This window comes from Paenibacillus sp. FSL W8-0187, assembly GCF_037969755.1.
GTDB lineage: Bacteria > Bacillota > Bacilli > Paenibacillales > Paenibacillaceae > Paenibacillus_AQ.
In genome coordinates, this window is the sequence record NZ_CP150206.1 from 1,010,072 (window position 1) to 1,067,742 (window position 57,671).

49 protein-coding genes (2 of these 49 running past the window's edge) are annotated in these 57,671 nt (G+C 51.0%); 37 read left to right on the top strand and 12 right to left on the bottom strand.

Annotated features, from left to right (window positions below; genetic code table 11):
* From MKY48_RS04465 to folE, 8 genes are all read left to right on the top strand, one after another.
* A protein-coding gene (locus tag MKY48_RS04465) for an ABC transporter ATP-binding protein (RefSeq protein ID WP_339292376.1) crosses the window boundary here: on the top strand, positions 1–398 show its 3' portion. Its footprint begins 370 nt before the window's first position; the window shows 398 of its 768 coding nt (coding positions 371–768); its start codon lies off the left edge, out of view; the stop codon is at positions 396–398.
* Positions 399–466: 68 nt separating this feature from the next.
* The gene (locus MKY48_RS04470) at positions 467–1,744 is read left to right on the top strand and encodes an ABC transporter permease (protein ID WP_339292377.1); all 1,278 of its coding nucleotides are present in this window, start codon (positions 467–469) and stop codon (positions 1,742–1,744) included.
* A gap of 33 nt (positions 1,745–1,777) precedes the next feature.
* Complete coding sequence (locus MKY48_RS04475) at positions 1,778–2,866, top strand: efflux RND transporter periplasmic adaptor subunit (protein ID WP_339292378.1); 1,089 nt, start codon at positions 1,778–1,780, stop codon at positions 2,864–2,866.
* Positions 2,867–3,311: 445 nt separating this feature from the next.
* Positions 3,312–3,734, top strand: a complete 423-nt coding sequence (locus MKY48_RS04480; protein WP_076325907.1) for a GNAT family N-acetyltransferase — start codon at positions 3,312–3,314, stop codon at positions 3,732–3,734.
* 205 nt (positions 3,735–3,939) lie between these two features.
* Positions 3,940–4,542, top strand: coding sequence for a signal peptidase I (lepB, locus tag MKY48_RS04485; RefSeq protein WP_339292379.1), 603 nt, complete (start codon positions 3,940–3,942; stop codon positions 4,540–4,542).
* Positions 4,543–4,585: 43 nt separating this feature from the next.
* Positions 4,586–6,433, top strand: coding sequence for a tRNA epoxyqueuosine(34) reductase QueG (gene queG, locus MKY48_RS04490; RefSeq protein ID WP_339292380.1), 1,848 nt, complete (start codon positions 4,586–4,588; stop codon positions 6,431–6,433).
* A gap of 136 nt (positions 6,434–6,569) precedes the next feature.
* Positions 6,570–6,806 carry a YneF family protein gene (locus tag MKY48_RS04495; RefSeq protein ID WP_098741934.1) on the top strand — a complete coding sequence of 79 codons (237 nt, stop codon included), beginning with the start codon at positions 6,570–6,572 and terminating at the stop codon, positions 6,804–6,806.
* A gap of 122 nt (positions 6,807–6,928) precedes the next feature.
* Entirely contained in the window at positions 6,929–7,522 is a 594-nt protein-coding gene (gene folE, locus MKY48_RS04500) for a GTP cyclohydrolase I FolE (RefSeq protein ID WP_071220880.1), read from the top strand.
* 106 nt (positions 7,523–7,628) lie between these two features.
* On the opposite strand, the gene MKY48_RS04505 is transcribed toward folE, so the two are convergent.
* The 5 genes from MKY48_RS04505 to MKY48_RS04525 form a co-directional block, all read right to left on the bottom strand.
* Entirely contained in the window at positions 7,629–7,901 is a 273-nt protein-coding gene (locus MKY48_RS04505) for a hypothetical protein (RefSeq protein ID WP_339292381.1), read from the bottom strand.
* A gap of 33 nt (positions 7,902–7,934) precedes the next feature.
* Complete coding sequence (locus MKY48_RS04510; protein ID WP_339292382.1) at positions 7,935–9,209, bottom strand: hypothetical protein; 1,275 nt, start codon at positions 9,207–9,209, stop codon at positions 7,935–7,937.
* A gap of 72 nt (positions 9,210–9,281) precedes the next feature.
* Positions 9,282–9,560 (bottom strand): hypothetical protein, encoded by a 279-nt coding sequence (locus tag MKY48_RS04515; protein WP_076325901.1) that lies wholly within the window; start codon positions 9,558–9,560, stop codon positions 9,282–9,284.
* 580 nt (positions 9,561–10,140) lie between these two features.
* Positions 10,141–11,319 (bottom strand): Fe-Mn family superoxide dismutase, encoded by a 1,179-nt coding sequence (locus MKY48_RS04520; protein ID WP_339292383.1) that lies wholly within the window; start codon positions 11,317–11,319, stop codon positions 10,141–10,143.
* 134 nt (positions 11,320–11,453) lie between these two features.
* The gene (locus MKY48_RS04525; protein ID WP_339292384.1) at positions 11,454–12,446 is read right to left on the bottom strand and encodes an alpha/beta fold hydrolase; all 993 of its coding nucleotides are present in this window, start codon (positions 12,444–12,446) and stop codon (positions 11,454–11,456) included.
* A gap of 221 nt (positions 12,447–12,667) precedes the next feature.
* On the opposite strand from MKY48_RS04525, the gene MKY48_RS04530 reads away from it, so the two are divergent.
* A complete protein-coding gene (locus tag MKY48_RS04530) occupies positions 12,668–13,408 on the top strand; it encodes an IclR family transcriptional regulator (protein ID WP_339292385.1) in 741 nt (246 codons plus the stop codon).
* A 290-nt stretch (positions 13,409–13,698) separates the two neighbouring features.
* Here the strand turns inward: MKY48_RS04530 and MKY48_RS04535 are convergent, their stop codons facing one another.
* A complete protein-coding gene (locus tag MKY48_RS04535; protein ID WP_339292386.1) occupies positions 13,699–13,854 on the bottom strand; it encodes a hypothetical protein in 156 nt (51 codons plus the stop codon).
* 182 nt (positions 13,855–14,036) lie between these two features.
* On the bottom strand, positions 14,037–16,754 hold the full coding sequence (acnA, locus tag MKY48_RS04540; RefSeq protein ID WP_076325897.1) for an aconitate hydratase AcnA: 2,718 nt from the start codon (positions 16,752–16,754) through the stop codon (positions 14,037–14,039).
* Positions 16,755–17,068: 314 nt separating this feature from the next.
* Between acnA and MKY48_RS04545 the strand changes: the two genes are divergently transcribed.
* The 13 genes from MKY48_RS04545 (at position 17,069) to MKY48_RS04605 (ending at position 32,807) form a co-directional block, all read left to right on the top strand.
* Positions 17,069–18,091: an amidase domain-containing protein gene (locus MKY48_RS04545; RefSeq protein ID WP_339292387.1), complete on the top strand. Its 1,023-nt coding sequence runs from the start codon at positions 17,069–17,071 to the stop codon at positions 18,089–18,091.
* A gap of 45 nt (positions 18,092–18,136) precedes the next feature.
* Positions 18,137–19,231: a D-alanine--D-alanine ligase gene (locus MKY48_RS04550; protein ID WP_339292388.1), complete on the top strand. Its 1,095-nt coding sequence runs from the start codon at positions 18,137–18,139 to the stop codon at positions 19,229–19,231.
* A 93-nt stretch (positions 19,232–19,324) separates the two neighbouring features.
* Positions 19,325–19,642: a hypothetical protein gene (locus MKY48_RS04555; RefSeq protein WP_322398503.1), complete on the top strand. Its 318-nt coding sequence runs from the start codon at positions 19,325–19,327 to the stop codon at positions 19,640–19,642.
* Positions 19,639–20,640, top strand: coding sequence for a UV DNA damage repair endonuclease UvsE (gene uvsE / locus MKY48_RS04560; protein WP_339292389.1), 1,002 nt, complete (start codon positions 19,639–19,641; stop codon positions 20,638–20,640). The genes MKY48_RS04555 and uvsE overlap by 4 nt, the downstream gene beginning before the upstream one ends.
* 264 nt (positions 20,641–20,904) lie before the next feature.
* A complete protein-coding gene (locus tag MKY48_RS04565) occupies positions 20,905–21,768 on the top strand; it encodes an inositol monophosphatase family protein (protein ID WP_326097374.1) in 864 nt (287 codons plus the stop codon).
* Positions 21,769–21,831: 63 nt separating this feature from the next.
* Positions 21,832–22,098 (top strand): hypothetical protein, encoded by a 267-nt coding sequence (locus tag MKY48_RS04570; RefSeq protein ID WP_339292390.1) that lies wholly within the window; start codon positions 21,832–21,834, stop codon positions 22,096–22,098.
* Between the two features lie 274 nt (positions 22,099–22,372).
* A complete protein-coding gene (locus MKY48_RS04575; protein WP_339292391.1) occupies positions 22,373–23,635 on the top strand; it encodes a GDSL-type esterase/lipase family protein in 1,263 nt (420 codons plus the stop codon).
* A 370-nt stretch (positions 23,636–24,005) separates the two neighbouring features.
* Positions 24,006–25,871 (top strand): SLC13 family permease, encoded by a 1,866-nt coding sequence (locus MKY48_RS04580; protein ID WP_339292392.1) that lies wholly within the window; start codon positions 24,006–24,008, stop codon positions 25,869–25,871.
* 302 nt (positions 25,872–26,173) lie between these two features.
* A complete protein-coding gene (locus MKY48_RS04585; RefSeq protein WP_339292393.1) occupies positions 26,174–28,006 on the top strand; it encodes a sensor histidine kinase in 1,833 nt (610 codons plus the stop codon).
* Positions 28,006–29,325 (top strand): response regulator, encoded by a 1,320-nt coding sequence (locus MKY48_RS04590; RefSeq protein WP_339292394.1) that lies wholly within the window; start codon positions 28,006–28,008, stop codon positions 29,323–29,325. The genes MKY48_RS04585 and MKY48_RS04590 overlap by 1 nt, the downstream gene beginning before the upstream one ends.
* A gap of 96 nt (positions 29,326–29,421) precedes the next feature.
* Complete coding sequence (locus tag MKY48_RS04595) at positions 29,422–30,357, top strand: sugar ABC transporter permease (RefSeq protein ID WP_339292395.1); 936 nt, start codon at positions 29,422–29,424, stop codon at positions 30,355–30,357.
* A 1-nt stretch (position 30,358) separates the two neighbouring features.
* The gene (locus MKY48_RS04600; RefSeq protein ID WP_076325885.1) at positions 30,359–31,225 is read left to right on the top strand and encodes a carbohydrate ABC transporter permease; all 867 of its coding nucleotides are present in this window, start codon (positions 30,359–30,361) and stop codon (positions 31,223–31,225) included.
* Positions 31,226–31,358: 133 nt separating this feature from the next.
* Positions 31,359–32,807, top strand: coding sequence for an extracellular solute-binding protein (locus MKY48_RS04605; RefSeq protein WP_339292396.1), 1,449 nt, complete (start codon positions 31,359–31,361; stop codon positions 32,805–32,807).
* 294 nt (positions 32,808–33,101) lie between these two features.
* Here MKY48_RS04605 and MKY48_RS04610 read toward each other — a convergent pair whose 3' ends face one another.
* The 5 genes from MKY48_RS04610 to MKY48_RS04630 form a co-directional block, all read right to left on the bottom strand.
* Positions 33,102–34,079: a DUF4367 domain-containing protein gene (locus MKY48_RS04610; protein WP_339292397.1), complete on the bottom strand. Its 978-nt coding sequence runs from the start codon at positions 34,077–34,079 to the stop codon at positions 33,102–33,104.
* Positions 34,030–34,629, bottom strand: a complete 600-nt coding sequence (locus tag MKY48_RS04615; protein ID WP_339292398.1) for an RNA polymerase sigma factor — start codon at positions 34,627–34,629, stop codon at positions 34,030–34,032. The genes MKY48_RS04610 and MKY48_RS04615 overlap by 50 nt, the downstream gene beginning before the upstream one ends.
* A 301-nt stretch (positions 34,630–34,930) precedes the next feature.
* Positions 34,931–35,803, bottom strand: a complete 873-nt coding sequence (locus MKY48_RS04620; protein WP_339292399.1) for an aminoglycoside 6-adenylyltransferase — start codon at positions 35,801–35,803, stop codon at positions 34,931–34,933.
* Between the two features lie 171 nt (positions 35,804–35,974).
* Entirely contained in the window at positions 35,975–37,291 is a 1,317-nt protein-coding gene (locus MKY48_RS04625; protein ID WP_339292400.1) for a glutamate-1-semialdehyde 2,1-aminomutase, read from the bottom strand.
* A gap of 81 nt (positions 37,292–37,372) precedes the next feature.
* A complete protein-coding gene (locus tag MKY48_RS04630; RefSeq protein WP_339292401.1) occupies positions 37,373–38,461 on the bottom strand; it encodes an LCP family protein in 1,089 nt (362 codons plus the stop codon).
* Positions 38,462–38,590: 129 nt separating this feature from the next.
* Between MKY48_RS04630 and bcp the strand changes: the two genes are divergently transcribed.
* The 15 genes from bcp to MKY48_RS04705 form a co-directional block, all read left to right on the top strand.
* The gene (gene bcp / locus MKY48_RS04635; protein ID WP_076325878.1) at positions 38,591–39,073 is read left to right on the top strand and encodes a thioredoxin-dependent thiol peroxidase; all 483 of its coding nucleotides are present in this window, start codon (positions 38,591–38,593) and stop codon (positions 39,071–39,073) included.
* 180 nt (positions 39,074–39,253) lie between these two features.
* The gene (locus tag MKY48_RS04640) at positions 39,254–40,561 is read left to right on the top strand and encodes a polysaccharide deacetylase (protein ID WP_339292402.1); all 1,308 of its coding nucleotides are present in this window, start codon (positions 39,254–39,256) and stop codon (positions 40,559–40,561) included.
* 270 nt (positions 40,562–40,831) lie between these two features.
* Positions 40,832–41,302 (top strand): DUF1641 domain-containing protein, encoded by a 471-nt coding sequence (locus tag MKY48_RS04645; protein ID WP_076325876.1) that lies wholly within the window; start codon positions 40,832–40,834, stop codon positions 41,300–41,302.
* 32 nt (positions 41,303–41,334) lie between these two features.
* The gene (locus MKY48_RS04650; RefSeq protein WP_076325875.1) at positions 41,335–42,510 is read left to right on the top strand and encodes an NAD(P)/FAD-dependent oxidoreductase; all 1,176 of its coding nucleotides are present in this window, start codon (positions 41,335–41,337) and stop codon (positions 42,508–42,510) included.
* Between the two features lie 221 nt (positions 42,511–42,731).
* Positions 42,732–44,609: a sensor histidine kinase gene (locus MKY48_RS04655; RefSeq protein ID WP_339292403.1), complete on the top strand. Its 1,878-nt coding sequence runs from the start codon at positions 42,732–42,734 to the stop codon at positions 44,607–44,609.
* Entirely contained in the window at positions 44,584–46,137 is a 1,554-nt protein-coding gene (locus MKY48_RS04660) for a response regulator (protein ID WP_339292404.1), read from the top strand. Before MKY48_RS04655 ends, MKY48_RS04660 begins: the two co-directional genes overlap by 26 nt.
* A gap of 141 nt (positions 46,138–46,278) precedes the next feature.
* Positions 46,279–47,601, top strand: a complete 1,323-nt coding sequence (locus MKY48_RS04665) for a sugar ABC transporter substrate-binding protein (protein ID WP_076325873.1) — start codon at positions 46,279–46,281, stop codon at positions 47,599–47,601.
* 30 nt (positions 47,602–47,631) lie between these two features.
* Positions 47,632–48,582 carry a sugar ABC transporter permease gene (locus MKY48_RS04670; RefSeq protein WP_083659825.1) on the top strand — a complete coding sequence of 317 codons (951 nt, stop codon included), beginning with the start codon at positions 47,632–47,634 and terminating at the stop codon, positions 48,580–48,582.
* 31 nt (positions 48,583–48,613) lie between these two features.
* Positions 48,614–49,447: a carbohydrate ABC transporter permease gene (locus tag MKY48_RS04675; protein WP_076325872.1), complete on the top strand. Its 834-nt coding sequence runs from the start codon at positions 48,614–48,616 to the stop codon at positions 49,445–49,447.
* Positions 49,448–49,744: 297 nt separating this feature from the next.
* The gene (locus MKY48_RS04680) at positions 49,745–51,292 is read left to right on the top strand and encodes a helix-turn-helix domain-containing protein (RefSeq protein WP_339292405.1); all 1,548 of its coding nucleotides are present in this window, start codon (positions 49,745–49,747) and stop codon (positions 51,290–51,292) included.
* Between the two features lie 17 nt (positions 51,293–51,309).
* Positions 51,310–53,154, top strand: coding sequence for a histidine kinase (locus MKY48_RS04685; RefSeq protein ID WP_339292406.1), 1,845 nt, complete (start codon positions 51,310–51,312; stop codon positions 53,152–53,154).
* Positions 53,126–54,658, top strand: coding sequence for a response regulator (locus tag MKY48_RS04690; RefSeq protein ID WP_339292407.1), 1,533 nt, complete (start codon positions 53,126–53,128; stop codon positions 54,656–54,658). Before MKY48_RS04685 ends, MKY48_RS04690 begins: the two co-directional genes overlap by 29 nt.
* 126 nt (positions 54,659–54,784) lie before the next feature.
* Positions 54,785–56,482: an ABC transporter substrate-binding protein gene (locus MKY48_RS04695; RefSeq protein WP_339292408.1), complete on the top strand. Its 1,698-nt coding sequence runs from the start codon at positions 54,785–54,787 to the stop codon at positions 56,480–56,482.
* An 82-nt stretch (positions 56,483–56,564) separates the two neighbouring features.
* On the top strand, positions 56,565–57,530 hold the full coding sequence (locus MKY48_RS04700) for an ABC transporter permease subunit (protein WP_339292409.1): 966 nt from the start codon (positions 56,565–56,567) through the stop codon (positions 57,528–57,530).
* Positions 57,531–57,532: 2 nt separating this feature from the next.
* Positions 57,533–57,671 carry the beginning of a carbohydrate ABC transporter permease gene (locus MKY48_RS04705; protein ID WP_339292410.1) on the top strand. The gene runs 821 nt beyond the window's last position, so only the first 139 of its 960 coding nucleotides appear in the window; it begins with the start codon at positions 57,533–57,535; the stop codon falls past the right edge of the window.

Consider the following 57,671-nt stretch of genomic DNA (forward strand, 5'->3'; position numbering starts at 1 on the left):
AGCTTCTGGAGATGACGGGAATCGGTGATAAGGCTTCACTGTACCCGTCCCAACTGTCAGGCGGACAGCAGCAGCGCGTTAGTATTGCGCGCTCGTTGATTACCGAGCCTTCCGTCATTTTTGCGGACGAGCCGACGGGTAACCTGGACACCAAAACGGAAGAGGAAATTATCCGAATCATGATGGCGCTGAACGAGTCCATGAAAACGACATTTGTCATCGTTACTCACGAGATGGAAGTCGCTGCCCAAATGAAAAAAACGATTATGCTCCGTGACGGTTATCTGGTTCAGCCGGAGGACTATATAACGCCAGCAGCAGGTCAACGGGGGCCAAACGGCCTCTCGTCCCTGCCTGGGGTCCCGGTTCATACGGAGGGGGCAGGTGAGGTCAGCTGATAATTTTAGACAGCATACGGCTGGCATGGGGACAGATTAAACGTCGTAAAGTGGTGACGGCCCTGTGCATGACCGGTATTTCGATTGGATGCGCGGCTATTATCGTAGCGATCAGCATTGGCAACGGTGCCCAAAGTTATCTGGAGACGGAAATTATAGGCGGTATGAAGCTTGACGAAATTACGGTGACTCCACAGGGCTCAGGCGGGCAAGGAGAAAGCAGCGGCCCCGCGGCCGGAGCTGACCGGGGATTGCTGACGGATGATAAAGTTCAGGTGATTCAGGGCTTTGATCATGTCAAATCCGTTATAGCCTCCAAGCAGCTCGGGTATTTTAGAGCCATTTCGTCCGATAACCTGATCAACGACGGCTTCAACGTCGTGGCCGTGGACCTGTCAAAGCTCAAAGAGCAGGGGAACAGGTTCAAGGAAGGTGGCGCGCTTGAACAGATCGGTGCCATGGTGCTCAATTACGGAGCAACAACCGGATGGAAGGATGCAGAGACGAGCGAAAGATTAATGAATATGATCAATAGCGATCCCAACAATCCGAAGATATGGGAAGAATATCAGATGTATGAGAGCACCGTATCGGAAATGAACGGTAAAAATATTCAGCTGGAGCAGATGGACGCTGATAAGAAGCAGCTTAGCCCGGCGCTTTATGTTGGAGGCGTGCTGGACGTGCCTACGGGAAGAGATGCCCAGTTTGCGATCTACGATCGTCAGGCCTATATTTCCTTTGATACGGCGGAATGGCTAACAAACAGTTTGAAACTGCAAAATGGGACAGCTTCCAAACAGCGGGTATACGATAATCTAACCGTCAAAGTTGATGATCTGCAGAATATTAAACCGCTCGAGGATTTGATCTCAAAGCTCGCGCTGAATGCGAGCGACAATCTTGCTATGCGTGATCAGGTCGCTTCCCAATTGGATACATTCAAAGCGATCGCTCTCGGCATCGGCGTATTTATCCTGTTATTGGCCTCGATATCGATCATCGTAGCGATGACGATGTCTACGCATCAGCGCCGTAGACAAATCGGCATCATGAAGGTCCTGGGGGCGAATATGCCGCAAATCCGCAACATGTTCATCGTAGAAGCCAGCCTGCTCGGTTTGCTTGGCGGATTGCTTGGCATCGTATTCGCATTTTTGATCATCAAGGGGCTAAATTCATTCATTATGGCTTCAGCGGGCATGTCAGGGCTGCAAATTGCGGTTACGCTGGAGACGCTGCCCATCGGCATTGCATTCGCTGTGATGACCGGAATCTTCTCAGGGATCTATCCGGCGATCAGTGCAGCTAGAACGAATGCACTTCTGGCCATTAAGCGGGATTAGGATAATGAGTTTCGGAAAGGAAGCTAAATCGGTATGATAAAAAAAATCATAAAATGGACGGTTATCGTTGCCGTGCTGGGCTTGGTGGGATATTGGGGATACGGACAGGTGAAACCGAAAGAACCCGAGATTCCCATGATGGAAGAGCCGCAGGTCATCTCATTTCCCGTAACCGAGGAAACCATCGTCTCGACCGTGCAGGTCAAGGGAACGTCCGAATACGGGCGGGAGACCAATGTGTACGCACCTTTTGAAGCGAAAGTGGAGTCATGGAACGTAGAGAACGGCCAGCAGATCAAGAAAGGCGATGCGCTTTTTAAATTAGAGCAAACGGCCATTCGCCAGCAGCTTCAGCAGAAGGAAGCCGAGCTGCAGAAGCGGAAGCTGGAGAAGGAGCTGAAGGAGTTTACGTTAAATCAGGACCTCGATAGCGCCCCGACTTTAGCAACGGAGGCCGAACGCCTTAAAGTGCTGGCAGATCAGGAAAATGCTCGGCTGAGCAGTCAACTGGACGAGGTTACTAACGATATTGAGCGCCAGACGATGGCCGACTTGAATGACAGGCTGAAGAAAGCTACATACTTATCACCAGCAGCAGGCCTGTTTCTGTTCGACCCGACACAGCAGCGGCCGCAATCGGTGACGGCGAACCAGTATATCGGCAAAATCGTCGACCTGGATTCTCTTCGATTAGTGGCATTTGTCGGGGAAAACGATATATTCAGCATTAAGCCGGACATGGCGGTTGAGGTTAAGATGCCGTCCATCAAGGATCTAAAGCTGAAGGGAAAGGTGCTGGAAGTAGCTAAATTCGCCGAGACGACGGCCCAGGAGAAGCAAACTTCCCAGACACCACAGTTTAAGGTGATCATCTCGCTGCCGAAGGAAGATCGTTTAATCGGCGGCCTGACGCTGAACGGAGACATTGTAACCAAACGGAAGGATAAGGCGGTTGTAGTTCCTAAACTTGCCGTTATGACGGACGGAGGCGCCTCCTATGTCATGGTGGACAAGGGAGGCGGCCAGATTGAACGGCAGGATATCGAGACCGGCTTGCAGACGCTGGATAAAGTCGAGGTTTTGTCAGGGCTGAAAGTGGGCGACACCGTCGTTCTCCAGTAAGTAAATATCATGATCAAAAAACACAGCGTTCCTCAGAGGCACATAGCCGAGAGGACGCTGTTGTTTTTTACTACATGTCTTTATCCTCGGTGGAACTGGAGAAGGTTGGTTATTTTATCGAAGTATAAATCTCAAATAAGAAAGAAAACCACTGGAAATTAATGGGCCTATTTTAACAGTGAGATAATGGTTTAGCAGCAGGAAACAAACCTGGCATTCAACAAAAAAATGGAATTTTATCCAGCTAAAATACTGAAAACGCTTCCTATAAAGCGCTTTCAGAAGAAAACTCGTGAATTTACGAGAAAGATGTGGTTTAATGGACAAGGAAAGAGGATTTTCGGGTTTTTTGTAGTAATATAAATGTCAGGTTTGCGTAAACGGAATACTAGATTTTTGTAAACCGGGTAAACCGCATCATGCTAACGAAAAGGGAGATTTTGAAATGCATGTTCGTTCCTTTCAGTTGAGTGACTGTAACCCCGTAACCGAGCTACTTCAGATTGCTTTATCGGAAGAATGCTACGAAAACACGATGGAGCCCTTCTCCAGGCAGCTAGCTTGGGATTCCGATCTGATTATGGTAGCTGAAGAAAACGGTGAAATCGTTGGTGCCTTAATCGGTACGATCGAACGCAATCATGGTTGTTATTACCGCATTGCCATTCATCCCGACTATCGTAGAAAAGGGATTGGCAAATCTTTGATTTCGGCAATGGAACAGCGTTTTCAATCACGGAAAGTCAGTCGGATTATGGTAGCCGGAGACGAGCACAACGCCGCAGCCATGCCATTTTATGAAGCCATGGGATACGGTGCCAGCCAAATCCTGCGGTCGTTCCAGAAGCTCAGTATCCTTGGTCAATAGTCGTAATGACAAAAGCGGTACATACGAGCGACGCAAACGGCGGCTTTAAGCTTCGACAGAGATAAGAAACGACATTTTTTCGATATGAAGCATATCTTTCAGCCGTTGCAAATGGGTGGGAGATATGCTTTTCTATTAATGTACCTTTTTTTGAAGGTGCCGCCTTCGTTTTCCGGAGGTGAAATCGAAGTAAAGTAGGTGTAGCATGGGACAAGTGATTTCTCCGGATTCAACTGAGCATGGCGTGAACAACGAACCTCAGAATCAACCTGGCAAGAAGAACGGCTGGGCTGCCGAGCTTTGGGATTGGGTAAAGACGATTGCGATTGCATTTGTTATTATGGTGCTTCTAAATATGTTTGTGTTCAACCTGTCTATGGTTAAAGGTGAATCTATGCAGCCGACACTGGTAGCATCGGAGCGGCTATTTATTAATAAAGTGGTATATCGCTTTTCAGCACCGAGCCATGGCGATGTTATTGTACTTAAGGACCCGAGTGATGGCCCGGATAAGAAGGAGTTTCTGGTAAAACGTGTCGTGGGCGTACCTGGAGATACCATTGAGGTAAAGGACCAGAAGCTGTACGTAAACGGGGTTGCAAAGCAGGAAGGATATACCGATGTCCCGATCGAGGATCCTGGCTTTGAGCCTATAGTACTGGAAGAGGGTAGATACTTCGTTATGGGAGATAACCGCCATCTCGGAAAGAGTAAGGACAGCCGCATGTTCGGCAGCGTGAAGGAAAGCGACATCGTAGGCAGAGCCGAATTTATTTTCTGGCCGTTGTCCGAGATCAAAAAGCTGTAGCCTGAAAGACAGAACATCATCCCAGAAAAGGAGGCGCTGGAGAATGACCTACACACTCGGCTCGTACGCTCCTCCGCCTTCGGTATGGGAGGAGCTCAAGCAGGAGCTCAAGGCCGCTGCGCCGGAGCTTGGGATTGATGATATCGGCTTCGCTTCGGCGGAGCCGTTCCAATCCCTAAAGGGAATTTTGCAAAACCATCGGGATATGGGATATGAGTCCGGCTTTGAGGAGTCGGATCTGGATAAGCGGGTTACTCCCGCACTCCCTGGCACGGAGCCGAAGTCCCTGATCGCCATCGCCATAACCTACCACTCCAAGATGGAGAACCCGCCCAAATCGGAGCCAGGTAAATACAGGGGGATTATGGCGCGATCAGCTTGGGGAAGGGATTATCATCAGGTGCTCCGGGAGGCCATGAGCCGTCTCGAGGAATACATTAAAGAACGCGTGCCGGATGCGAAGCTTGAAAGCATGGTGGACACCGGCGCGCTTGTCGACCGGGCGGTTTCGCAGCGAGCCGGGATTGGCTTTAGCGCCAAGAACTGCTCCATCATCTCCCCGAAATTCGGTTCCTGGATATTCCTTGGCGAAATGGTAACGAACATCCCGTTTCCTCCGGATACGCCGGTAACTGAGGATTGCGGGGAGTGCACCAAATGCATCGATGCTTGCCCAACCGGCGCCCTTGTCGGTCCCGGGCAGCTGAATGCTCAGCGCTGCGTTTCTTTTCTGACCCAGACCAAAGGGTTTCTGGACGAAGAGGCCATGCGCAAGATCGGCAACCGGCTGTATGGATGCGATACCTGTCAAATTGTTTGTCCGAAGAACCGGGGCAAGAACTGGACTCATCAAGAGGACTTCAAGCCCGATCCTGAAAAAGCCAAGCCTCTGCTCCTGCCCATCCTGGATATGAGTAACCGGGAATTCAAGGAGGCATTCGGAGATACGTCGGCCGCATGGCGCGGCCGAAAGCCGATTCAGCGCAATGCTGTCATCGCGCTTGGCAACTTTAAAGATATTTCAGCCGTACCGAAGCTGAGCGAAGTACTGCTGAAAGACCCGCGCCCGGAGCTGCGGGGAACCGCTGCATGGGCTCTGGGCCGTATTGGAGGCGAAGAAGCGTTGAACAACTTAGAGAAAAGCATGAAATCAGAAGGGGACTCCCAAGTACGAGATATGCTGCAGCAAGCCTTGAATAAACTGAATGAACCAAGTGAGGAAGAAGCGTCTGCCGTAGCTGGGGCTGCGGCTGATGCTTCCTCCGCTAGCACTCCTGTTGCAGGTTCCTCTAATGGGGACAAGCCGGGACAGGAAAGTCCTGTTATTCAGGGAGTCGAGCCGATGGCCGTCCCTGAGGGAGGACCGGAAATGCTGTATTACGATGAACTTCAATCTCCGATTGGACCGCTGACGGTCTGCGCAACGGAGAAGGGATTATGTCTTATTGAATTTGGCAGCTTCTATGTGAAAGAAGCGGTCATCCAGCAGTGGTCACGGACCTGGGCCGGTAACGGCGGCTATCAGCGTGACGAGGCAAGATTAGCTCCTGCGATCACACAGTTGAAGCAGTATTTTGCAGGGGAGCTAAAGGCGTTCGACGTACAGCTGGACATGCGCGGCACCTCATTCCAATTGCAGGTATGGGAAGCGCTGAAGTCCATTCCTTATGGAACGGTTTGTTCCTATAAGGATGTAGCCGAATCCATCGGGCGTCCTAAAGCAGTTCGTGCCGTAGGTGGGGCGAACAACAAGAACCCCGTTCCGATCATCGTGCCGTGCCACCGGGTGGTAGGAGCCGATGGAGCCTTGATCGGCTATGCCGGCGGTCCGGAAATCAAACGCACCTTGTTAACGATAGAAGGAGCCATGCCGGACCGGAAAGGGTCGTAGTTGATCAAGGCGTATCATCAGTCCTGTCTGCTGCCATGTATCTGTTATTTTCATTTGCTGTGATGAAAAGGACATGCTATGATAGGTTCGTGTATGCGCCATTAAATGGCAGATATTAGTAAAAGGTGGTCAAGTGATGGATATTGTCATTCCGATTATTACATTGATCGTGGGTCTGGTCGGCGGATTTTTCATCGGCGTATTCTATTTGCGAAAGCAATTGGAAAAGATGCAGAACGATCCGCAAATGCTGCAGAAGATGGCAAAACAAATGGGGTATAACATGAATAGCAAGCAGATGCAGCGTGCACAGCAAATGATGAAAAATCAGCCTGTTCCGGGTAAAGGGCAAGGCCGTAAACGCAAATCATAATGCAAGAAAGCCCACTCCCGTCTGAATGGATGACGGAGGGGCATTTCTATTTAAAAGGCCGCTAACAGCGGCTATAAGTTAACCGTTTGCTTTTTATATGGAACGAAAAAGGGGGATGTACTGTGGCAGGTGTAAAGGATTATGTAAACAATAAAGTCGGCGATAACCGAGAGCAGATCGAGTATCATGTAGAGCAAATATTGAAACTGATCGGTGAAGATCCCCAGCGTGAGGGACTCCTTGAGACACCGGCCCGTGTGACGCGGATGTATGAGGAGATCTTTGCCGGATACGAAGTGGATCCCAAGGATGTTCTCGGGGTTACCTTTGACGAGAATCATGAGGAATTGGTTATCGTGAAGGATATCGTATATTACAGCCAGTGCGAGCACCATATGGCGCCGTTCTTTGGTAAAGTCCATATCGGTTATGTCCCTAGCGGCAAAATCGCCGGTTTAAGCAAGCTGGCACGTCTGGTAGAGGCGGTTACCCGCCGTCTTCAGGTGCAGGAGCGCATTACCTCGCAAATCGCGGATATTATGGTGGAGGCGCTGCAGCCAAACGGCGTGATGGTGGTAGTGGAAGGCGAGCATCTGTGCATGTGCGCGCGCGGTGTGAAGAAGCCGGGCAGCAAGACGGTCACGTCAGCTGTACGCGGTACCTTCCAGAGTGATTCTGCACAGCGTTCGGAATTTCTGTCTTTGATTAAAGACTAATCATGATCCAGACAAATGAAAAAGGCTTCGCCCACGGAGGCGAAGCCTTTTTTTGTGCTTAATAATGAATGTGAACTCACAATAATCGATGTTGGGCAAGGGTTCCTCAAGAAGCGCCATCCACTTGTTTCATATATTGCACATACTGGATGAGTGCATGTTTTTGCTCCTCGATATCCCGGATGCGGCGGGACATCTCCATAAAGAAGGTTTCAATCTGGTCGCGCAGCACATTGGCGGATTGTCCCTTCCAATCCTGCAGACGGGCGTACATGACCCTTGCCTCCTGTTCGTCGGCTCGAACGGCTGCCAGCAGTCCTGACAGCTCGCGTTCGGCTTGAAGCAAATCATCAAGCTCCAGCAGAATCTCTCGACTCATCTCCATCCCTCCCGGTAGTTTTCGTATCGATGTTTATCCGCTGTTGTCGGTCCGTTCAAATAAATTCGCTTTGAATTTAATATATTGAACGATGTCGGTGGTATGCTGCAGATGCCATTGACTCATCGACATGATGGATGTATCCAGCTGCTGGACAATCGGCTGTAGACGCCTGCTGTGGCTGGAGAACATGTATTTGGAGAGGCGCTGCCGGATTCCCTGTAGTTCGGCATCACTTTGATGGGCGTGCGCTCTCCATTTCTCGGCTACGCTTCGCAGCTCGGCAGGGGTCACCTGAATGGTTCCAGCTGAGCCTCCTGCGGAGCCGGCTATGGCTGCCAGCGAGCCGCCCAACCCTAAGCCCAGATTGCTCAGCGGCCCGCCAAGGCCAAACAAGAGATCGCTATGGGCAGGGATTCTGGGCGAATCAACGACTTTGCCGGTAGCACCGTCATACAGGGGATTAGAAATGTAGCCATTCTCGAATCGATAGCGGTCAAGCTGATGATAATTGGGGCCGCCCAGTGTATTATCAATTTTTTCCTTTATGCTAAGCCCGTCATTGGCGTCTTTATAACTGGAGTCTATGTAATAGGTGGAACCGACGTGGCCATCGAAGCCGCCGAGCGCACCGCTGGCAATAATGTCGCCAGGATGGGCGAAATTAGTGATTTGAGAGTCGAATTCCCCGTTCTCTGCCTTTCTTCTGGCTTCAGGGGAGAGGCTTCCGATGACCGACGGAGCACTGAAGGTGACAGCCGACATGCCCGTATAGGCGGCAGCATATTGCGCATTGGCTCCCCCCAAGGAGTGACCCGTAAGGGTGAAATCAACGTCCTTGTATTTCTCCTTCATTTCCAGCGCATAATCCTCGGCTTGATACAATTGGTTGGTTCCCCATATATCCGTTTTTTTATCGATCTGTCTCGATTGTTCACCGAACCAATCCGTGACATCGTTAATCCCCGTGACTTCTTTGACTTTGTCCACATGGTCCGCCCAAGGTGGCCGAAATTCCGGGATTTTTCTTTTGATCTCTTCAATGCCAATATCCGCATCAGCCAAATAATCGGGGAGAGCATGGGATAAATCTTTGCCTGCCTCGGTGCCCCGGTATGCGATAACGGCCTGGTTCGTTTCCTTGTTGTAGAAAGTTACCGCATCAAAACCTGATATGCTGTTGCTCTTATAGTCCTCAAGGACCTCCCATCCAGGCAAGTCCTCAACGGTATCTTCTTTTTTCAGATCGAGATAAGCCGCTTCTGACATCAATCGGTATGTCTCGTCATCCACTTGCGGTGAACTCAAATATACTCCCTCCTTAACATGAATCAGCAGGATCAGAACATGTAGTTACAGCCAAAAGGCAGCCACAACCCATCACTCGCCCTTAATCGCTTTTCTGAGCTCCGGGTTCATCACGAAGTTGGATGTCTCGCCTGTGTTGAAATCAACGGATATTTTAAAGGTTTGTTCAGGATGATCTACGACAAACCCTTCGAGGTTGACCTTGTCCGCTACGATCGAAGGCATCATCTCTTCCTTGGTAATTTCTACATCCAAGTTGTATTTCTCTTTAAAATGCTGAACGGCTGTGGTTTTAGCCTTCGTTATGACTTCGTCCGAGCTGTCGTCTGTAGTGGCTTGGTTATTGTTCACGGGCTGGCATCCTCCAACAATTAAAATGATAAGCACAAAAGCAAAAATGAAAACACGTGATTTGAACCTACTGTTCACACTGACCCATCCCTTCAGTGGTGATGTTCTGCTCTTACCGGCACGCTGAATCTTGCAGTCTTAGTATGGATCGCATAATTTCTCTTCGTATCGCCTTAGGCCATACAGAGACTGCTTATCAAGCTTACTGTCATATCATAATCCAGCATATGGGAGCGTTCAACCGAATAAATAACCAGATATATGGTAAAAAAGACCTAACAATAGGGTCGGGTTACTCCCTAGCTTGAATAATCAAGTCCAATTCTGGACTCATGACCAAGTGCCCGGTTTCAAGAGTCTTGTGGTTTACGGATATATTGAAAGTCTGATCGGGATGCCCTATGACATATCCTTCAACATCAATTTCATCGGCTCCCGATCCCTTTATCCAATGTGCTCCAGTGTACAGAGAGTCACTGAATAATGATAAGCCCTCCTTAAACTCCATAATGAAGTAAGGAGGGCTATAGACATAATACCCAATATTAACCAATGTGAAGCAGCCCAGCTAGGTCTTGAATTAAAAAGGCTTCCATTTCAGCATGCTGGCATGCTTGAAGCGCTCCGCAACCTCCGGCCAGTAGACCACGTTCCACCAATCGTTGATGTAATCCTTGCGTTTATTTTGATGTTTAAGGTAATAGGAATGCTCCCATACATCCAGAGCGAGGAGAGGGACGACATCCCACTGGGAGAGATTCTGATGTTTCTCGGCCTGCAAAATTTCAAGTCGATGGCTGCGCGGACTCCATACGAGGATTGCCCAGCCGCCGCCTTCCACTTTGTCTGCAGCTTCGCTAAAGTGCTTTTTAAAGCGGTCGAAACTTCCAAAATCCTTCTTGATCTGTTGGGCTAGCTCCCCGCCAGGCTCGCCACCGCCCCGCGGGTTCATAATGTTCCAGAAGATCGTGTGCAGATAGTGGCCGGCACCATGAAAAGCCAGCTCGCGTTCCCAATGCTTCACCAGCTCGAAATCACCGCTTTTTCGGGCCTCCTCCAATTTCTTCTCCGCCTTGTTCAGACCGTCGACATAACTTTGGTGATGGATGTCGTGATGAATCCGCATGGTTTTCTCGTCAATATGAGGCTCCAGCGCATTATAAGCGTAAGGCAGTGGAGGAAGGCGGTGCCCGCCAATCGGAACAGCCTTGCCGCCGCTGTCTCCCATGCCTTGAATGGATAGCTCGGCCTCGGGAGGAGACGGCGGAGGAGACGTGGCCTCGTGTAGCGTCATCGACTGCATCGGCATATCCACATCCATGAATCTTTCCAGCGCTCCGGCGGAGTTGAGCGTCTCCAGCGTGTTCAGGAAGTATTCGGACTCCCGAATCACATGGTGCAGGACCGTGGCGGCGAGCGGAACTTTCTGAACAGCCTCACTATTCTCCTTCAATCCGTGGAGCTGGCGGATGAACTCTCTGGATTGCTCGCAGGAAGCACGCAACAGCTGCTCGACCTGGGCCAGCACTTGAGGTGAAGGAGGTGCGTCATAACGAAGAATGTGGCGCAGAAGTTCGTCTGCCGCTTTTTCCGTGTCAGCGAACACCACGGCCCATTGATCCAGCATCTTGACATAGACCGGCTCCAGATCCGGAACAATAGCTTTGATGAGCCCGGTATGCTTCCTTTCCTGATGTTTCCAATAGCGAATCTCTTCGAGTAATCGTATCGGGAGCTTCGCTCCGTAAATAAATAACATGTCCGTTCCCTCCAGTATCAGGTTCACTAAACACACTATATTCAGTTAGCGGCCTGTATTATGAGGAGGAAATTAAAAATCCCCCCGCTGCATCAAAGCAGCGGGGGGTGATGGGCCGTATGATCAATAAAGCATCAGGATTCATCCGGAGTTTCGAGTTTTCCTAGAAAGGTGGATACTCTGCGCAGATATTCTTTAGGGTGCTCACGGAAGATAAGCTCATGATGCGCATCCTCTACAATCCAGGAATCCGAATCCGTATGGGTCTGATTGGAAGCAATCTTCTCGGCGATCGGGTAAGGTGCCTTATCGTCTTTCGTTCCGTGGATGAACAAGATCGGGAACGGATAATCGTGCTTCTTCACCTCATTGTAAGGGATCTGATCCAGGCTTGTGCCGTTAAGCACCGGGAAGAGCAGCTCCAGAATCTCCAGGGACGGATGACGAGGGAGATTGATCTGGTTGTGAATATTATGGTAAAGCGTGTCCGGCTCCAATAAAAAGGCGCTGTCCAGAATCATGGCATCCACATCCTTGGTCTCAAGCCCTGCCTGTAGTGCGGTTCCGGCCCCCATGGAGAAGCCCCAGACGACAATTTGCTTCGCGCCGCGCTGCTTTACATGTTCAATGGCTCCAAGAAGCTGGCGTTTCTCTTCCTTGCCTCCGGTCGCCACTTCCTTGCTGGTCTGGGAGGCAAAACCGTAATCAAACATAAGCACATTAAAATTCATATTATGCGCATAATGGGCGAGATCGTACATCGGTACCCAGGTTTCCTCCCGATTGGCGCCATAACCATGGCTGAGCACGATGGTTTTAGAAGAATTCTCGGCCGGTATATACCAGCCATTTATATTTCGTTTACCGTCAATGGAGTGGAATGTGACATTCTCGTAATTCATATCTTTAGCAAGCTTGGGGTTAGAATAGAGTGGAGCAACCGTTGGATTCGACAAAACCCAAGCAATATAAGCATGAAGCGCAATAAAGCAGAAAACAAGGAAAAAAACGACAGATAATAACAACGCTAATATAATATGCTTTAAACGAACTAAGCCCGTCGACAGCTCGGCTGGCGTGTCATTTAATTGGGAGAGTGGGGCATTACTACCAGTCGTTGTGCTCATAAGTGGCCCCTCCTTACCATATAGTCTGGATATGTTTCGTTAACATGAAAGAGTTGAAATTATAATAATCGTATGCCCGGATGCCTATAAAGTCAATGCAAATCCATAGATTGTAAGACAACTGTAAAGTCCCTGTCTCGATGGTTTACTTTTGAGAAGAATTCTCATATAATTCTTGTAACCAGGTTTCATAGAATGAAACAGGAGAGGAGCTGGTCGGGATGGAAGATCGTAAATTAACGGTGCGTGCTGTAGAGCGGGCACTTGATATATTGATGTGTTTTACGAAAGAAAGTGAACTTGCCCTCACGGAGATTTCTTCCCTTATCGGATTACATAAAAGTACTGTACATCGGCTGTTAGCAACGCTGGAAGACAAAGGATTCGTTGTTCGTAATAAAGAAACGGAGAAATATCGGCTCGGCTTGAAAATATGGGAGCTGTCTATGCATCTGTCCCAAAGCGACGACCCGGCGATTCGCCTTTTGCCCGCGATGGAAGCCTTGCGGGATCGGCTTGGGGAAACGGTGAGTTTGTATTTAAGAGACGGTTCGGATCGTCTTCGGATTCAAGCGGTTCAGAGCAACCAGGGCATTCGGCGGGTCGCCCAGGTCGGAGTACGACTACCGTTGTCGGTTGGCGCCTCTAGCAAGGTTCTGGTGGCCTTTGCGCCACCGGCCGATCAGGAGGAGCTGCTGAATGCGCCGGATTGGCCGGAGTCAGTTGATAGGATCGTTTACCGGCAGCAGCTGGCCGAAATATTGGAGAAGGGATACGCGATCAGCATCGAAGAGCGCGAGCCTGGGGCCGCTGCGGTATCTGTACCGATTTTTGACCGGAATGGTCAAGTGGCGGCAGCACTGTCGATGTCAGGGCCAGTCACCCGTCTGTCAGCGGAAACGCTCCGCGAACATGCGCCAATCCTGATGGAGGCGGCACGGGAAATGGGAATGATGATTTAATTCATTCTATTGCCGGAGTGCGGACAGCATCACTATAAGTTATTGAATGACCGGGAGGCTCCATGTGATACAGCCGCCCGGTTATTACTATGCGAGGGTAACCGTTCGAAAACGGGAACGAAACGAAACAATACGAGACGAAATATGCGAAACGTTACGTTACATGGCAAGGCCAAAGGATATAAGGGAAGGGGTTTCAACCAACAAAAAGACCGCTCCCTACAATCTTGGCGATTGGGGAAACGGTCCTTTTGTTGTGATGGCTCAACGATATAATAGGTAAGCGTCGCTTAGGTCAGCTTCAGATTCTTTTCCTTCATTTTCTGATTGAGGATCTCTTGGAAGGTGAGGGGTTTATCTTTCGCTTCCTCTCTTTTGGGTGCAGCCACCGGCTGCGGCCGTTGGTATTGATATTGGAGCGATGTCATCGTATGTATTTTGATCATGGGTACCTTCCTCCTAGGTCTGGATTTCCGCGAATGTTTTTTACCCATTAACCTCCATGGCATCATTCGAAACGGAGTTTCCAATATTCAGGAAAGAAGTACCGGAAAATAACAAAATCCCCATCATCCATGCGCGGATGATGGGGATTTTTTACTAAGGCCAAATCACCTATAAGAATGCCTTATTGGTTCGATGCGATCATTTGACGCAGTACCGTTTGGAGGATACCTCCATTATGGTAGTAATCCACGTCCACCATGCTGTCGAGACGGGCGATAGCTTGGAACTCGAATTGGGTTCCGTCTTCGCGCGTAGCGATAACCGTCAATTCCTGGCCTGGCTTCACGTCGTTGCTGAGGCCCAGGATATCGAATGTCTCGCGGCCGTTCAGCCCAAGGCTCTTCCAGCCATGACCTTCTTGGAACTGGAGCGGAAGAACGCCCATGCCCACCAGGTTGGAGCGGTGAATACGCTCGAAGCTTTCAGCCAGGACAGCTTTGACACCGAGAAGATAGGTACCTTTTGCCGCCCAGTCACGGGAGCTTCCTGTACCGTATTCTTTACCTGCGATAACGACGAGGTTCTGTCCGCCTGCTTGATAATTCATCGAAGCATCATAGATGGACATCACTTCATCCGTTGGCAGGTAAGTCGTTACGCCGCCTTCCGTACCTGGAGCTACCTGGTTACGGATCCGGATGTTAGCGAAGGTACCGCGCATCATGACTTCGTGGTTACCGCGGCGGGAGCCGTAGGAGTTGAAGTCTTTGCGTTCAACGTTGCGGTCGCTCAGATATTTGCCGGCAGGGCTGTTGGTTGCAATGTTACCCGCTGGGGAGATATGGTCCGTTGTAACGGAATCGCCCAAGAGAGCAAGCACGCGTGCTTCTTTGATGTCCTGGATGTCGTTCAAGCCGTTGCCGAGGCTTTCGAAGAATGGCGGGTTCTGAATGTAAGTGGATTGATCGTCCCACTCGTACAGCTCGCCTTCAGGAACAGGAATCTTGTTCCAACGCTCATTGGCGGTGAACACATTCTCGTACTTTTCACGGAAAGCGTCAGGGCTAACGGCTTGACCGATCGCTTCGCGGATTTCCGCGCTCGTTGGCCAGATGTCTTTCAGATATACAGGCTCATTGTTCGGATCGTAACCGATCGGCTCGTTCTGCAGGTCGATGTTCACTGTGCCTGCCAGGGCGTAAGCCACAACCAGCGGCGGCGAAGCCAGGTAGTTGGCTTTGACTTGAGCATGCACGCGGCCTTCGAAGTTACGGTTACCCGACAATACGGCGGCTACCGTCATGTCGTTGTCGGTAATCGCTTCGCTCACTTCATCCGGCAAAGGACCGGAGTTACCGATACAAGTTGCGCAACCATAGCCTGCAACATAAAAGCCGAGAGCTTCAAGGTAGTGCAAGAGACCGGACTTCTCGAGGTAGTCGGTTACGACAAGGGAACCTGGAGTCAAGCTGCTCTTCACATAGCCGGGCTTTGTCAGGCCGCGTTCAACGGCTTTCTTCGCCAGGAGACCTGCGCCGAGCATAACGCTTGGGTTTGACGTATTTGTACAGCTGGTGATGGCTGCGATAACAACCGCACCCGTTCCCATTTCACTGGTAGAGCCGTCTTTATGATTGACTTTAACGGTTTCCGCAATTTTCTCATCGCTGAGGCCGTATCCGCCTTTGTCGATTGGCGTACGGATGATATCGTTAAAGTTTTGTTTCATGTTGGTCAGCTCGATACGGTCCTGCGGACGCTTTGGTCCAGCCAAGCTTGGTACAACCGAAGCGAGATCCAATTCGATTACATCGGAGAACTCAGGGTCCGGCGTATCTGCCGTACGGAACATGTTTTGCGCTTTATAGTAGCTCTCCACGAGTTCAACCTGCTCGTCGGTGCGGCCCGTATTGCGGAGATAAGCCAGGGTTTCACTATCAACCGGGAAGAATCCGATGGTAGCGCCGTATTCTGGAGCCATGTTGGCTACCGTTGCACGGTCAGCCAGGCTGATGTTAGCAAGACCCGGTCCGTAGAATTCTACGAATTTGCCTACAACGCCTTTCTTACGGAGAAGCTCGGTTACCGTTAGGGCAAGGTCGGTCGCTGTTGCGCCTTCCGCCAGGCTGCCTGTCAGCTTGAAGCCGATAACTTCAGGTGTTACAAAATACAGCGGTTGGCCGAGCATACCGGCTTCCGCCTCGATACCGCCTACGCCCCAGCCCACAACGCCAAGGCCGTTGATCATGGTTGTATGGGAGTCCGTACCTACGAGGGAGTCAGGGAAGACAAGCGTCTCGCCGTCAACCGTCTTCGTAGCTGCTACGGAAGCAAGGTATTCCAGGTTAACCTGGTGAACGATACCCGTTCCCGGAGGAACGGCGCGGAAGTTGTTGAATGCCGTTTGAGCCCAGCGAAGGAAGCGGTAACGCTCTTCGTTACGCTCAAATTCAAGCTTCATATTCGTTTCAAGAGCTTGGTCGGTACCAAAAGCGTCAACCATGACGGAGTGGTCGATAACAAGGTCAACCGGAACGAGGGGGTTGATCTGTTTAGGATCGCCGCCGGATTTCTTAACGGTGTCACGCATAGCTGCAAGGTCAACGACAACCGGAACGCCGGTGAAGTCCTGCAACACGATACGGGCAGGAATGAACGGGATTTCCTTGTTGTTGTCGCGTCCTTCATTCCACTTGGACAAGAGTTTTACGTGATCTTCGGTAATTGCGCGTCCGTCGAACTGACGTACGGCAGCTTCCAGCAGTACCCGAATGGAGAAAGGAAGCTTGGATACATTGCCGTATCCTTGCTCTTCGAGCGCCTGCAGGCTGAAATAACGGTAACTTTTACCACCCACCTCGAGGTTGCGTGAGATGGAGAATTGATCCTTTGCTGGCATTGATGAACCTCCTTAAGTCATTTCATAAATCGAATAAAAGTTGTGAGTTAAATCCTCTGTGGTTTCACTAGGTGAAACCTAATTTCATAAATTAACTACTTTAAGTATACCGTTTTCAACTCGCTGCGTAAAGCATTTTTATAGAAGAAAAGTATTTCAAAAAGGTGAAAACAAGCCCGTTTTTAACCCGGATACAGTCGCGTGTGATCCCGGTCTTTCTGTATTCTCTTGACCGAAGTTCATAGCCCGGAGATTTTCTTCATATAGTTGTGATAGGGAACAGCGTGAAAGGCAAGGTTAGAGGAGGAGAGTAGATGAACAGTCTGAAGCAAGCAGAGAAGCCTTGGAAGCAAGCTCTATATATTTACGTCAATCAATATAACCAAAATCGCGTGGACTATTCTTCAGGCCTGAAAGAGCAGATTGTAGCGGATCTGAATTTCCTGGTAGAGAGAGGGGAAAGGCAGTTTCGGCTGCAGTCGTGGTATGCGCAGCGGGAGGCAACGCCGCTTAAGAGCGAGACTCGTGCCCGCCTCCTGCGCATCATGAGGGAGACGGAGGATGATGTGGTCGCGGACGTGCGGCTCCACAGCGTATTTTATTATGAAAAAAGAGGCATGACGCACCGGGAAGACACGGTTTTTAGGGAGCGGCTGACGCTGATCCGGGACGGGGATGCCTGGTTGATTGTTGGCATCGAACGTCTGCAGGATGAACGCCATCCCCTGCAAAGAACCGATGTTCCGGTTGCAGGCGCGGATGGGGCCGGAAGAGAGCCCTCCACTCCCTTTATGAACGGCCGCGTATACGCCGCCGGCAGCAGCCCGCGGTCCGGCCGTTACGAGCGTGAAGCCGCAGCAGCTTATGCTGATCGTTGGTGGGATTCCGGGAATCCGGAGTTTGAGGAATTTGACGTGGATTGCACGAATTATATCTCCCAGTGCCTCTTTGCAGGCAAAGCCCCAATCCTCTATACTGGTAAAAGAGAAACGGGATGGTGGTACAAGGGGTACGTAAACAAGCGGGAATGGTGGAGTTACAGCTGGGCGGTATCGAACAGCTTTGCGCATTATTTGAACGCCAGTACCTCGGGGCTGCGGGCCGAGCGGGTGGAGCGTCCCGAACAGCTGATGCTGGGGGATGTCATCGTGTACGACTGGGACGGTGACGGTGCGTTTCAGCACAGCACCATCGTGACGGCATTTGACGCAGGCGGCATGCCGCTGGTTAATGCACATACGGTGTCCAGCCGCCATCGCTATTGGGACTACCGGGATTCCTACGCTTGGAACGATAACACGGAATACCGGTTTTACCATATCCCCGATTATTTTTAAGATGACAGCATGTCATGCTGCAATACGGACAAGAGAGAGGTTAACATGGGACAGGATAAATTGACGGTTGGTTTAATATACGGGGGGAAATCCGGCGAGCATGAGGTGTCGCTATCCACGGCATTCGCGGTCATGAACGCTTTTGATTATGATAAATATGAGATTGTTCCGTTTTATATTTCCAAGCAGGGTACCTGGAGAATCGGCAGCAAGCTGTCGGCTCCTTTTGCCCAGTTGGAGGAATTGAAGCTAGCTGAAGGGGAGGGCACGCAAACAGCGTTGAACGCCGTGTTCAGCAGATTGTATGGCCAAGAGACTCAGGTGGTGGATATTATGTTCCCGCTTCTTCACGGGACGTTCGGGGAGGACGGAACGATTCAGGGACTGTTCGAAATGGCGGACATCCCTTATGTGGGAACCGGTGTGCTTGCGTCGGCTGCGGGGATGGATAAAGTCGTGATGAAGAAACTCTTCGCCCAAGCAGGATTACCGCAATGCGAGTATTGTTATTTCAATCGTACCCAGTGGGAGCGGAGCCAGCATGAAGTGCTGAAGGATATCGAGGACAAACTCGGATTCCCAAGCTTCGTCAAGCCGGCTAACCTGGGCTCAAGCGTCGGGATATCCAAGGCAAAGAACCGGGAGCAGCTTAAGGCGGCGATTGAATCCGCGCTCCGGTTCGATGACAAGATTATCGTTGAAGAGTTCGTGGATGCGCGCGAAGTGGAGGTCAGCGTGCTTGGCAATGATGAGCCGATGGCATCCGTTCCGGGTGAAATAGTCTCTTCCAGTGAATACTACGACTATGCGGCCAAATATACGGATGGACAGTCACAGATGCAAATCCCGGCCGAGATCGAGCCGGATACGGCTGATCGTCTGCGTGATCTTGCCATTACCGCGTTCAAAGCGATTGAAGGCGGCGGCATTACTCGGGCCGACTTCTTTGTCCGCCGTTCGGACGGCGCGATTCTGATCAATGAAGTGAACACGATGCCGGGCTTTACACCGTACAGCATGTACCCGCTTCTGTGGCGGGAAACGGGCGTGTCCTACCGCGAGCTGCTTGACCGGATGATCGAGCTGGGTCTTGAGCGGTACAACCGCAAGCAATCCCTAATTTATGAGAACCAGGCGTAAGCCGTCACAATAGGATATGAAACACCAGGGGGAGTCCGCGCTTTACGGCTCCCCTTGACTCTAATATTTTGGGATGAAAGGAAGATACGTAATATGGGATTTCAAACCGAGTTCAATTCCGTTTGTAAGTTTAAGAGTGAGCAGGAGCTCTATGAGCTGTTGGAATACGGCCGCGGTAAAATGCTGAAGGATGGGCTTCGGGTATTTCCGACAGGACAGAAGGTTATTGCTTATACGCCGGATAACCAGGCGGTGGCAATCGTTCTGATCACCGCATGCGTATCAGAGATTAACTTCCAGGGCCGCGAGGTCACTTCGGTCGAACTGCAGCTTATCCGCAAATTGACCGAAGAGGAAGCACGCATACAGACAGCCCTCGCTCACGAAATGTTTTTTGGAGATCATGCATGATTGTTCGTTTCGGTTATGTAGCCATGTCCACGGTTGTGCAGAATGCTTCTCCTTCCAAGACGATGACCATGAAAAGCTTTATGAAGCTGAATGACCGTGAGGCCGGCATACACAAACTGGAGCGGATCGCGAATGAGAATCTACATAATACCCTTCGGCTTCTGAAGCATAATGCGGCCCACGATATCAAGGTGTACCGCTTCTCGTCCAAGCTGATTCCGCTGGCTACGCATCAAGATATGCAGGATTGGGATCCGTTCCCGGCTTTGCAAGAAGGCTTTCAGGCCATTGGGGATTTTGTGAAAAAACACGGGATGCGGGTATCTTTTCATCCGGATCATTTCACGGTGCTGAGCACGCCGCGTCCTGAGGTGCTGGTCAACTCGATCCGTGATCTGAAGTCGCACGTCCATATGCTGCAGGCGATGGAGCTGCCTGCTTCCATGAAAAATAACATTCACATCGGCGGCGCTTATGGAGACAAGCCTTCGGCCTCGACCCGATTCGTGGAACACTTTCATGAGCTTGAACCGAATATTAAGGAACGACTGACCCTTGAAAATGACGATAAAACCTTTACTGCGCAGGAAACGCTGGCCGTATGCCAGCAAACGGGGCTGCCGATGGTGCTGGATATCCATCATCAGTGGGTCAATAATGATGGCGAGGCGCCTTGGGAACTGTGGCCGGATATTCTTCGCACCTGGGAGACGCCGCTAGCGCAGGCGGGTTCGGACCGGGCGCACCCGCTGCCGCCCAAGATTCACGTATCCAGTCCCAAGAGCCCTACCGATATCCGCAGTCATGCGGATGGGGTGGATGTCGTGCCTTTGCTGGCGTTTTTACGGAATATTGCGGGGGCTACGCCGAAGGTGGACGTTATGATAGAAGCAAAGATGAAGGACGGCGCCTTGTTTGATCTGATGAAGGATTTGGGAGATTATACGGCAGAGGGCGTAACCATTCTCGACGGTGCCTCCATCCAAGTGAACCCTTAACCCGACAAGATGAGCTTGTTAACACTTGCAAGTTGATGGATTTTGGGTTACGTTGGAAGTATCCAAACAGAGATTCCCCTTAACACATAACATCGGATAAAAAAGTTCGTTCTCGCCAAGCATTCAGGTGCACAGCATAGGACGGACTTTTATTGAAATAGGCGGAATTTTCGCGTGGCTGCCCTTTCGATTACAGCAATGACTGAATAGGATGTAGGGATTGTCAAAAATCACTAGATTGATATAGAAAGTAGAGTGAATGCTTTGAACGAGAATGAAAAGATTCCTTATGTTGTCAGCAGTAAGAGCTACACCGCCGTTGCGATTAATTGCGCCGCCAAAGCGGGAGAGTGGATTAAGAGCAAACTCGGTACCGTCAAGCAGTTGAGCACCAAGTCTTCGGCACAGGATATCGTAACCGAGGTGGACAAAGGCGCGGAGCAGATGATCCGCAAGCTGATCTTGACGCACTTTCCGGATCATGCGATCCTCGGAGAAGAAGGGGTTGCCCCGGGTACCGATGCCTATGCAAAGGCACTCGAGGACGCCAAGGACGAAGAGTATCTCTGGATTATCGACCCTGTGGACGGAACGACGAACTATGTTCACGGATTTCCGTTTTACTCCGTGTCGATTGCACTGGCTCATCATGGTGAAGTCATTGTCGGCGTTATTTACGATCCTTCCCGGGACGAGTTGTTTGTTGCGGAAAAAGGAAAAGGAGCCTACGTTCACGGCAACCCTACCTATGTTTCCAAGGAAGATCAATTGTCGGACAGCTTGCTGGCCACGGGCTTCCCGCTGGACAGCACGGTCAACCTGCCGCTGAATATGGCTGAGCTGCAGGCGCTGCTGCCGATGGTTCGCAATGTAAGAGCCGGCGGCTCCGCTGCGCTTCATCTTGCTTATGTGGCTGCCGGCCGGCTTAGCGGATACTGGGAGCACGGTTTGAGCGCTTGGGACGTTGCCGCAGGAGCACTATTGGTTCAGGAGTCCGGCGGTAAAGTAACCGATACGGAAGGAAAGTCATACGATCTGTCGGTGCGTCATTTGGCGGCAACCAATGGGCTGATTCATCAGCGTTTTCTGGATACACTAAAAGACGCGGGCGAAGCTTTGGTTCGCTAACGACCCGGGACAACAGAGGAATGCAGGTCATTTACAACCGCTTGATAAAGGAGTGTGCTTACGATGAATGAGAAGTCGGATCAGGATTTGGAGCGCCAGCTCAGCGAGATGTTAACGGATGGTGAGATGGAGAAGAAGGATCGGGAGAAGGAGGAGCGCAGGCTTCTCTCTCCGAAATACGAGATCCGGATTCAGACGCATCTCGATCCCATCGTGGAAGAGACGCAGAAATACCGCAGCATGGCGAAGGAAGTGGATGATCGCTATGACAAGTACATGGAGAAGGCAGTTAAGAAGGATAAGCCTGAGGATGCAGGTGAAGAGGCTTGATAGCGCTTTAGGAGATGTTTACGAAGCGGGACATCTCTATTCATGAAAGGCCGAATCAGGAATGGACAGCATAGAGCGAGCTGTCCATTTTTTTATGATCACTAGTCAAGGTAACACTTCTCAAGATGGCTCAAATTGGAGTCACGAGGTTTAGCCTTGTCCATAGGGGGGTTCTCATGAAACCTTATCGTCTTGGTTGATTCGGTACCATTCACAGGCTGCTGGTGGTAAAATAAGGCTGTATTAAGTTCATTGACATTAGGGGAGTGAAGGCATGTTCAAACAATGGAAGAAGGGGCTGGCGGCAGTAACCGGCACCTTGACGCTCGCGGTGGCACTGGTTGGACCGGGCGTTACGCCGGCTTATGCCGATGAGATTACAGCCAAGGATACATATCATATTGTAGCGCTGGGGGACTCGTTAACCGTTGGGTATGAGCCGGGAATGGAGCTGAACAGCAAGCCCTACGGTTTTGTTGACCGACTGTATGAGCAAGGTTTGTTCCACGGCCGGACCGAAGTAACGAATCTGGGGATCGGCGGCCTGAAAACCGATGGTCTGAATAATTACGTCAAGGCCGTCTTGGATGAACGCGCGATTACGGCGGAGGAACTGCAGCCGGGGCTCAGCGGCATTGATCCGCGCACCAAGCAGATGGGCGCTGACGCAGCGAAAGCCAAGCCGATCATCGCCAATGCGGATCTGATTACCATTACCATCGGCGGCAATGACATGATGAGCCTGGTCAGCACCGTGGAAACATTAAGCGACGAACAGCTAAAAGCCAAGATGCAGGAACTGTTCAAGATCTATACCGATAATGTCTCATCCGTCATTACCAACTTGCATGCCATCAATCCGGATGCCGCAATCGTGGTGGCGGACCAGTACAATCCGGTGCCCAAAGTGGCTGACGAGGTCGCATATGCAAAACTGCTTGCAGCATCTGGAGAGTTCACGAAGCTGGTGGAAAGCGTAGCTGACAGTTTTGCTACTCAGGGCGTGAATATCAAGGTGGCCCATGTGGCGAAGAAATTCGTGGGCTCCGAACTGACGATGACCCATATTCTGAAAGACGATATTCATCCGAACCAATATGGATACGAGACCATGGCCGGCGTGTTCGCAGAGACAATCTGGGGCAGCTACAAGAATCCCGCTGTTCAAGAGCAGGGGCAGCCGATGCGGATCATCGTGAAGGGGCAGGAGCTGAACACGCCATATAAGCCGATCCTTCGCGATAACCTGAATTACGTCGCGATACAGGATATCGTAAATGCAGTGGGAGCGACGACCACATGGGAAAATAAAACGTCCAGTGCAACGATTACGTTCGGAGATCAGACGGTGGTGGTGAAGATCGGTGCCAAAACCGTTCAAGTTAACGGCACAGCTGTACCGATCGATACGCCGGCTTTCCTGCAAAAGGTTGGGAAAGAAGATAAAACTTACGTTCCGCTCGCGGTGATTGCATCCGGTCTTGGTTTTGATGTTCAATACAGCACCAAATTGCGTACCGCATTCATTAACTTGTAATCCCATAAACAAGCTGCACCGGCTGGAAGGAGTCGATGCAGCTTTTTTTGTTGTGATTACCGATTGTGGTGATGGCCAATGAGAGAAATCCATTTGATCTCCCCCGTTTGTTGACGGCGCGATAGAGAACATGCTTGAGATATTAGAGATGTCGTTGCAAAGCGGTGTGATGTTTCTAACATGAGTAACTCCGGGCAGGTGGTACAATACGACATCATTTCCTTTCATGCAAGGTTTGACATCAGATCAGAAGTTGCACCCATTACCTGACATGATGGAAAGTGGGGATGTGTGAGAGCGGCAGGGAAATGGTTGTCGAATGTCGAATCTTGGAAGAAACATAGATATGGCATTATAGGGGGATCAAGGAATGAATGGACCGATGATCATTACGTTGTCTGTTTTGGCCGTGGCATCCGTATTGTTCATGTCGGGAAAAGTGCGATCGGATTTGGTCGCGATCGGCGTGTTGATGGTACTTATGTTAACGGACATTTTAAGTCCGTCTGAAGCCCTTTCAGGCTTTTCCAATTCGGTTGTCATTATGATGATCGGTTTGTTTGTTGTGGGCGGCGGCATTTTTCAGACCGGATTAGCCAAGATGGCCAGCGGGAAGCTGCTGAAGCTTGGCGGCGGAAGCGAGACCCGGCTCTTGATTATGATCATGTTGGTGACGTCGCTCATTGGCGGATTCGTCAGCAATACCGGCACGGTAGCGGTGATGCTGCCCATCGTTGTTAGTCTGGCGTTCAGCGCCGAGATTAATCCGGGGCGGCTGCTGATGCCCCTTGCTTTTGCAAGCAGCCTGGGCGGCATGCTTACGTTAATCGGTACGCCGCCGAATCTCGTGATTCAGGAGACACTGATCAACGCAGGATACGAACGGCTGTCGTTCTTTGCTTTTTTGCCGATCGGACTTGTGTGTTTGGCAACGGGGATCATCGCGATACTATTTCTTCGCCGTTTTCTTCCCAGCAATGAAGAAGGGGGAGCTGGTAAACAGAGCGGGCGCTCGCTTCGAGAACTGGCCAAACAGTATCGGCTGACCCAGAACCTGTATCGGATTCAGGTTGGTGCCGATTCCTCCATTCGATCCAAAACATTGCGGGAGCTGGACATTCCGGCGAAGTTCGAAGTGAACGTCATTGAAATTCGCCGTAAAATGTCGGCCAAGAATCAATTCTTCAAGACGATCAACCAGGAAATCGCAGGTCCTGAGACTGTGATTGAGGAAGACGATATTCTGTATGTGAACGGTTCGTTCGAGCGGGCCGCGGAGTTTGCGGAGACGTATGGGCTTATCATGCTGGACCAGCGTGCACCAGAGCTTCGGAAACGTGCCGAAGAGTCGCAGTACGCCACGAGTGACGTCGGCATTGCCGAGGTGATGCTGACTCCATCTTCGCGCCTGATTGGCCATCTCGTTAAACATTCGGGCTTCCGGGAGAAGTATCGGGTGAACATTTTGGGCATCCAGCGAAAAGAACAGTATCTTCTGCACCATCTGAAAGAAGAGAAAATGCGCTTTGGCGATGCCCTGCTCGTTCAGGGCACTTGGAAGGATATAGCCCTCCTGGCCGCCGAGCAAACAGATGTCGTGGTGGTAGGGCAGCCAGTGGAAGAGTCGCGCAAATTGACGATGGACCATAAAGCGCCGATTGCGGCCGGGATCATGCTCTTGATGGTGATCCTGCTGGTGACGGAATGGATTCCGGCGGTCGCCTCTGTGATGGTTGCAGCGGTATTGATGGTTGTGTTTGGATGCGTGCGTAACATGGAGGAGGCCTATAAGACGGTCAATTGGGAGAGCATTGTGCTTATTGGCGGCATGATTCCGATGTCCATTGCCATTGAGAAAACGGGAGCTGCCACGCTGATTTCGGATATGCTGGTCCATTCACTGGGCAGCTATGGCCCGCTTGCTCTGCTGGCAGGGGTATACTTCACTACCTCGCTGTTGACAATGTTCATCAGCAATACGGCCTGCGCCGTATTATTTGCGCCGATTGCACTATCGGCTGCCATTCAGATGGGGGCGAGCCCGTATCCGTTTCTGTTCGCCGTCTCCATTGGAGCAAGCATGTGCTTTGCTTCTCCGTTCTCTACGCCGCCGAATGCACTCGTCATGTCCGCAGGCCGTTATAAATTCAGTCACTATGTGAAGGTTGGATTGCCGCTTCAACTGGTAATCGGCCTGGTCATGATGGCGGTACTGCCGATGTTCTTTCCGTTCTAGAGGGATTTTGCATATGAACACCTCTATGTTGGGTCCGTTAGGATCTAGCATGGGGGTGTTATTCTATTTGGCTATAATGCATATTGGAGTGTACTTACCTATCAGGCAAATTTGATCATGGTAAGTCCGTTAACAATTGGCAGGCCAGCCTTAGTAAGAAGGAAATCGCCTGTCCCGAGGCTAATAGTTGAATTTGTAACTTCCTGCCTCATCGTAAAATTACGCATCATTTCCGTAGAAATGACTACGCTGGTGCTGCTGGATTGTTGCTATGCTTGAGAAAGCCGGAGGTGCAAGTACCGATGAAGAACCGCTTCAAAAATCCGCTGGGCCGCATGAATATCAAACAGCAGATGATTCTGCTGTTTCTGGTGCTGGTCATCCCGTTGTTTGCGCTCAATGCCTACGGGAATTCCATGGCCGGTCAAATCCTGAAGCGTCATGTGACTAATGCTTATATCGAACTGAACAAGCAGAACTTCAAGCTGATTAACCGTGATATTGAAACCGTTAACAAAGTGACCTCTACGGTCATCCAAAACTCCCAGATCCAGCAGCTGGATCCCTTTGCGGAGGGCACTGTTTTTGCGCGCGTCAAAAACTACGAGCAGCTGGAAAAAATGCTGTTGTCGTTCTCTCAAGAGACGGATGAACGCGAACCAGTCTATTACTCGCTCTATGTGTATGACCCGGACAATAGCTACTTCTTTGCTCCCTATTACCCTGACCGCAGAAAAGCGGGGGTGTATTTTTTCTCCGATGAGAAGGAGAAGCCGGCATGGTTCGATGAGGCCGTGGCGATGAAAGGGAACGGATATCTCAAGCGGATAGCGAATCTGTCCCCGCCGGTACAAGGGCGGCAGGATCAAGAGACCTTAAGCTATGTGAGGGCCGTTAACAATATTTATAGGGGCGGGACCATCGGCGTTCTGGTGGTCACGAATTTGGACGCGCGGATCGGCGAGTCGTTATCGACGGTTTCGATACCGGACGGGGAGTTGTATTTTATGGATTGGAACGATAATATTCTGACCTCGTCGGTACAGGGCATGGCGGGCAAACTGGAATTGCCCCCTGAAGCGGATCCGGGCCATTCCACGATCGGCGTCATGGACGTGATCACGTCTGATTTTATCTATGTCATCGATTATAACTACGTGCTCCAGCAAAAGCTGGTCTACAAGGTGCCTGTCAAAACGCTGCTCGCCCAGCAAAGCGAAATGAAGCGCGTCATTCAGGTCATCTCCATCGCTTACTTTGCCGTGGGCCTCATTATCGTTTTCTACTTCTGGCAGTCACTGATGACGCCGCTTCAAAAGCTGGCGCATTTCGTGAGAAGGTACGAACCGGGGAACGTCGTGCCGGAAACCCCCTACCGACGCAGAAAAGATGAAGTCAGTGTCCTCATCTCCACGATTTATGATATGGCCCGCCGATTGAATGATCTGATCCACTACAAATACCGTATGGATCTGAAGCAGAAGGAAGCACAGCTGCAGCTGCTTTATCAGCAGATTAACCCCCATTTGCTGTACAACACCTTGGAAAGTATTTATTGGAAGAGCACAATGGAGGGCAATACCGAGTCCGCGGAGATGATCAAGGATTTGTCCAAATTAATGAAGATCAGTCTCAGCAGGGGGCGGGATCTCATTACGCTTGGGGAAGAGCTCGAGCATGCGGGGGCTTATATTAATCTCCAGCTGAACCGTTACGACTATCAGTTTACCGTCCGCTGGGAAGTTCCCGAGTCCTTGCTGGTGAACCATGTGCCGAAGATTACGCTGCAGCCGCTGCTGGAAAACGCGATTATTCATGGCATTAAAAATATGGGCGAGGACGGAATCATTCGGATTTCAGGACATCTGGAGGATAAATGCTTCCGGATCGTCATCGAAGATAACGGCTTCCGTCCCGTAAACTACGAGTCTATTCATAGACTGCTCCATAATGAAGTGCAGGACCCTTCATCGGGCTACGGCATTCGCAATATCCAGGAGCGGATCCGGCTGCATTTTGGAAACTGCTATGGGCTGGAATATGAACCAAGAGAAGAAGGGGGAACCCGTGTAACGATTACGATTCCCCGAACAGAAGTTGCAACCATTACCACAACCGGACAGGAGGTCTCCTGATGTATAACATTTTGGTGGTAGATGACGAACCTTTGATCTGCAAGGGCTTAGCCGGGCTGTTAACGTCCTCGGGCCTTGCCATCGATGGGATTACCACGGCTTACAGCGGGCAAGAAGCGCTGGATTACATACGGATGGGGGATATCGATCTGTTGGTCACCGATATCCAGATGGGCGAGATGAACGGCATCGAGCTGATGCAGCAGGCGAAGATCGTGAAGCCGTGGGTTCAGACAATCATTATTTCAGCCCATGAAACATTTCAATATGCGCAGCAGGCGCTTCAGCTCGGAGCCAAGGATTATTTGATCAAACCACTGAACAGTGAGCAGTTTCTGGATTCGGTCCGCAGCGTGCTGCTCAAGATGGACCGACCGGCGCCTCAGGTGGAGTCGTTTCTCATGGTCGATAACGAGCATTTTCGGATGGAGGAGCCTCCGTCCGAACGAATAGAGCGGCTGAACCAGCGGCTCTCCACAGAGTCGGATCAGCTGCAACTGGCCGGTCTAGACGAATCGGAACTGGGCTTGATTGGTCCTTATTTTGCGGTCATCAAGATGAAGCTGGGCCTAATGGAAGACAGCAGCGCTTCTTTTTCCAGGCAAGATATAAATCTGATTCAATATGCTGCGCTGAATATCGCCAAGGAGCTGCTGGAGCAGGAGCCGCACACCTTCGTGTTCTACTCGCCGGAGCGAGACATCAACATCATCCTTCAATGGAGCGAGCAGGAGATGGAGGAAAATGCGAGCAGCAAGATCCACCATCTGGAGATGATTGGCCGGAGCCTGCACCACCATGTGGAGCTGTACCTGAAACGTAGCTGTACCGTGGGGATCAGTCAAATACTGAGAGGGCCTGAATTTTTGAGTGTGCTCAGCCGTCAGGCGGACAAAGCGATGCTGTGGAGCGAGCAGCTGCATGATTTCCACGTGTTTTATTACGGGGATTTCAATTGGCACAACTATGCCCAGGAGACGTCGCAAGAGGTGCTCTCGAGCCAGAGCAACCGGATCGTCGAGAATACGAGGCAGTATATCGAGGAGCATTATCGACAAAAGGGATTGACGATTCATGAGGTAGCCAAGAACAATCATGTGAGTCCGAACTATTTAAGTTATCTGTTCAAAAAATATACCGGCAGCAGCCTGTGGGAGTATGTCGTGAAGCTGCGGATGGAGGAGAGCAGGTCTCTGATCCTGAGCACGGATCTTCGCCGTTACGAAATCGCCGAGCGGGTCGGCTATGAATCCCCGGAGCATTTTAGCAAAATCTTCAAAAAATATTATGGTGTCAGCCCCAGCGAGTTAAAGAAGTAAGAACGGTTATACTTCACATAGTTTTAGACATGTTGTAAGACTCCCTTCCTTTTTACAATTAAAGCTGGACATTTAATAAAGGAATGAGGGAGTCAGATGGAAGAAACGGCCATGCCGCAAGACCGGGCTCGGATAGAGCCCGGTCATCGCACCCGACAGGAGCACAAGCGCAAGCCGCTGTGGAAGAAGTACATATGGGGGTATTTGTTCCTCGTTCCGGCGATTGCGATCTTTATCGTCTTTTTGTGGGTGCCAATCTTTAAAGGGATTTTTTACAGCTTTTTTCATATCGATTTCGTAAAAGGAAACACCTTCGTCGGGTTCGATAACTATGCCAAGGTGCTGAGCAATCCGGATCTGCTGCTATCCGTTCGAAATACTTTATATTTCATGCTGTTAACGCTGGTCATCGGCTTCTGGGTACCCATCGCGGCCTCCATTGCCATCTCGGAGCTGAAGCTGTTCCAGGGCTTCGCCCGGATTGCAGCGTATCTCCCGTTTGTCGTACCTGGCGTCGTGCTCTACGGCATGTGGAGGTGGATGTATGATCCGGTAGGCCCGATTAACGCCCTGTTCGGCTTCTTCGGGGCAGAACCGGTATCGTTTATATCGGATAGCCGGTTCTCCATGGTGTCGCTTGTCGTTATGGAGACGTGGCAGCAATTCGGCTCGGCGATGCTGATCTATCTGGCCGGCGTGCTCAGCATACCGAAGGATTGGTATGAAGCTGCCGAAATCGACGGTGCGGGCGTATGGGCCCGGATTAAATACATTACGCTCCCCTCGATGCGCAATTTGATTATGCTCATGCTGATTCTGCAGCTGATCGGCACTTCGCAGGCATATCAGTCGCAGCTTGCGATGCTGGATGGCGGACCGAACAAGGCCACGCTCACCTATGCGCTTCTAACCGTAAAGTACGCGTTTAACCAGCTGGATTACGGGGCAGGAACCGCCATGGGCATTTTGATGTTCCTGGTGCTGAGTTTGCTGGGCATCCTGCAATTCAAGATGAACAGGGAGGAGTACTAGGATGAAAGAGAGAGGCATACTGTCCGCATCGGATTTGAGAAAACCGTGGAACAAGGCGGTATACGGGTTTATGGTGCTGTGTATCGCGGTGATGGTCTTTACGATGCTGTACCCAATCGGCATGACGATGTTCAACGGGCTGAAGAGCAATCAGGAGATCAACACGTTTCCGCCACGCTTTTTCCCTTCGGAATGGCATTGGGATAACGTCCCAAAGGGGTGGGAATACATCGATCTGCCGATGTTTCTGAAGAATACGCTGCTTATTTTTGGCGGTAATCTGCTGGTGACGATTCTGGTACTGGGCCTCGCGGCCTTCAGCATTTCCCGGATCCGAGTTCCCTATCACCGCGTCATCTATTTCTTCATTCTCATGACCTTGTTTATTCCGGCGTCGAGTTACATGATTCCGAACTTCGTTAATTTGAAGGAGCTTGGGCTGTTGAATTCCTACTGGGCCTTCTGGCTGCCGGCCGGAGCCAATGCTTACTTCTTCCTGCTGATCAAAAACTTCTTCGATGGCATACATCCGGAGATCTTCGAGGCGGCGCGCATCGACGGCGCTTCGGAATTGAGCAGCTTTCTGCGGATTGCCGTTCCGCTGTCCGTCCCGATCTTCGCAACGCTGGCGATCTTTATCTTCTCCACGGCATGGAATGACTGGTTCTGGCCGTCGCTTGTCATGCAGACGCAGGACAAGTACACGCTGGCTACGGCCATCTACAAGTATGTCATTAACGCTAGAAGCCTGGACAGCAGCATAAAATTCGCGATTCTGTTCATGGTCATGGTGCCGCCGATCTTTGTATTTCTGGTGTTCCAGAAATTCATTATGCGCAGCGTCAGTCTCTCGGCCGTTAAAGGGTAGGGCAGCATATACCACACCATCGTAGCCCTGCACATGATCGTCATATGAATGCACATCGTCCTTTCCAGGTTTCGATTCTATGATGGAGATAGGAAAGGACATCATCATCTCAATAAGGAAAAGGGGAGTATCCATGCGCAAGTTCTCAGCACTACTGATCTGCCTTATGCTGTTCAGCTCCTTGCTCGCAGCATGCGGCGGCGGCAAAGCAGCGCCGGAGGCCGGCAATAAAGACGGAGGGACCGCCAATTCGGGCGGAACGACTACAACGCAGACAGAGGAACCGAAAGAGGATATCGCGGATCAAAAGATAACGATCAAGATCCACTATCCGCTGCCGGATGACACAACGCTGCGTCAGCAGGAGGATGATAAAATCGCCCGTTTCCAGGCGAAATATCCGAACGTGACCATCGTGAAGGACGACTGGCAGTACAGCGTCAACGAAATTGGGGTCAAGATGGCTTCGAACGAAGCACCGACGTTTTATAACACTTGGGCTACGGAAGCACAGCTGCTCGTGGAGCGGGGCTGGGTGGCCGACATTACGGAGTTTTGGAACGACTGGGAGTACAAGGATGACATGAATCCCGTGCTGCAGGATCAATTCATCGTGGACGGCAAGGTGTACGGCGTTACGCAGAACGGTTATATCACGTCAACGATCGTGAACAAGAAGCTGCTGGACGCGAAGGGCGTGCCCGTCCCGCCGATGGATTGGACATGGGACGATATGTACAACACGGCTAAAGGCGCTGCGGACCCGAAGGCCGGTATATCCGGAATCGCGCCGATGGGTAAAGGCAATGAAGCGGGCTGGAACTGGACCAACTTCCTGTTTGAAGCCGGCGGGGATATCGAAGTGAACGAGGACGGCAAAGTGAAAGCGGTGTTTAACTCGGAAGCCGGCGTGAAGGCACTGGACTTCTATAAGAAGCTGAGATGGGAAGCGAATGCTATTCCGCAGGATTGGGCCCTCGGTTGGGGCGATGCCGTCAGCTCGTTCCAGCAGGGACGTACGGCAATGGTTATTGCTGGCGCATATGACGTGATCCAGCCGGCATTGAACGAGGGCGGCATGAAGCCTGAGGATGTGCTTGCATATCCGATGCCTGCGATGGAGAAAGGCGGAGCGCATCATGGCATTTTGGGCGGAAATTATTTGGTCATCAACCCGAATGCCACGAAGGAAGAACAGGAAATGGCATTCCGCTATATCACGTTTGATTATTTTACGGATGATGCGCTGAAATCGGTGGAAGATACGATTAATGCCCGCAAAGCCGAAGGCAAATACTTTGTACCGACGCCGCTTGAATATTTCAGCGATGATTCCGAGTATGCCGCGAAGGTGAAGGCCATCTACGATAAGTACGACAATGTCTACAAATATGATCCGCAGCTCTTCAGCCTGTTGGAAGGCAAACCGGAAGCGCAATTCGGAACGCAGGATTATTATGCGGCGATGTCCAATGTCGTGCAGGAATCGTTCTCGAAGGAAGGCACGGATTCCAAGAAACAGCTGGACGAAACAGCCAAGTTGGTTCAGGAGAATTTTTTCGATAAGATCGAACAGAAGTAAGGGTGCGGCTGTCCCGGATGGGATTGGGGAGAACTCTGCAGCACAAAAAAGAGAGACGCCGGAAACAGCGTCTCTCTTTGCTTTTCATATCCTTGGCAATAGCTGCTAAAAGCCGGGCGAAAGGTCAGCCCTTCCCAAGCATGGCCGCCAGATTTGTGTCCGGGTCCCGAGACCGCCACAGGCGACTTTTTCTGTATTATCTATCATTTTTACTGCGTTTCTACGAGAAAAGAGCCATAATTGGTATAATGATTGGCGATTATGATGTTTTTAAGCCAAGAGATATAACGCTGCTTACTTGGAATCAGGCTTCGGAATAATCGTATTGGCGATGCGGATCAGCTCTTCGGCAGTGATCTCTCCCTGGGCAGAGCTAAGCCTAAGCATGTAGCGGTGCCCGGTCGTTGGTTCTTCATAGGCCCAGTCCAACTGCGCCGAGCTTCCGCCGTTCCACGTTTTTTGCAGAACGTCCTGCCCATTGATCTTGATCTTCCGGTTGATCATGTCACTATTGTCGTCCCAGTAGGAGGTCACGCTTCCGTGGTCCCCGTTATTCAGGATGGTAAGGGAGACTTCCTTTTTGTCGCTGGTATAATATACAGTTGAAATCCAGAAATTATCGGTGAACTTCACCGGCATCAGGGCGTAGTCCTTCCCGGAAGCTTTGGCTTTCTCAAGCAGCTTTTTGGCGATGTTGGCTTTTTCCTGCTCGGTCAGCGGGTTCACGTCAGTCTCGCGCTCCATGTGCACGCTGGCGTTATTGAACGTGTATGTGCCCGAACCGGACAGCTCCTTGGTCAGCGGCAAACCGGGCACGTTCACCATGCTTTGCAGCTTGGCGAAATCCTTGACGGCATGTGGAGTGGATTTGATGTCGATGGCATGCTTCGGATTATCCGGCACGACATAAATGATGGCGGCTTCGCCCGGCTTGATCTGTTCGTCCCAGATGGTGTTCATCAGATGTATGCGGTTCAGTTCCTCTTTTGAATAGTCTTTAGGCGAAGGCGACTCAGCCTTCGATTTCTCCTCATAGACAACCTCTCCCTGGCCGTTGGTTAAAGAGTGGTACTTTACTGCTGCGAAACCGGTCGATGCGGTAAGCAGCATGCCGGCAATTAAGAGAATGCTTACTTTGTTTTTCACGAAAAATCGCTCCCTTTTAAGATGCTTTTCCCGAATTTGGTTCATGACGCGTTCCGGGAGGGCCGTCCCGAGCGGCTCAACCCTTTGAAAGAGTGGTTTCAGGTCCTGGTCGTTGTCCATGCTCATTCGTTTCTTCCCCCTCGGCCATGGCATAATGTTTGCGGAACTTGGCTGCAGCCCGCTGAAATTTTTTCCTAAGATAGGTCGTGTTTTGTTGCAAAATAAGGCTGATCTCATGATAGCTCTTGTCCTCGACGCAGCGCAGGATGAGCAGGCTCCGTTCCTCAGCGGTTAGTCTGGCTAGCGCCCGGAGCACGGACGGATTGTAGTATTTGTGCTCGATGACCTGATCGACATGCCTGTTATCCTGATCCTTCTGATACAGAAAGGGGAAGTATCGGGATAGCTTTCGCTTGCGGAGGTAGTCGATGCACTGGTTGGAGGCGATGCGGTACAGCCAGGCTTCGAAGGGCTTGTCCAGTTCGAATTTAGATAGATTGCGATAAGCTTTCAAAAAAGCTTCCTGGGTGCAATCTTCGGCTTCGGCATAGTCGCCAAGCATGTGATAGCAATAGTTGAAGATGGCTTTGTGGCAACGGTTCATGATCAGCTCATATTTGTCGATCTCTCCCTTCAAAACATCAGCAACGATCTGATGGAATGCTGGTTCATCCAAGTGGTTTCACCCCTTTACAATTTGTATTACGCTTGGGCAGAGCACAAATGTGACAAATGGATTCAATTAATCTTGATTGCAGGAGAGCGCATTTCGAAAATCGGGTTGGAGTAAGGGAGCGCTCTCGGATGGGACTGGAGAAAATTCTGCATCGCAAAAAAGAGAGACGCCGGAGCGGCGTCTCTCTTTGCTGATTCATTTCCTTGCAATTAGGAGTTGATTTGGACCCGTGGTCAGTCCTCCTCGAGCACGGCTGCCTGATTCCATATTTGGAATCAAGGGAACTGCAGCTTCCGCAATCTTAATAAATCGCCTTCGCAACCGCTGGCAGCTGCCGGACATGCTGCAGGAAGCCCGTTACACGCCGATCCTGCCCCATATCGTATTCAAAGCCCAACTGCTCAGCGACATCCAGTGCGGTTCTGCGGAACAGCGCTCCCATCGTAAACAGCGCCTCCCACACCTCTTCGTAGGTTCCGCGAGGGTAGGTGGACATCAGCTCATTCCAGCTGTCCGCAGACAGGTAGTTTTTCAAGTACTTGCCGTTCTTGCCCACGCTGAGCGAGAAATCGGTCTGGGTGCCTACCTGCCACTCCAGCATTTTCATCAGCATCGGCCGCATGATGTTGTGGAAGTGGTCTTGGGCATACAGTATTTCTTCCCGCCACAAGCCCTTGGCTACATACGTGGATACCCACCAGAACTCATTGCAGCAATCCTCGAAGAAGGCTGCGGACGGACGCTGTACCCAGAAATCCTCGTCGGACGGAGCAGGAATCTTGGGAAAGGTCTGATCTTTATCCATTAAGATCTGGATCAGTTTGTCTCCCTTGCAGTATTTCTCCTTCTCCTCGATGGGAATCAGAGTCATGTCAATCCGGTTGCCGTCGGTAAATAACATCAGGTACGAGAACCAGCCTCCAAGATCCGGAGGGAACATGGCCATATCTTCCGGCGTCTGCAGAATCAACCGTTCCCCGAAGACATCAATCCAGTTCGGATCCTGAATAAAGCTGTCCATGTCCGTAACATGAAAGCTGATATCGTAATCCTGAAAAATATCCTTCGGCACGTTGGGATTCGTTCGCGAGCCCTCCAGGGTCACCGCCCGAACCCGTTCGTCGCGGGCTGCGTAGCCCAATACCAAATCCATCATTTCTTGTTCGCTTCTCATGTTATCCAGCCTCCGCATTCATATTTAGATGACTCATGATTCGAATCGGACAGGTCAGGAGGTCCACGAATCCGGACCGTAGAAGCATGGCATGGATATGGAGCATGTTATAACTTGTTCAAGCGCTTTTTCATAAGGAAATCTCCTTTTCCGATGTTGAATGTATTTAAATTAATTCTTCATGGCCTTAAAAGATTCCTCCGCAGCCTCAAGCGTAGCCTCGATGTCAGCATCCGTATGGGCGGTGGTCATGAACCAGGCCTCGTATTTGGAAGGAGCCAAGTTCACGCCGCGGTCCAGCATATGGCGGAAGAATGCAGCGAAGGCTTCACCGTCGGTGTCCTGCGCTTCGTCATAGTTCGTGACCGGATGATCGCAGAAATGAGTGGAGAAGGAGCCACGGATGCGGTTGATTGTGAGCGGAATGCCGTGGCGGTCGGCGGACGCCTGCAAGCCTTCCGTCAGCTTGATGGTCAAGCGCTCCATTTCTTCATATACGCCTTCGCCCTGCAGAACCTCCAAGCAAGCGATTCCGGCTGCGATGGAGGCGGGATTACCCGCCATAGTTCCGGCCTGATAAGCAGGGCCGAGCGGTGCGACCTGTTCCATCACGTGTTTACGGCCGCCATAGGCGCCGATAGGCAGGCCGCCGCCGATGATTTTGCCAAGAGCCGTAAGATCCGGCTGAATCGCCTCGTGATTGGCCAGACCCGCATAGGTTTGGGTAGATCCGTAGTGGAAGCGGAAAGCGCTGATAACTTCGTCATAGATGACCAGTGAGCCGTTGTCGTGCGTCATCTGACATAGGCCTTCGAGGAAACCCGGCTTCGGCATCACCATCCCAAAGTTGCCGACGATCGGCTCTACCATAACGGCAGCCACATCATCGCCCCATGCGTCGAGGGCAGCGCGCAGGCCTTCCAGATCGTTGAACGGAACGGTAATGACTTCCGTCGCAATGCTGGCCGGGATCCCGGCACTGTCCGGAATACCAAGTGTGGAAGGGCCGGAGCCTGCTGCCACGAGGACAAGATCGGAATGGCCGTGGTAACAGCCGGCGAACTTGATGATCTTGTTGCGCTTGGTGTAGGCGCGGGCGACCCGGATCGTCGTCATGACCGCCTCGGTACCGGAATTGACGAAACGCACCTTATCCATGGACGGAATGGCGGCCTTCAGCATTTTGGCTAAGGTGATCTCAAGCTCTGTTGGCGTCCCGTAAAGAGTACCGTTTTGAGCTGATGTTGTGATTGCAGCCGTAATATGCGGATGGGCATGTCCGGTTATGATCGGACCATAAGCCGCCAAGTAATCGATATAACGGTTGCCATCCTCGTCCCAGAAGTGGGCTCCGCTTGCGCGTTTCATAAAGACGGGGGCACCACCGCCTACGGCTTTAAAGGAACGGGAGGGACTGTTTACGCCGCCTACGATATGCTGCAGCGCTTCTTGATACAGAGTTTCGGAACGGTTTCTTGATGTTGCCATGATAGTAAAACTTCCTTTCTTCATGAAGCAGGACAGGAAGCTAAAATGACGTAGCGTCCTGTCCTGCTTGCTGTAAGTGTATTAGTTACGATCCGTTGTTGCAGATGGGGCAGTGTAGCTTTCGGAATTACCATTCTCAGAATCGTTGTTCTCAGAACCACGGGTCTCAGAATTGTTTTCCGTACCTTCGCTGCCTCCGGTTTCAGGGTCAGGCGTTGGCGGATTTAAGATGTCCTGGATATACTGTTTCAGCGTATCCGGATTGCCTACCGTTAGAACGGCAGCACCGCCGATATGTTCTTCCTTCAGGAGTTTCATCGGAGGAACCTGTTCGCTGCCACTCATTTTACTCTTATAGGCAACGTTCGCAAGCTTCCACATATCCTCGACATCGAGATTGGTATCAATATATGGGCTGACGGACTTCAGAATGTCCGGAAGCTTCATGATGGACGTGGTGGTCTGCATTTTCTTGGCTACGGCCTTCAAAAGCTCGCGCTGCCGCTCGGTGCGGGTAAAGTCGCCCATCGCATCATAGCGGAACCGGACATATTGCAGCGCCGTGTTGCCATCTAGATGCTGCATGCCTTGCTTCAATTCAATGTCGTATTCGTTTTTGTCTGCTTTACTGGAATAATTCATGTCTTTCTCAACATAGAAATCAACCCCGCCGACGGAATCAACCAGCTTCATGAAACCCTGGAAATCCGTATAGACGTAGTATTGAACCGGAATGCCCAGCAGATCGCCTACAGCCTTCATGGCCGTATTCGGGCCGTGCGTGATGGCCGTATTGATTCGGTTTCGGTCATATCCGGGTATTTCTACGTAAGTATCGCGCAAAATAGAGAATAAGTGCATTTTTTTCTTCACCGGATCAATCGAGGCAACAAGCATACTGTCGGAACGAGGAATTTCGCCTTCCTCAAAACCGCGTGCATCAACGCCCATCAGCAGAATGTTAACCGTCTCCGTTCCTTCCCACTCGGGTGGCGCAGGAACCTTGGCATCTACCTTTTCAATTTCGCGAAAAGGGGAGGAATCACCTGATTTCTGAAGACTTTGCAAGCCGTCGTAGAACGACGCCGCATAATAAATGCCGTAACCAATAACAGCGGCGAGGATGAGGCTGACACTCCATATAATCGTCTTCTTTGTTTTTTTGGTCATTGTGTTCTTCCTTTCGGATTACGCTGATGAATAAATTCGATAGAACATTTGAACATTCGACATTCATTCTATTATAATTTTTTTCGAAAAGACAATCAATTTTCGGGACTAAAGTCCGTATAGTAGGAGTTGAGCCTTATCGTAGATCAAACGCAGTTGACAGTCGGAAGCCAGGTGCCGGATTTTTCACTTCCGGCTTCGAACGGGGAGAAGGTAGCATTAAGCGATTTTCGCGGACGTAAAGTCGTGCTGTTCTTCTATCCGAAAAATATGACCCCAACCTGTACCGAGGAGGCTTGCAGCTTCCGGGACAACTATGGTGCGTTGGAGCAAGCTGGCGCAGTGGTGATCGGGATTAGCCCGGATCCACTGAAATCCCATGCCAAATTCATTGATAAGCATAGCCTTCCCTATTTGCTCATGTCTGATGAAGAGCACAAGGTAAGCGAAATATTTGGCGTATGGCAGATGAAGAAGATGTTCGGCCGCGAGTATATGGGTATTGTACGCTCTACCTTCTTGATTGATGAGCAGGGAAAGCTTGCAGGCCAGTGGCGGAAAGTAAAAGTGAAAGGTCATGTCGAAGCGGTTCTCACAGCCGTGCTGTCATAGCTATATGAAGAACGGTCCCTCAGCATGCCTGGACAGGTATGATAAGGGACCTTTTTTTAACAAATAAGACCAGAGGAATAATGAATTCAGTTTACTCAAATTCTAGTCTTTTTTTGAAACACCCTCCATATAATCTATCAGGAAGCCGAACTCATAGAAACGATGGAGGTAGAGTAGATAATGAAAAATATGGTGCGGGTAACATCAATTGCGGTATTTTTCGGCGTATTGGCAGTGCTCATCATGATCGGTATGGGGCTTGAGGTCCAGCAGCCGACTGACATATATATGGAACACGCTCCTCTGGCAGCAGCGCCAATGACAGTGACTGGGCAGGATATACAGGTGAAGCCGGAAGCGTCAAGCAAGCCTATCGTTACGACTGCATACAAGAATACATCGGCTGTGAACACCGCACCTGTTCAATATAAGAAACAAAGTGACAAAACGGTATACCTGACATTTGATGACGGGCCATCGGATTTGACGCTTGATGTGCTGAATATTTTGAAGCGAGAAGGAATTAAAGGCACGTTTTTTGTACTGGGTAAGGAAGCGGAGACCCGTCCCGAGATTATTAACCGCATCTATGAGGAGGGCCATGTGATCGGGAATCATACATATGATCATCGTTATGACAAGCTCTACGGGCATTTTCAGGATTTCTGGGGACAGATTAAGAAAACGGAGGAAATCATTCGTTTAATTACGGGGGAACGGCCGCAGCTGGTCAGAGCTCCCGGGGGAACGGCCGGCCATTTTGACGAAGCCTATTTTCAATTCATGAAGCAGGGGGGCTATCATGTATTCGATTGGAACGTCGACAGCGGCGACTCCAGGTATCGAGGCGTCCCGGTTAAAGACATCGTAAAAGGGGCAACCACGAAAGTGAACGGCAATGAGGCAATTGTGCTTCTTCATGACGGTAGAGGGCATGCCGAAAGTGTAAAGGCTCTGCCGGACATCATTTCTTATTATAAAAAGCAAGGCTATGCCTTTGATGTACTATCTCCGGAAATCCAGCCCGTTCAATTTCGTGCCCAGCAGAGTGCACGTAAGGTTTCGCAGCCTTCAAAGCAATGGATCGAGGAGCATGTCGCAGCCAATGCCGCGCTGTTTGAGACTGGGCGAACGCTGGCCGTGGAATTCGGAGGAATGGAGACTGCGTTCGCGGCAGGGGAATACAAAATGGTGGACGGCCGGTTGATGGTACCGCTGCGCGCCCTGGTGGAGCGGCTCGGCGGAAGCGTGTCCTGGAAGTCTCACAACAAGACCGTGCAGGTGACGCTGGCAGGGAATCGCTGGGAAGCAGACCCGGTTGGCGGCTTGCTATTCCCCATGCAAACAGGGGGCAAACCGGTGTCTTCGGATGTTCATTTAATCGGCGGTACTGCTTGGATTCCGCTTCGGGAAGCGCTTGACTTTTCCGGCCGCCCTGTTACAAGAGTGACATATGAAGAAAGCGAGTATCGCGTTCTAACTTTGTAGTCGAAAATTGCATTTTATGTTTGTAATTATGCTTCACAAGTTATAGACTAGTACTTAGAGATATTTATCACAATCCCTAAGATTGTTTCAGAATAAAGGAGGGGGAAGTTTCCCCCTGCTTTATTTTTGGCGATAGTGAGTCACCCTTAAGTTCGCACTTTTGTAAGTGATGCATAATAGATACCGGTTATCCCAAAATTAAAGCTAACCGGTTCGATCGTCGCCAAGTCCATCTTGGGAATTCACTTAAAGAAAAGGAGGCAATTCTTTATGACAGAAACATCTTCTCCACAGCCGTCCGAAACTCCGGAAAATGTTGTAGGAAACCAAGAAGCTGCGGCGTCCAGCCGTCCTGATGTGCTGCTCGAACAACTGCTCAAGCCCGAGGTTCAGGAATCCCTCACAACTCTCGTGGACAATCTTCCAAAACTTGCAGAAATGCTGACCGTCATGACTAAAGCTTATGACTTCGGTAAATCCGTAGCTACGGATCCCGTGCTTGCGGAAGACACTATGGCTTCCCTTAGCGGATTCGCGAAGCCGGTCACGACAGCAGCGAAAAGCGTTGCATCTGCAGCTATCGAAGCCGGAGACCGTGTACACGCTCAAGGCGACCAAGCTCAGATTGGCGTATTTGGTCTGATGAAAATGCTGAAAGATCCTCAGGTTCAAAAGGGTCTTCGCTATGCTCAGGCTTTTTTGGACGTTCTTAACGAGCGCGACCAACAAAACAAGCGTTAATCCATAAATCATACGAAGAACGGAGGATGGTCATGTCTAAACATATTTTAATTTTGGGCGGAGGCTATGGCGGCTTGCTTAGTGCGCTTTCTGCACGCGAGCATTTTGGTGCTGGTGCAAAAATCACGCTGATCAACCGTTTCCCAACCCATCAGATCATTACGGAATTGCACCGTCTGGCAGCAGGCAACATCGCAGAGAAAGCAGTAGCTTTGCCGCTCGATAAGCTTCTGCGCGGCGCGAACGTTGACCTGCGCATCGGCAACGTTAAAGAAATCAAGCCGGATGAGCGTTCGGTTTCCCTCGATGACGGCGGAAACTTCACATATGATGCCCTGGTTATCGCACTGGGCAGCGAAACGGCCTTCTTCGGCATTCCAGGACTGCAAGAGAACAGCTTTATCCTGAAGTCCGTGAACGATGCTAACCGTCTGCGTGCTCATGTGGAGTCCCGCATTGCGGAATATAGCAAAACGAAAAACAAAGCGGACGCTACCATCGTTGTTGGCGGCGGCGGCTTGACAGGCGTTGAGCTTGTTGGTGAATATGCCGATATGAAAAGCGAACTGGCTCGCAAATACGGTATCGATCCACAAGAAATCACGCTTTATTGTGTTGAAGCAGCTCCTTCCATTCTGCCAGGCTTCCCTGCAGAACTGGTTGACCGCGCAACAACAAGCCTGCAAAAACGCGGCGTGAACTTCCTGACCGGATTGCCGATTACCAAAATGGATGGCACTACCGTTGAACTGAAAGACGGCAGCACGATCGAAACCAGCACATTGATATGGACTGGCGGCGTACAGGGTAATTCCGTTGTGGCTAACTGCGGCATCGAAGTCAACCGTGGTCGTGCGGTTGTTAACGAATTCCTGCAATCCGCATCCCACCCTGACGTATACGTTGCTGGTGACAGCGCGGTTGTTATGGGACCGGAAGGTCGTCCATACCCGCCAACAGCACAGCTGGCATGGCAAATGGGCGAGCTGATCGGCTACAACATCTTCGCACAATTGAATGGCGGCGTACCAGCTTCGTTCACACCGGTATTCTCCGGTACGCTCGGCAGCTTGGGACGTAAAGATGCCATCGGTACCATTGGTGCTAACAAGACCCAATTGAAGGGTCTGCCTGCAACCTTGATGAAAGAAGCAAGTAACATGCGTTACCTATCCCACATCAACGGTTTGTTTACACTGGCTTACTAAGCCTAGAAGGCGGCATTATATTCACATATAAAGAGATGGACCCTGAGTTTTCGGGTCCATCTTTTTTTATTTCACAGCCCAAACATAAGCAGATGGACTTAGGGACATCGACATGAAAACATAATACGATGGTTACACCCGGGAGCGAGGAATACCAAGGGATTTCACACGCGTGCTCCAGAGCGGGATGTTAGAGAAGGAGGTAAGGGAGAGACTGAAAGGTGAAAGTCCAAAAGGAAGAAGAAAGAAGTTTAAACAGTTATGTAAGCGCTATCGCAAAAGGTTCGCAGTTTTCATTTTATGAAACGGAGGGAGCATATATGCGGGGATATCATCGTCTTCATTCCATTGTCATTCAACTTTTTTTGTTTTTTTTCATCGGCACCACACTCCCGGTTCTCATCATGGGTTTCCTGTCGTATCACAAGTCAGCCTCAATCGTGGAGGAGCAGGTCAGTAAAGTGGCTTCCCTCACGATCACCCAAGTCAGTGACAAGCTGAATATGTTCTTCAAGAAACTGGATGACTCCTCGATGATGGTGCTGAACAGCAAAGTGGTTCACGGCATCCTCGAGGATCAGGATATCAGTAAATACGACCTGACGTTGAAGGTGAAGGAGGGAAAGGATCTGTTGACCTCCATCATGATTAATTCGCCGGAGATATTGGACGTGTACGTGTTTGACGTGCAGCGGAACAATTCGGTCCTGAGCGCCGATTCCTTGATGTCCATCCCGGACCAGTGGGATTCTCCTTGGTATCAAGCGATACTGGAGGCGAACGGGCAGGCGGTATGGTTCGGCTTGTCGGATACCTCCTACCTGAAGCAAACGGGAATGGGATTTCCCGTGTTTGGGCTGGGCCGGGCAATCCGGAGCTGGGATACGGGGGAGATCGTCGGGGTGATGTTCATCGAGATTATGGGGGATGTCCTGATCGATGAATTAAACCATGTCCAATTCGGCAACACGGGGTATATGTACGTGGCCAATGACGAGAATCGTTACTTTTACCATCCCGATCCTTCCATGTACGGGAAGCCGTCCCAGATCAAGCTGCCCTCGGGATTGACGGAATACAACCTGAACAACAACAAAACGCTGATGATCCCTTCGCGCCTGAACAACGGCTGGCATGTGGTCGGCATGGTGCCGCTTAAGGAATTGACGGCCGATTCCGCCAGCATCCGGAGTTTCACGGTCTGGATTGTATTCGGATCGATTCTGGCAGCGATCGGGATCGGTTATTTCATGACGCGGAGGATCGGCAATCCGCTCGTTCATTTAAACCGCTTGATGCGCAGAAGCGAAGCAGGCGATTTATCGGTCCGCAGCAAGAATGTGGGTCCCAGTGAAATCGGTCAGCTGGGCAGAAGCTTCAACAAAATGATTGAGCAGATCGATCTGCTGATCCGGCGAATCGCCGCGGAGGAATCCGAGAAAAAAAAGGCGGAAATCCGCGCGCTGCGGTATCAGATCAACCCTCATTTTCTCTACAATACGCTGAACTCGATTCGCTGGATGGCCAAGCTGAACCGGACGAATGACGTGGATCGATCGGTTACGGCCCTTGTTCAGCTGCTGGAGGGGAGCCTGGAGCGCAATGGGGTGTTCATACGCCTTGGAGATGAACTGGAGCTGCTTCGGAAATATATGATCATCCAGAATTACCGATACGACCATCAAATTGAGCTGAGGATCGAATGTCCCGAGCCAATGGAGGATCTCTATGTTCCCCGGATGCTGCTGCAGCCGATTGTGGAGAATGCGATCTTTCACGGGATCGCCCCGCTTGATGATCCTGGCGTTATCACGATTCGAATAACATCGCACCAGCAGGATGTCATGGTTCGGATTGAGGACAATGGAATCGGCATCAAGCCCGAACGAATAGCGGGACTGCTGTCGTATGGGCAGGATCACTCCAAGCAAGGCATGACCCACATCGGGCTGCGTCATGTTCACCAAACGGTCCAGTTGTATTACGGCAGTCACTACGGGGTATGGGTAGAAAGCCCGGAAGGCGGAGGAACGCGGGTCACGATAACATTTGCGAGGCAAAGGGGGGACGATTATGTACAGAGTGCTGCTCGTGGATGACGAAGCGATCGCACGTACAGGACTTCGATCGACCTTCGATTGGGAGAAATATGGTTACCGGCTTGTGGGCGAGGCCTCCAACGGACAGCGGGCCATGAAATGGATTCTGAACGGGGATCTGGACATTCTGATCACGGATATCGCGATGCCGGTCATGGATGGTTTGGAGCTGACCCGCCGGACAAGGGAGCTTTGTCCTTGGGTGAAAGTGCTGCTGCTCAGCTGTCATAGCGATTTTGAGTTCGTGCGCGAAGGCATCAGGCTTGGCGCATCGGATTATATTCTCAAGCCGACGCTGGATGCGGACTCTTTGGGTGCTGTGCTTGATCACATGCGTTTGAAGCTGGAAGAGGAGAAGCAGATGCAGCGGATTTTGACCGAGCATGAGCAGCAGCAGCGTTTGAATCAGAAGAAGGCCGCGGAAAAAGTCCTCTTTCAGGCGCTGTCCGGGGAGCCCGGTGCGCTCGCAAAGCTGGAAGCATGGAACCATAACGGTCCTTATCTGCTGGCCGTGCTCCAGCTTAATTCTGATCCAGGGGCTTGCGCGACCGGGGTTCAGCACAAGGATTGGCATGACGAGATCGAGCGATTAATGGGACAGTTATATGACCAGGCGCCGGAGGCGCTGGCAGCTCGGCTGGAGACGGATCGGATCGCTGTCTACGTGCCCCTACGGCATGCAGGAAGTCTTCCAGCTTCAGAGCACGAAGCGGCCATCCGTCTGCCGATCCGATGCGCGATGGGGCTCAGCAGGAGATATAACGGCATGGATAAGCTGCAAGAAGCGTTTCGAGAAGCTAGCGAGTGCCTGGAAGGCCTCTTCTTTCATAAAGATCAACAGATTCTTCGGGCAGAGGAGCTCCCTCTGACCGAGGCCGATTCGGCTCAGGAGAGGGCGGCCGCTGAGCTGCATGCCCTAAGAGCCGCGCTGACCGTCGGGAACATGGATATCAGCGAAGAGCGCCTGCAGTCCATTATGCTGCGCTGGCAGCCCGGAAGGATGAAGAAACGGGCGGTCCTCCGGGAAGCAGAGGAGCTTCTGAGCTTGCTCGCTATGTTTCATCTTCCCGGCTGCCCGCCGTTTCCGCAAATCGGAGAAGTGGGCAAGCTTCGCTCGGTGGAGGAAGTGAAAGAGCTGGTGCTCCAAGGCTTCCATACTTTGCGGGAGGAAGCCATGCGTCACCCCGTACCGGAATCCACGCTGCATGAGCGAATCGTGCTGCAGGCCGTCCAATATATTAAGGCGCACTTCAATGAGCCGATCTCCCTGCAGGAGGTGGCGGACGAGGTGGCCGTAAGCCGCAACTATTTTAGCGAATTGTTTAAGCGCGTCACGGGGCACAACTTCATTGACTATGTGATTGATCTGCGGCTGAAACGGGCCAAGGAGCTGCTTTCCACCACATCGCTACGAGTGTATGAAGTGGCGGATCGTTCCGGATTTAATGACGTGAAATACTTTAGCAAGCTGTTCAAGAAGTTGGTAGGCATGACGCCTGCTGAGTACCAGGGACAGCATCGAAAATAATGGGAATTTCTTAGGATCCGAAAAGAATCCACTTTTTCGGAACATAATCCGTTCAAAAACTTTTTGCCAAAATTTTATAATTAAAGCGTTTACAAGAGCTGTGCCAGCGAGTCCAAATCTGGTTTGAATGGAGGAAATGAAATGACAAGGAAACAGGTGAGAGGGTCATTGCTTGCAATCATTCTTCTACTATCATCCATACTCCAAGCGTGTGGAGGCGGCGGAACATCAGAAGGCGGGGAGCCCGGAAGCGGCGAGAAGGTCAAGATTAAATGGGCGACCTGGGGAAATCCCGGGGAGCTTAGCCGCTTTCAGGAGCTCACGAAGGACTTTAATAAGAATCACTCGGACATTGAGGTCGAATTTATTCCGATTCCGGGCGAGTATGATCAGAAAATATTAACCCAATTAACAGGTGGGACGGCCCCGGATATCTTCTATGCAGGGGACGCCCTGGTCGTGAAACTGATCGAGAATCAGAGCATTGAGAATTTGACGCCGTATATGGAAGCACCCGAAAGCGTGATCAAGAAAGAGGATTATTTCGAAGGCTTGTGGGGCGCAGCCGTGCGGGATGATCAGACCTTCGGGGTACCGGTGGACTGTAACCCGATGGTGCTGTGGTACAACAAGAAGGTGCTGAAGGAGGCAGGGATCACCGAGATGCCGGCCGATCTTCAGGCGAGCGGACAGTGGACCTGGGACAAATTCAAGGAGATGTCGGACAAGATCCGGGACAGCAAAAAGTACGGCTACGTGCTGGATAACTCCTGGAACAGCTACCACAGCTGGGTTACTTCCAACGGCGGCCGGGTGTATGACGACGAAGGGAACTTCGTGGCGGCTTCGGATCCGAAGGCGATGGAGGCGTTCCGCTTCCTGTACGACAACGTGAAATCCAAAAACATCACCTTCTCCGGAACGCTTCCTAAAGGGCAGGGCGGGGATGCCATGTTTATGTCCAACCAAGTTGGATTCGTTGCTGCAGGCCGCTGGTACTTGCCGCTGTTCAAGAAGAATCAAGGACTTGAATATGACGTGGTCACATGGCCAACCAATACCGGCAATAAGATCGAGCCGGCCGGTATCCCGACCGCATACATGGTGATGAACAAGGCATCGAAGAATAAGGAAGCGGCATACACCTTCTTCTCCGAGTACGTAAGTAAAGAGGGTCAACGCTTTCGCCTGCAGGGCGGCGGCAATGCTGTCCCGTCGGTACAGGGAACGGATGAGGTGGTGCTGGAAGGGAATCTGCCGGAGCATGCCCAGTTATTCCTGGACGCGCGTGAGATCGGGTATTCCCTGACTCCGTTCGAGGCCGGCATTCCCGGGCTTAGCCAGGATATTACGTCCAAGTTCGAGGCACTATGGCTGAAAGATCAGGATCTTGAAAGCTCGATGAAGGACATTCAGGATATGGCTAACAAGAAAATTCAAGATTACAAGAGCGGCAAGAATTGATCCAGCTCTGGGGAGGAACGGTGAGATGAAATGAACACGCAGCCTGCAGGAAGCTCCGGCGCCGCTCCTTCTCCGGAGCGGTTTCCGGAGAGGAGAACGACCTTAAAGAGCAAGACGTCCGATGGTTTATGGGGCTACTTTTTTATCTTTCCCCAGATGATCGGCTTGATCGCTTTTTCATTGATCCCGCTCATCTCGGCTTTTGTCATCAGCATGATGAACTGGGACGGCATGGGAGCCAAGAAGTTTATCGGTCTCCAAAATTTCGTGTCCCAGCTTCAGGATGAGGAGTTCCACATCGCACTGGTGAACACGGTGTATTACACGATTCTTTCGGTACCGACAGGCATCGTTCTGGCCATGCTGGTGGCGGTAGGCTTAAACCGGGTTCGCGGGAAGATTCTGTACCGGCTGATCTACTTCATGCCGAACATTACGATGTCCGTTGCCGTCGCCGTCGTGTTTATGTGGCTGTTCAACGCCGACTTTGGCCTTATTAACATGTACTTGCAGCAGTGGTTCGGGATAACGGGCCCCTCCTGGCTGACGGATTCCAGGTACGTGATGCCTTCGATTGCCCTGCTGAGCGTCTGGATGGGGCTGGGAGGCAATATGGTGCTGTTCCTTGCCGGGCTTCAGGGCATATCGAGAAGTTATTACGAGGCGGCCGAGATTGACGGTGCCGGCAAATGGCAGCAGCTGATCCATATTACGATTCCGCTGCTGTCCCCGACGACCTTTTTCGTAACGATCATGTCCATTATCGGTTCCTTCCAGGTGTTTGACCAGTCGTTTGTCATGACTTCCGGCGGACCGGCGAAGGCCAGCTATACGCTTGTCTATCACATCTATGAGACGGCCTTTGCGGACTTCACCTTTGGCAAGAGCACGGCGTCGGCGGTCATCCTGTTCGTGATGATCCTGTCGCTCACCTTGTTCCAGATGAGGATGTCCAAGCGGTGGGTGCATTACGAAGACTGACGGTCGAACCTTTAGGAAGGAGGGAAAATGAATGATACATCGGGGATTGAGGATGTCCACCGTAGTGCTGCATATCGTGCTGATCATAGGCGCGTGTATGATGGCCTTGCCGTTTGTCTGGATGGTGCTCAGCTCGCTCAAGGATTTGTCGCAAGTATTCGTCGTGCCGCCCAAATGGATTCCTGACCCGTTCATCTGGTCCAATTACAAGGATTCGCTGACGGCGCTGCCGTTCGGGCGCGCGTATTTTAACAGCTTCTACATCAATATGATCGTTGTGGTTTCACAGCTGATTACCTGTTCCATGGCGGCCTATGCGTTTGCCAAAATCACGTTCCCGTTCCGGGAGCCGCTGTTCATTCTGTTTCTAGCTACCATGATGGTGCCGGGACAAGTGACCATCATTCCGCTCTATCTGATCATGAAAAATATCGGATGGCTGGATACACATCTGGCGATTATCGTCCCTTCGGCACTTCTCAACGCCTTCGGGGTGTTTCTGCTCCGGCAATTCTTCAGAGGCATTCCGAAAGAAATGGAGGAGGCGGCCATCGTGGACGGCGCGAACCGCTGGACGATATACACCCGGATTATGCTGCCTTTAATCAAACCGGCTTTATCGGCACTCGGGATTTTTACCTTCCTCGGGATGTGGAACAACTTCTTTAACCCGCTGATTTTTCTCAGCAGCACGGATAAGTTTACCGTGCCGATGATGCTGAATTTGTACCGGGGCATGTATTCAACGGATTGGACGCTCATGATGGCCGGAGCATCCATTGCGCTCATCCCGGTCCTCATCGTATATATCATCGGTCAGAAATATATTATTGAAGGCGTTACTTTATCCGGGATTAAGGGATAGGTGAGCTTAATCAGCCCGTAAGCGGAGCTCCTTGAATGAGGAACCCGCTAACGGGTTATTTGTGTTCTAACCAGAATCAAGATGGAGTACAAGCAAGGTACAAATACGCTTCATGTTAATGATTTGTCAGCTGAAGAACGGTCTGCTCGAGAAGAGGGTCATGGCTGAGGCGGAAGGAGAACTGTGCCAATATAAAGCAGCCGAGCTGCAGTATATTTTCACAGATATACTAGTATGGTAGTATAAGGTAAAATGGGTGCGCTTACATAATTACGCTCGTGAAGGGGGACGAGGATATTGTTCAATGTACTTCTGGTGGATGATGAACCATGGGTCCTAGAGGGACTTCGAACCATGATCGACTGGAACCGGTTTGGATTTCAAATATGCGGAGAAGCTCTGAGCGCTCCGGAAGCGCTAAAGTTAATGGAACAGTGGAAGCCCGAACTGGTGATGACGGATATACACATGCCAGTCCTGAACGGCCTTGAATTGATTGAGCACAGTAAACGGATACTGCCTCTTCCTCCGAAATTCGTTATTTTGAGCGGTTATGATGATTTTGGGTATGCACATCAAGCCATGCGCCAACAGGTCGCCGAGTATTTGCTGAAACCGATAGATGACGAGGAGATCGAAGCTGTGCTTGCCAAGCTCAGCCATGAGATCCGGGAAGAACGAGACGCTGAACGCAGCCACCGGAAGAAGGCGGGCCTTGCCGTCCATTATTTGTTGAACCGGTTAATTCAGGATGAGCTGAGCCATGATTTGGCCGAGCAAGCGCGCAAAGCGATGTTAATCCAGGGCAAGCCGCTGCTGAAGTGCCTACTGATTGAGGCGGAGATTATTGAAACGGGAGTGGATTGGATCGAATGGATGGCCGATTATGGGCCTGAGAGCTCGCTGGGATGTTTCCAGGACAACAGCGGGAGCATCGGAGTGGTGCTTCATGTGGAGCATTCGACTCCGGATGATGTTATGGAGACCGCGCTTCAATTGCAATCCGCTCTGGCCCAGGAGCTGAAAGGACCGGTTATCGCAGCGTTAAGCGGAATGGGGACAGGAATTCAGGCGATTGGAGAGCTTTACAGGCAAAGCGCGGAGGTGCGTGATGATAAACGGAGTCAAGGCAGAAGCGGCGTGTTTTGTTATCAAGAGTGGAGGAGGGTCGAGCACCTCCGGGGGCTCCCCTTCGGATGGATAGACGAATTGTTTTCTGTGATTATGGCGGGGGAACAAGCGTCCATCGAGTCATGCTTGGCGCGGATTTATGCAGCCATGACTGATCACCTGCCCCACCTGAGGGCTCTTCAAGCCGATGTGGCCGATCTGGAATTGAAGCTGTGCCGAAGGATCGCGGAGATGAAGGGAGATCCGGATCTTTTCATGAACCGGCTGCAAGGGGAACTTGGACATCTGGGTGAAGCTTGCCATAACGCAGCGTTAAAGAATTATTTGCGGCTGCTCTCGTTCGAGGCCGCTTCGCAGTTGGCCGAGTTAAGAAAGCTTAACGAGCACAACACCATTTTTCAAGTGATTCAGTATGTCGACAGAGAATATCGAAGCAAGCTTCAGCTTCAGGATTTGGCACGGCATTTTCATATGAACGCCACTTATTTGGGACAGCTGTTCAAGAAGCATGCAGGCAAGCCGTTCAAGGAATATCTGAATGACAAGCGGATCGAGGAGGCCAAGCTGCTGCTGAAACGTAGCGGTATGAAGGTTTCCGAGGTTGCGCTCCATGTCGGGTTCCCGAACGCGGACTATTTTATCCATAAGTTTAAGCTGACAACCGGGATACTGCCCTCGAATTACAAGAATCATGTTGAAAGCAAGCAGCGCTAAACCGGGAGGGTGCCTTCATGAAGAGGATGTTCAGGCTGGGGAATTTCGTGAACGATATTCCGTTGAAAACTAAATTTTTTCTTATTTTTGTCGTTGGGGTACTGCTGCCTATTCTGGTGGTCAACCTCATCTTTATGGATCGGATGTCGGAGCTGATTCGGGAGAGAGAGGAGCAGAACCTCGATATCTCGATGGAGCGGGCTAGGAAGGATATCCATAATTTCATCGACGGTGGGGTCGCTGTAAGTCATGCGCTGAGCACAGATAAGACCCTTTACGAAATGCTCGACCGTGAATATGAGTCCCAGTTGGACTTCTACGAGACCTTTGATGAGCAGCTCCGGAACCGGGTAACCAGCTACATACCGGTTAACAACCAGATTCAGCGAATTAGCATCTTTACCGAAAATTCCACCATTGTGTCCGGCGGCAATTATCATGTGATCGACGATAACGTGCTTGAGAGCGACTGGTATGCGTTGTGGAAGAGTTCGGCCCATCCTGTGCTGGTGGCGGCATATCGGGCTACGGAGGCAAACAACTCGGCTTCGACGGTTCCATATTTAAGCGTCATTGAGAAGATGGATTATTTTGATAGCTATGCTACCTATGAGAAGCTGCTTCGCATCGACATCGACCTGAGCAAGATCTATGACGTCATAGTGCGGGAACGCGATTACCTGGATATGTATTTGGTCAACGAGAACAATGAGATTATTATGTCGGCAAGCAGCGGTTATGAAAGAGGGAAGTACAGCGCATATTCGAAGTTTGATCTGGGGCAATACGATGAAGAGGATCGGCATGTGTTCTCGATCGGAACAGCCAGGTACGTGAAGGGATGGAAGCTGATCGGCATCAACCGGGGCAGCCGGATCACGAGCGCCATGCTGGATATGCAGCTGTTTACCGTCGTATTGGCAGCGGTTGTTACGCTGGTTGCGGCGGTCTTTATTACCGTTATGCTCCGGTCCTACAATTACCGGGTGAAGCGTTTGTCCCGTCATATGCAAAAGGTGAGCAACGAGAAATTCGACTTGATTGAACTGGACGAAGGCCGGGACGAGATCGGCGGACTCATCCGGAATTTTAATCAGATGACAACGAAGATGAACTCCCTGATCAACAATGTGTACAAGCTGGAGATTCAGAAGAAGAGCCTGGAGATGGAGCGGGTTCGGGCTGAATTAAACTTTTTGCAGAGCCAGATGAATCCCCATTTCCTGTTCAATACCCTGAATGCGATATTGGTGGTCTGCACGAAGAACCGTTACATGGAAGTGACGGATATTATCAAAAGCTTGTCCAAGCTGCTTCGCAGACTGCTGAGCTGGAGAGAGGATCTGGTCTCCGTGGAGGAGGAATTCAGATTTATCGAAATGTATCTCAAAATCGAAAAATTCCGCTTTCGGGATAAATTCGAATATCAATTCAACATCAACTTGGAAGCGCTTCATTATAAAATTCCGAAAATGAGCATTCAGCCGCTCGTTGAGAATGCATGCAAATATGGTCTGCAGGCGATGGATGGAGCCGGGTTGGTGACCATAAGCGCTTCGGTTGCCCACGACTACCTTCGCATCGTCATAACGGATAACGGTAAGGGAATCGAGCAAAGCAAGCTACGGGACATTATTCTCTCGGTCCGTAACGAGCAGTTCTCGGGCAACAGCTTCGGCATTCGAAACGTATATCGGCGGCTGGAGCTGTACTACGACGATCATGTCATTTTCAACATTGCCAGCACGCCGAATCAAGGGACAACCGTTTCCTTCGAGATTCCGATCCGGCTGCTGGAGCTTCGGGAACATGAAGGCGGAGGGGAGGAGAACCATGCCATTCAAAGTGTTGTTGATCGATGACGAACCGGGTGCGCTGGAAGGGCTGGCGCTGTGGATCGATTGGGAACGCCTGGGGTTTAGCGTCTGCGGAACTGCCGGCAACGGAGTGGAAGGCTTGAAGATGATTCATGGGCTTGCGCCGGATTTGGTCATTACCGATGTGAAGATGCCGCTAATGGACGGACTTCATATGATTGAAACCTGGCAGCAGCATCACCATGACAGCGGCGTGAAGTTTGCCATTATGAGCGGCTACAGTGAATTTGAATATGCAAGGAAGGCATTGCGGCATGGCATCCATCACTATATGCTGAAGCCTATTATCACAGAGGAAGCCGAGGAGGAGCTCGGCAAGATTCATGCAGAGCTAATGCAGGAGCATCGCAGATTAAGCCTGAGCGTGATTGCTAAGAGGGAAGAGGATGTTTCGCTGATCAAGCAATCGCTCCTGGGGATGCCGCTTCGGGCTAGCAGCCTGTCGAAGCTTCAGGTTATATCCTCCGCCCATCAAGAGTGGAACGTATGTCTGATCCAGGCCGAGTCTGCCTTGTTTCCTGACGTCAGGGAAACCGTCGCCCGCTTGTCCGCCCAAGCGAATTCGGAGTATGTCATCGATCTGGAACCGAACCGGCTTGGTTTGGTGTACGGCTATTCTCCTGACAAAGGGATCGTACCCTCGGGCACGATCCGCGAGCTGCTCCGCCGTTTTGAAGGTCAACGGGTGCTTATGGGTGAAGGAGAAGGGAGGCCTTCTCTGATGTTGATCCATCATTCCTACGGGACCGCCAAGGAGGCTGTCGAGCATACATTTTATGATACGGATAATGGCCGGGTTATATCTTATGTGGAGGCACGGGATCGGCCGTTTCGTTATCATTACCCCACAAGTCTGTTGGATGAGGTCATCAGGTCCGTGGAGCTCCTCAGCAAGGATGATTTCCGTGAGGCTACCATATTGGCGGCATCCAGGCTTCGGGAGCAGCGAATTGCACCAGTCATCGTGAAGAAAATGGTCATCCATGTTCTATACAAGATCAAGAGCCTGGTGAAAGAGACTGGAGGCGGGGAAGATCATATCCTGTCAGCTAAAAATAATATAACCGAGTTAACAGACGGGACGACCCATTTGGACGATTGGTTCAGGGAGCTGATACGCTGCGGGGAAGCAAGCATCGAGCTTCTTCTCAAGGAGCAGGCCCGGCAAGCGCAAGGCGTAATCCAGGAGATTAACGATTATATTCGGCTGCACTACCGCGAGAATCTGACGATTAAACGATTGGCGGAGCTTTTTTATCTGCACCCCGTCTATCTCGGCCAGCTGCTGATGCGTAAAAATGGGATCGGCTTCAACGAACTTATACATAATTTGCGGATCGAGGAAGCGGTCGCGCTGCTGAAGCAGAACAAGCTGAAGAACAGTGAGATCGCCGAAAGGGTCGGCTACAGCCATTACAATCAATTCCTTAAGCATTTCGAAAAAAGATGGGGCATGGCACCGAATGAATTCAAGAACAGGATGTTCTAAAGTTTTTAAGGTTAATGCTTTAATTATAGTATAGTCCGCCTTTGAAAGCGCTTTTACAATATAGATAGGTTACACGCAGAGGCATTTTAACCAACGGTGTAACCACATTATGACGGAGGTGCTTTTATGGGGGGAAAGACAAAATCATGGCTTCGGCTCAGCACGGTGTTGCTGTTGTCGCTTAGCATCGTCCTTACGGGCTGCGGGGGCGGAAACGGGAATAACGGGGCCAAGCCGGAACCAAAGGACTCCGCTGAACAAACAACACCCGGGACGGACGGGAATAAGGTTGAACCATTTGAGGTGAGCGTTTTTATTGGGGAGGCTGGGCAGCAGCCGACACCGGATAACAAAATCTATAAGAAAATCAAGGATGAACTCGGCGCCACCTTTAACTTTGAGTTTCTGGCCGGCGATATCAATCAGAAACTGGGCGTTATGATTGCCGGTTCCGATTATCCGGATATGATGACCGGAAATACGAAGCTTACAGCGGCAGGCGCTTATATTCCGCTGGAAGATCTGATTGAAGAGCATGCTCCCAACTTGAAAAAGCATTATGAAGACTACTGGAACATGATGAAGGACCCGAATGACGGACATATCTATATTCTTCCGAATTATGGCGTGTTCAACGGCAAGCTGAACAGCACATGGTATTCGGGTCCGGCATTCTGGATTCAGAAGGCCGTGCTGGAGGAGTTCGGATATCCGAAGGTAAAGACGCTGGACCAATATTTTGATTTGATCGCCAAATATAGAGAGAAATATCCGACGATTGACGGCAGCCCGACGATCGGGTTCGAGATCCTGAATTATGACTGGAGAAACTGGGGGCTGTTCAATGCGCCGCAGCATCTGATCGGACATCCGAACGATGGCGGCGTCGTCGTTAAGAATGGCGCTGCCGAGGTGTTTGCCAACAAGGATTATGCTAAGCAGTACTATCAGAAACTGAACGAGATGAATGCGCAGGGACTGATTGATAAAGAGACCTTTGTGCAGAACTATGACCAGTATCTGGCCAAGCTGTCCAGTGGGACGGTGCTGGGGATGTTCGACCAGCACTGGAACTTCCAAAACGCAGAGAATTCCCTGATTACGCAGGGCAAAGATGAAAGAACGTATGTAGGCCTTCCGCTGGTCTACGACGAGAGCATCAAGGATCACTACCGCGACCGGGGGCCGCTGAACTTGAACAATGGCTTCGGCATCAGCGTGAATGCCAAGGATCCGGTCAAAATCTTGAAGCTGCTCGACGCCTTGATTATGGAGGATTGGCAGAAAGTATTGAGCTGGGGAATCGAAGGCGAGGATTACATCGTGAATGGGGAAGGCCGCTTTATGAAAACGCAGGAGCAGCGTGATGCGTTTACAGACGGGACCTGGAAATTGGCGAACAAAGCGGATGCCTTCTTCGGCTTCGCGCCAAAAATCGAAGGAAGCTTCAGTGACGGCAACGCCACGGATGCGGCGGCTCAGCCTGAGGAGTATAAAGCCGGCCTGAAGGAATACGACAAGAAGTTCCTGGAAGCTTACGGCTTTGACAGCTACGTGGACTTCTTCAGCGAGCCGCCGGAGAATGAGGTGGCCTACCCGGCATGGACCATCGATTTGGTTGAAGGATCCGAGGCGAAGGTGGTCAATACGAAGCTGAATGACCTGTCTACCAAATACCTGCCGAAGGCCATCCTGGCTAAACCGGCTGATTTTGAATCGGCATGGAGCGAGTATACGGCCGAAATCGGAAAGATCAACATCAAAGCCTATGAAGATCGAATTAACGAACAGATCCAATGGAGAATCGACAATTGGAGCAAATAACCGGTTGAAGATCAGAGGGTGGAAGGCGAGCTATTGGCCTTCCACTTTCTAAAATTAAGGTTGGTGGGGAGAGCAGCTTGATATGGATGAGACCTTAGCGAAAAAAAGAGCCATGCGAAATCCCAAGAGGGGGAAGAAACAGCCCATCACATGGACCCTCATCAAAAATCAGAAGCAGCTGATCATGATGTCGGTCCCGTTGATGCTGTACATTATCCTGTTTGCCTACGTTCCCGTATGGGGCTGGACGATGGCTTTCCAGGATTACAAGCCGGCCAGGGACTTCGGGCAACAGACGTGGGTGGGGCTGAAACACTTCAAGTTCCTGTTTACGGACGACAATTTCCTGCGCGTGCTGCGCAATACGGTAGGCATGAGTTTGATCAATCTTGTGCTTGGGTTTGTTACCGCCATTATTTTGGCGCTCCTGTTGAACGAAATCAAGAAAGTATTCTGGAAAAGAACCGTCCAGACCATTTCGTATCTGCCCCATTTTTTGTCCTGGATTATCGTAACGGGCATCGTGGCTACCTCACTGGCCTCGGATGGGATCATCAATGATCTGTTAATGAAGCTGCAGATCATCCAGGAGCCAATTCTTTGGTTGAGCGAAGGCAAATATTTTTGGGGCATCGTCGGGAGCTCCCATGTTTGGAAAGAGGTGGGCTGGAACACGATCATCTACTTGGCTGCCATTGCCTCCATTGATCCGGCACTCTACGAAGCCGCCGAAATTGACGGGGCCAGCCGCTATCGCAAGATGCTCCATGTGACACTGCCCGGCATCAAGGCAACCATCGTGATCCTGCTGATTATGTCCATCGGACACATCCTTGAAGCCGGATTCGAAGTGCAGTATCTGCTTGGCAACGGGCTTGTGGTGGATTGGGCGGAGACGATCGATATCTTCGTACTGAAGTATGGAATTGCGCAAGGGAACTACTCGATGGCAACGGCCGGCGGGATCTTCAAGACGGTGGTCAGCGTCACTATGCTGCTGCTTGCCAACTGGACCGCAAAGCGGCTTGGGGAAGAGAGGTTGTTATAGACATGGGAAATCAGCAGCTCAGCCCGCCAAATGCGGCAAACGCTCCCGTGAAGAAAGATATCGTCAGAACGCGCGTGGAGCCGGTTCTGTTTAATACGTTTAACACCGTATTTATGGTCTTCCTCGTGATCGTGACGCTGT

Bases quoted from the DNA above. Each gene is read 5' to 3' on its own strand.
- queG (WP_339292380.1), top strand. From the start codon at position 4,586: ATGACCTACACACTCGGCTCGTACGCTCCTCCGCCTTCGGTATGGGAG.
- MKY48_RS04695 (WP_339292408.1), top strand. From the start codon at position 54,785: ATGGGGGGAAAGACAAAATCATGGCTTCGGCTCAGCACGGTGTTGCTG.
- MKY48_RS04660 (WP_339292404.1), top strand. From the start codon at position 44,584: ATGTACAGAGTGCTGCTCGTGGATGACGAAGCGATCGCACGTACAGGA.
- uvsE (WP_339292389.1), top strand. From the start codon at position 19,639: ATGATTGTTCGTTTCGGTTATGTAGCCATGTCCACGGTTGTGCAGAAT.
- MKY48_RS04545 (WP_339292387.1), top strand. From the start codon at position 17,069: ATGAACAGTCTGAAGCAAGCAGAGAAGCCTTGGAAGCAAGCTCTATAT.
- MKY48_RS04495 (WP_098741934.1), top strand. From the start codon at position 6,570: ATGGATATTGTCATTCCGATTATTACATTGATCGTGGGTCTGGTCGGC.
- MKY48_RS04625 (WP_339292400.1), bottom strand. From the start codon at position 37,291: ATGGCAACATCAAGAAACCGTTCCGAAACTCTGTATCAAGAAGCGCTG.
- MKY48_RS04590 (WP_339292394.1), top strand. From the start codon at position 28,006: ATGTATAACATTTTGGTGGTAGATGACGAACCTTTGATCTGCAAGGGC.
- MKY48_RS04555 (WP_322398503.1), top strand. From the start codon at position 19,325: ATGGGATTTCAAACCGAGTTCAATTCCGTTTGTAAGTTTAAGAGTGAG.
- MKY48_RS04535 (WP_339292386.1), bottom strand. From the start codon at position 13,854: ATGATCAAAATACATACGATGACATCGCTCCAATATCAATACCAACGG.
- MKY48_RS04570 (WP_339292390.1), top strand. From the start codon at position 21,832: ATGAATGAGAAGTCGGATCAGGATTTGGAGCGCCAGCTCAGCGAGATG.
- MKY48_RS04575 (WP_339292391.1), top strand. From the start codon at position 22,373: ATGTTCAAACAATGGAAGAAGGGGCTGGCGGCAGTAACCGGCACCTTG.
- MKY48_RS04610 (WP_339292397.1), bottom strand. From the start codon at position 34,079: ATGAGCATGGACAACGACCAGGACCTGAAACCACTCTTTCAAAGGGTT.
- MKY48_RS04520 (WP_339292383.1), bottom strand. From the start codon at position 11,319: ATGTTATTTATTTACGGAGCGAAGCTCCCGATACGATTACTCGAAGAG.
- MKY48_RS04550 (WP_339292388.1), top strand. From the start codon at position 18,137: ATGGGACAGGATAAATTGACGGTTGGTTTAATATACGGGGGGAAATCC.
- MKY48_RS04700 (WP_339292409.1), top strand. From the start codon at position 56,565: ATGGATGAGACCTTAGCGAAAAAAAGAGCCATGCGAAATCCCAAGAGG.
- MKY48_RS04620 (WP_339292399.1), bottom strand. From the start codon at position 35,803: ATGAGAAGCGAACAAGAAATGATGGATTTGGTATTGGGCTACGCAGCC.
- MKY48_RS04600 (WP_076325885.1), top strand. From the start codon at position 30,359: ATGAAAGAGAGAGGCATACTGTCCGCATCGGATTTGAGAAAACCGTGG.
- acnA (WP_076325897.1), bottom strand. From the start codon at position 16,754: ATGCCAGCAAAGGATCAATTCTCCATCTCACGCAACCTCGAGGTGGGT.
- MKY48_RS04580 (WP_339292392.1), top strand. From the start codon at position 24,006: ATGAATGGACCGATGATCATTACGTTGTCTGTTTTGGCCGTGGCATCC.
- MKY48_RS04665 (WP_076325873.1), top strand. From the start codon at position 46,279: ATGACAAGGAAACAGGTGAGAGGGTCATTGCTTGCAATCATTCTTCTA.
- MKY48_RS04650 (WP_076325875.1), top strand. From the start codon at position 41,335: ATGTCTAAACATATTTTAATTTTGGGCGGAGGCTATGGCGGCTTGCTT.
- MKY48_RS04670 (WP_083659825.1), top strand. From the start codon at position 47,632: ATGAACACGCAGCCTGCAGGAAGCTCCGGCGCCGCTCCTTCTCCGGAG.
- lepB (WP_339292379.1), top strand. From the start codon at position 3,940: ATGGGACAAGTGATTTCTCCGGATTCAACTGAGCATGGCGTGAACAAC.
- MKY48_RS04640 (WP_339292402.1), top strand. From the start codon at position 39,254: ATGAAAAATATGGTGCGGGTAACATCAATTGCGGTATTTTTCGGCGTA.
- MKY48_RS04675 (WP_076325872.1), top strand. From the start codon at position 48,614: ATGATACATCGGGGATTGAGGATGTCCACCGTAGTGCTGCATATCGTG.
- MKY48_RS04585 (WP_339292393.1), top strand. From the start codon at position 26,174: ATGAAGAACCGCTTCAAAAATCCGCTGGGCCGCATGAATATCAAACAG.
- MKY48_RS04505 (WP_339292381.1), bottom strand. From the start codon at position 7,901: ATGAGTCGAGAGATTCTGCTGGAGCTTGATGATTTGCTTCAAGCCGAA.
- MKY48_RS04595 (WP_339292395.1), top strand. From the start codon at position 29,422: ATGGAAGAAACGGCCATGCCGCAAGACCGGGCTCGGATAGAGCCCGGT.
- MKY48_RS04525 (WP_339292384.1), bottom strand. From the start codon at position 12,446: ATGAGCACAACGACTGGTAGTAATGCCCCACTCTCCCAATTAAATGAC.
- MKY48_RS04480 (WP_076325907.1), top strand. From the start codon at position 3,312: ATGCATGTTCGTTCCTTTCAGTTGAGTGACTGTAACCCCGTAACCGAG.
- MKY48_RS04475 (WP_339292378.1), top strand. From the start codon at position 1,778: ATGATAAAAAAAATCATAAAATGGACGGTTATCGTTGCCGTGCTGGGC.
- MKY48_RS04605 (WP_339292396.1), top strand. From the start codon at position 31,359: ATGCGCAAGTTCTCAGCACTACTGATCTGCCTTATGCTGTTCAGCTCC.
- MKY48_RS04630 (WP_339292401.1), bottom strand. From the start codon at position 38,461: ATGACCAAAAAAACAAAGAAGACGATTATATGGAGTGTCAGCCTCATC.
- MKY48_RS04685 (WP_339292406.1), top strand. From the start codon at position 51,310: ATGAAGAGGATGTTCAGGCTGGGGAATTTCGTGAACGATATTCCGTTG.
- MKY48_RS04690 (WP_339292407.1), top strand. From the start codon at position 53,126: ATGCCATTCAAAGTGTTGTTGATCGATGACGAACCGGGTGCGCTGGAA.
- MKY48_RS04645 (WP_076325876.1), top strand. From the start codon at position 40,832: ATGACAGAAACATCTTCTCCACAGCCGTCCGAAACTCCGGAAAATGTT.
- MKY48_RS04470 (WP_339292377.1), top strand. From the start codon at position 467: ATGACCGGTATTTCGATTGGATGCGCGGCTATTATCGTAGCGATCAGC.
- MKY48_RS04530 (WP_339292385.1), top strand. From the start codon at position 12,668: ATGGAAGATCGTAAATTAACGGTGCGTGCTGTAGAGCGGGCACTTGAT.